Consider the following 57671-nt stretch of genomic DNA (forward strand, 5'->3'; position numbering starts at 1 on the left):
CGAGCTATGTCGAACGTGGCCGCGATACGTGGCGCGCCTATTTTGCCTGGCTGCCCAAGGGGACCACTACCGTAACGTACACGCTCAGGCTCAACGGTGCCGGCCGGTTCCAGATGCCGCCAAGCCGGGTCGAGGCGATGTATTCGCCTGCAATTCGCGCCGCGGTGCCGAACCAGACGATGGTCGTCGCGGATCGATGAAGCAGCGCGCGGCGCTTGCCGGACTGCTGGTGCTGATCCTGGCCGCGGTCGGGTTCGACTGGGCGACGTTCCCGCCGCCCCTGCCGGGCTATGCGCAGGTTCGCGCTGCGTGGAAGCCGTCGGAGGCGTGGCTGTACGATCGCCACGGCGTCCTGATCGACAGCGCGCGCGTCAATTTCGCCGCGCGACGGCTGGCATGGGTGCCGCTCGACCAGATCGCATCGGTCGTTCCTGCCACCGTCGTCGCGGCGGAGGACGCTCGCTTCCGCAGCCACGGCGGCGTCGACTGGCTGGCGATCCTCGGGTCGATCCGGTCGCGCGCGAAGGGCGAGCGGGGCAGGGGGGCCAGCACGCTGTCGATGCAGGTCGCCGCGTTCCTGTCGCCGACGCTGGCGATGCCCGGCGCGCGCGGCTGGCGCGACAAGCTCCGTCAGATGCGCGCGGCCCGAGCGCTGGAGATGACCTGGAGCAAGGACCAGATCCTCGAGGCGTACTTGAACCTCGCACCGTTCCGCGGCGAGGCGCAGGGGATCGGCGCGGCGGCGCTGTCGCTGTTCGGCAAGACCCCTGCGGCTATGGCACGCGACGACGCGCTGCTGCTGACCGCGCTGCTGCCCGATCCCCAGGCGCCCGCTCCCCGCATCGCCGCGCGGGCCTGCCGATTGGGGGGCGTGGGTGATTGTACGCGGTTCGCCAGCGAGGCCGCGTCGATGCTCGGCCCGGTGCGGACGCTGGCGCTCGATCCGGGCCTCGCGCCGCATCTCGCCGATCGCCTGCTGACCAAGCCGGGCCTGCGGATCACGACCACGCTCGATGCCGCGCTCCAGCGCACGGTCGCCGCCGCGCTACGTCGCCAGCTACTCGGGCTCGGCGGATCGCGCGCGCGAGACGGGGCCGCGGTGGTGATCGACAATGCGAGCGGCGACGTCCTCGCCTATGTCGGCGGGATCGGCGGCGCCTCGACCGCGCCCGCCGTCGATGCCGCCAACGCCTATCGCCAGGCCGGGTCGACGCTGAAACCGTTCCTCTACGCGCAGGCGATCGAGCGCGGATACCTGACCCCGGCGTCGGTGCTCGACGATTCGCCGGTGCAGCTCGATACCGCGTCGGGGCTTTACGTGCCGCAGAATTACGATCGCGGGTTCAAGGGACGCGTGTCGGTGCGCAGTGCGCTGGCGGGATCGCTCAACGTGCCTGCGGTGCGGACGCTGCTGCTGGTCGGGGTCGAGCCGTTCCGCGATCGGCTGTGGGATACGGGCTATCGCGGTCTCGTGGAGGACGGCGATTATTACGGCTTCAGCCTCGCGCTCGGATCGGCGGAGGTGACGCTGCTCGAACAGGCCGACGCGTACCGGTCGCTCGCGAATGACGGACGATGGTCCCCACTACGGCTCACCGCCGACGCGCCCCGCAGTGCGCCACGCCCGGTCACGACGCCCGCCGCCGCGTGGATCGTCGCCGACATGATGGCCGACCCCAACGCACGCGCCGCCACCTTCGGCCTCGATTCGGCACTGCGCTTGCCGTTCTGGACCGCGGTGAAGACGGGCACTTCAAAGGGCATGCGCGACAATTGGTGCGTCGGCTTCTCGCGCCGCTACACGGTCGCGGTCTGGGTCGGGAACGTCGAGGGTGACCCGATGCGCGCGGTCTCGGGCACCAGCGGCGCGGCGCCGGTGTGGCGCGACGTCATGCTGGCGCTCGGACGCGACGAACGCAGCCCCCCCATGCCCGCCGGCGTCGAGCGCCGCCGCATCGCGTTTGCCGACGGGATCGAGCAGCCACGGATCGAGTATTTCCTCCGCGGCACCGGCCAGTCGCTGATCGCCGCGGCGCCAGCCACCGCCCGGCGCGCGCGGATCGTCAACCCCGCCTCGGGCAGCGTCTACGCGATCGATCCCGACATCCCCGCCGACCGCCAGCGCCTCGCGATCGAGACCACCGGCGACGTCCGCGCGCACCACGTCTTCCTCGACAATCGCGACCTCGGCCCCGCCGCCCAGCAACTGCTGTTCTTCGCGCCTCCGGGCCGGCACCGATTGCGGCTCGTCGACGCAGCCGGTCGCGCCGCCGACCAGGTGATCGTCACGATCCGCTGAGCGGGACCGTTCGCTTTCTCCGCCAGGCAAGCGAACGTCGGTTCAGGCCGGCAAGGTCCACTTCATCGGCAAGCGCCGCCTCGGCCAGCGCGATGGCCCGGTCCAGCAGCCCGCGGTCGGCGTACGCGTAGGCGGGGCGGCCCGGTATGCGGTCATACCACACGCCGTCGCACGCATTATCGAGGAAGATGCGCTGGAAGCAATGATCGGCCGCGACCGGCCAGCGGCGTGTACGCGCCACCGCCGGCAAGGCCTCGCGGGTCAGTTTCAGCCACCGGGTTTCGGCGGCAGGACGGTCTTCGGACTCCATCCGGTGGCAACGATCGAAACCCGAGAAGGTCGCGCCGTCTTCTACCGGATCGATCGGTCACCGCTCGACGGCGGGGGAAGCGTTGCCAGCGCGGTCGAACACGATCAGCGTCGGCGCGTCGGCGACGAACGTGTCGAGCACGCCGTCGGCGATCTTGATCGGCCCGTCGAACCGCGTTGCACCAGGAATGCTCTGAATCGCCGCCGCTTCGGCCGCCAACCGCTTGGCATCGGCGAAATAGCGCCCCGCGGCGCTGCTGCCGTGATCGGCCGCGTCGAGGCCGGCGGCGGTCAACTGGAGCGCACGCCCCCAACGCTGCATCGCGTCCAGCCACGGCCGCGACTGCGCCGCGAAACCCGGATCGACCGTGCCGGACCGGATGATATCGGGTGCATTCGCGATCTCATCGGCGCGCGTAGTCAACTCCGCGATCGCTTCACGCCGCGCCGCCGCATCGCCACCGGCCAGCGCCTCCCGCACGCCGTCCAGCGCCGCCTTCAATCGTGGCGCCTGCTCCTGCCAGGGCTGACTGCCGAAGGTCGGTGCCATGTGCTGCGTATCGAAGAACGTCAGCAGCGCGGCGGTCGCTCGCTCGTCGCCACCCGCCAGTTCCCGCGCGGAGAAATGCCATGTCCGTTGCGCATCATACGCCTTGTCGTTCCAGCCGAACGCGGCGACACCGGTGACCGCCGGGCGGCTCGGGGCCTCCTGGTTCATCGGGTTCGACAGGATGCCGGTCAGTTCGCCCGACAGCCCCGCCTCGCGCCGCGTATAGGGCGCCATCAGCAGCCGGCCGGTGGTCTGCGCATAATCGTTGACCGGATAATTGTCCCACAACAGCGTCTTGCGACCGAACGCCTTGGTCGCTGCCTTGGCGTCGGGGATCGAGATCGCCGGCGGCACGACGTCGGTACCGGTCCACTGCACGACGATCCGCGGATCGAGATGCTTGCGCAGCGCCGCCTTGTACAGCGTTTCCTTCGCGTCGTAATATTCGGTCGGTACCATGATCAGCGCCCGCGCCGACGGGTCCTTGGCCGCAAGGTTGGCCTGCACCACGTTCAGCAATTGCGACTGCGCGATGCCTGCCGCCTCTGCACCCGACGGACCGAACGCCGCCTTGTCCTTCTCGCAGTTCCACTTGGTGTATTCGATGTCGTCCAGCGCGACGTAGAAGCTGCCGACGCCGATCGCTCGCATCGCGTCGAACTTGCGTTCCAGTGCCTGCACGTCCGCTGGATCGGAGAAGCAGACCGAAGGTCCCGGCGAGACCGCGTAGACGAAGTCGACATGGTTCCGCCGCGCCGTCGTCGCGAGCGTACCCAGCGCCTTCAGCGTCGCCGCGGGATACGCCTCCCGCCAGCGATCGCGCGCATACGGATCGTCCTTCGGGCTGTAGACATAGGTGTTCGCCTTCACGGTGGCGAGGAAGTCGAGATGCCTGGTGCGGTCCGCCATCGACCACGGCGCGCCGTAAAATCCCTCGATCGTGCCGCGGATCGGCATCGCCGGATGATCCTGGATCACCATGGCCGGGATCGCCGACCGCCGAGCAAGCTGACGAAACGTCTGGGCGGCGTGGAATAGGCCGTCCGCATCGTGCCCGGCCAGCGTGACGACGCCGCCCGATGCCGAAGCAAGGCTCGCGATCGTGTAACCCTCCGCATGGCTGTCGGCTACCGCGCGGCTACGGGCGAGCGCGTCGCGGACGATCGGCGCGGTGGCGGCGCCGAGTACGACATATGTTCCGTCGATTACGGAAGGCAGGCGTCGGGCGGTCGTGATCGTCTCGACGCCGGATGCCGTGAGGATGCTGCGCACGAGCGCGATCGTGTCGGCATCGACGCCGGGCGCTGCGATCAGCGATACCGAACGGCCGAGCGCGATCGTCCCCGACCCGAGCTCGACCGAGGTCGGCGTCGGGAACAGCGCGGGCATCGTCACCGGACCAGCCGAAGCCGACTCCGATGCCAGACCCGCCAAGCTCGCGGCAACCATCAGCGAGGGCACGAGGCCGAACTTGCCAATCTGTCGCGTCATGCTCGTCTCCGGTATCATAATGGTATTATGAACCCGGGATACGGTAGCCGCGGGACGACCGCAACCCGTACGGAAAACCCTCAGCGGCTGGCGAGCATCGCCGCCATCTTCGGCCGAACGGCGACCCCGTCGAGCCTGTAGCTGACCATCACGCCGATATGGTCGGACAGCATGGTCTTGTCGCCAGCAAGGCCGAACGGCGCGCTGAAGGCGACTGGTTTCACCGACGACGCATCCGACGCGCGGTACATAAGCCAGTCCTTTGCGCGACCGGTCGAGGTCGCGACGTCGGCGGCTTGCGTCACCAGGCATGTCGGGGTCGACCGGCACCGCTGCTCGCCGCCCGTCAGCGGCATTGCCCCGCCGAACATGTGCTGCGCGAAATACGCGCGGCGCGCGATATCCTGCCCGACGTTGAAGTCGCCCGCTACCAGCAGCGTCTCGTGCGGCCGTTCCATCGATCCGATGAACGCGCTCAACAGGTCGATCTGGCGCTTATACGCGTAGAGCGCGCGGGGCTCTGATACGCCGGTGGCGCCGTTCGAATTCAGGTGCGTGTCGATCACCGTGACAGGTCCGGCCAGTCCGGGCACCGCGATCATAGCCGCCATCGCCCCCTTGTTGGCGAGGCAGTCATAGCCGGCGCAGACGGGATAGCTGATCCGCCGCACCGCGAGGATCGGATAGTCGGAGAAGATCGCGAGCCCGCTGTCGACATGCTTGCCGACCTGTTCGCCGCGGAACATGCTGCCGGCCGATACGAAGCTGCGGTCGGTCGACGTCTCGGCGGTCGCGGAGGCGTCGGCGGAAGCGCCGAACGCGATGTAGCGATAGCCCGCGGCGGCACCGATCGCCTTCGCATCGGGCACGAACGCCTCCTGCAACGCGACGATCCTCGGCTGATGCCCGGCGGAGCGCATCGCCTTCAGCTGTGCCGCGATCGCCGACAGCGATGCCGTCCGATCCTCCGCGATCGGCCAGGGTAGGCCGTGCACATTGTAGGTCATGACCGATACCGTCGACTGCGCCCCGCTCGCGGTTGCGGGCGATGTGGCTGCTGCAAACAGCGCTAGGGAAGGGGCAAACCGACCGAGACGACGCGAAACCATTGGCGATCCAATTTCTGTATGTGCGGGGGAGACGCCACGGTCCGGCCGGAACCGCACCTGCCCGGGCTTATTTATATGCGCGTCAGCGCTTTAGCGGCGCGAACGAGAACAGCCCGCTTCGGTAGTTCATCACCACCGTCGTCGGCGTGATGCCGGCATGCGCGACGACCCGCGCCGCCTCCGCGCTCGGTTTGGAATGGCCGAGCCGCGGGTTGCCGGCAAAGCCGATACCGTCATGGAGCAGGCTGAACCCGTGACCGCCGCTGCGGGCATGGACGACGCTGAGCGCATACGCACCCTCGCCCGGAACGCGCAGGCACAGCCGGGCCGGACCCGATGCCGGAACCGGTATCACCGCGCGGCGAAACGTCTTGCCCTGCGCCACCAGCACATTGTCGTCGGCCAGGAACTCGCCCTCGACCGCGGGATAGACCTCGGCGCGAAGGTTACCCGCGCGGTCCTTCAGCCCTTCGACGGTCACGACGATCGCCGGGCCCGGCTCGTGCGGTCGGCACTGTGCCGCAGCGGTCCCCAGCGCAGGGGTCGAGGCGATCGGCGTTGCGGCGAGGGCCAAGAGCGCGACGATCATTGGTTATGCTCCGGATTGAGAAGCTCGACCGCGGTCAGTGCCGCGCCGAGAAGGAGGTGCGTGACCAGCCAGAGTGCCGCGATCATCGTCAGCATCGCGGCGACGTTGGAAGCCTGCCCGACGGTGAACGCGACGAGGCCGGCAAAGACGATGTCCTTGTTCGGCAACAGCGGCAGGCGGGAGACGAGCAGGCGCAACGTCGCCAGCACCAGCCACCAGGCGAGCGGTGCCGCGGGCAGCGCGACTGCCCACAGCGCGGCGGCGAAGACCGTCGTCGCGACGATCCGCAACAGATGGATGACCGCGATCCGGCCGAGTTCATCGCGGGGCAACGTGAAGAGCCGCTTGCGCATCACGAGCGCGACGACCGACGGCAAGGCGATGCTCGCGGCCGATACGATCATCACCTTGGCATCGGTGCCGAGGTTCAGCGCGATGAGCGACTGCCAGCTGCCCGCCGCGAGAGCCAGCGTGCAGACATTGGCGACGACGGCGGACAGGATCGACACGTCCTTGATCGCGCCGAACGGAGTGCCGACCAGCGACGCATGCCGCCGCGCCCATGCGTAGAAGTATAGCTCGCCCGAATAGCCCGCGATGATCTCGTTGCTGATCCGCTTGCGCAACAGCGCGAGGAACCCGCGCGGCGGCAAGTTCCACAGGCGGCGGTAGATCACCCACTCGCTCGCCGGCAGCGCGAGATAGCCGGCGGCGAAAAGCAGCCAGAACAGCGGCGAGCGCGGCACCATCGCGATCACGCCGCGGACATCGAGATACCGCAGCTGCCACAATGCCGCGATCAGGATCGCCGCGGACAACAAAGGCGTCAGGCCGCGTGCGACGATCCCCTTGCGGACTCCGATCGTCTTCAGCGGAAGCTTGGGGGCGGGCAGTGCCACCGGGTTGAGGGCGTTGCTCATGCCGCCCCACGCCGTCCGGTGATCGGGATGGCGATCAGTTTTCCATGACGCAGCGATGCCGCGACGGCGGGGGTGCCGGGATGTGTCATGGGCTCTGGACGTCACCGCATCGCAGCATCCGCAGCCCGAAAAATTCCGCGCGAAAAAATAATCTGGCGGACTGCGGTTCGGATCGCGCGGTGCCGTCTCCGGGGCATGTGTGTACCAAAGCTGCCCGGACCTGCATCATGACCGCCTTGGCAAAGGCGGTGCGCCCGCCGCCACCGGACCGGCGCCTCATCGTGTCGATCCACGATGTCTCGCCGGCGTTTGCCGAGCCCATCGAGCGGCTGGCTGAGATGATCGGCGCGATCCTGGGCGGGCCGCGGTTCGCGATGCTGGTCGTCCCCGATCACTGGGGCGCGGCGCCGCTCGACCGGACGCCGGCGTTCGCGCGCCGGTTGCGGGAATGGGCCGATGCGGGGGTCGAGATGTTCCTCCACGGCTGGTTCCACCGCGACACCAGTGCGCACCGAGGGACGGCGGCGACGATGAAGGCGCGCTACATGACCGCAGGGGAGGGCGAGTTCCTCGGGCTCAGCGCGGACGAGGCCGAATACCGGATGCGCGCCGGACGCGACATGGTCGAACAGGCGATCGGCGGACCCGTCGCGGGCTTCATCGCGCCGGCGTGGCTCTACGGCCCGGGCGCGATCTCGGCGCTGAAGGCATGCGATTTCGCGCTCGCGGAGGATCATTTCCGGGTCTGGCGTCCTGCCAACGACGCTGTCGTCGCGCGCGGTCCCGTCGTCACCTGGGCGAGCCGATCCCCCGCGCGCACCGCCAGTTCGCTCGCGGTCGCCGCCGCCGCGCGCACGCTCCCGGACTGGCTGCCGACGCTGCGCGTGGCCGTGCACCCCGGCGACGTCACGAAGGAGTCGCTGATGACCAGTATCGATCGGACCATCCGGTGTCTGGCGGGCCGCCGCACGGTTGCCCGCTACGCCGATCTGTTGCCGGGCGCACCTATGTCGGAAGGGGAGGGCCGTCATGAAGATCGTTGATGTCTGCGCCTTCTACACGCCCAGCGGCGGCGGGGTCCGGACCTATGTCGACCGCAAGCTCGTCGCCTTTGCCGACCGTGGGCATGAGATGGTGGTCGTCGCACCGGGCGAGCGCGACGGCGAGGAACGCCGTGGGCCGAACGCGCGGATACGCTGGGTTCGCTCGCCGCGGTTTCCGCTCGACCGATCCTACCGCTATTTCTCCGATCGATCGGCGCTACACCGCGTGCTCGACGAAGAGGATCCGGACCTCGTCGAAGTCTCTTCGCCGTGGCGCAGTGCGTCGATGGTCGCGGACTGGAAGAATGAACGCGGCGCCCGGGCCCGCCTCGCGCTGATCGCGCATGCCGACCCGCTGGCGGCCTATGCCTATCGCTGGTTCGGCGGCGTCGCCTCGACGCAGACGATTGACCGCGCGTTCGACTGGTATTGGCGCCATCTGCGCCGGCTCGACCAGCGCTTCGACATGGTCGTCAGCGCAAGCGACAGCCTCAGCAACCGGTTGCGTGAGGGTGGCCTGCAAAAGGTGCTGACCGACCCGATGGGCGTCGAACCCGGACAGTTCTCGCCAGCGCTGCGCGACATGACCGTGCGTCGCGATATGCTGGCGCTATGCGGCCTCCCCATAGACGCGATGCTGTTGATCGGGGTTGGACGCCACGCACCGGAAAAGCGCTGGCCGATGATTGCGCAGGCAGCGACCATGGCGGGGGCACAGGCGCCGGTAGGCCTCGTCATCGTCGGCGGCGGATCGCGGCAGCGGCCAGTGATCGAGGCGATCGACGGCAATCCGCACGTCCGCCTGCTCGAACCGACCACCGATCGCGCGGCACTTGCCCGAATGATGGCGAGCGCGGATGCCTTGATCCACGGATGCGAGGCGGAAACCTTCTGCTTCGTCGCCGCCGAGGCGATCGCGTCGGGCCTGCCGCTGATCGCACCCGATCGCGGCGGCGCCGCCGACCTCGCGCGCAAATCCGGTGGCGTCTTGTATCGGTCCAGCGACGCGCTGGCGGCGTCCGAGGCGATCCTTTCGGTCGCCCGCACCAGTCGTATGCCACGGGCGGCGGCGCCGGTGCGCACGATGGACGATCACTTTGACGCGCTGCTGACACTGTACGCGAACGAGAATCTGGTGAGGAGAGAAGGATCATGTCGATGACCGCGACCCATTTCGTCCTGCAACCGATACACGTTCCGGATCACGACCCAGCCTGGGAAGTCGAGCCGCCCGAGGCTGCGGTGCCGCTCTGCGATTTTCGCGGCGACGGACGCCTGATCGATGCCTTCGTACACCAGCGCTCCGCCTGGACTTGTCCGCTGTTCTACCTTGCCATTCCGGCCTATGCGGTCCTAACCCTTGCCGCCGCGGCGATCCGATTTTTCGGCCGTACCGGGATCCTGCCCAATCACTCGGCATCCTGATCCGCTGATCCGCTGATCCGACGCCGACGGTCTTATTTTTCAGGGCGACATCCCGAACGGGCAGGAGCAAGACGCTCTCTCAGCGACGATGAGCCTCGGAGGAATGCCGTAGCCGACCCCGATACAATACCTTCCGCGGGCCAGTCCGAAGGTCTGTCCGCCGTACTCGCTGCCAACCGTGGCCGGCTTGTCCGGTTCTTTGCGGCGCGGACGGGCAGTGTCGCGGAAGCCGAGGACGTCGTGCAGGAAATCTGGCTCCACACGGCGCAGCCGTCGCTGGGACAGGCAACGGGACCGATTGCCAATCCGCTAGCGTATCTGCACCGCGTCGGCATGAACATCGTGCTCGACCGTGTCCGTGCGAATGGCCGTCGTCAGCGTCGCGACATTGGCTATGTCGACGCGACGACGTCGATCGTCGGTGTGGAGGCGGTCGACGATGCGCCCTCCGCATTCGACGCGGTCGCCAGCCGCCAGCGGTTCGATCGGCTGGCCGCTGCGCTGTCCGGCCCCCCCGAGGGAGCGATGCGCGTATTCCGCCGACATCGTGTCGACGGCGTGTCCCATGCCGACATCGCCGCCGAACTCGGTATTTCGCGTAGTGCTGTCGAAAAACACATCGCCGTCGCCCTACGACATCTGAGAAAGGCGTTGGATGAATGATTTAGGGGGAGGGGTGCGGTTCGATCCGCGCCGCGGCGTCTATCAAGCGGTCCGATATTCATCGGGAGAGGTTTGCCGGATGGGCGCGGGTTGCGTCGATCCTGACGCAGGCGGGGGGCATCCGTCGGAAAGGGGGACGCATGACTGACACGCACGCTGCGACGGATAGCGCGGTCGAAGCCGCTGCGACGTGGCATTCGCGGCTCGACGCGCCGGATATGGACTGGGACCGGTTCGGCGAGTGGCTGGCGGCCGACCCGGCCCATCGCAATGCCTATGATTCGGTCGCGAGTCTCGATGCTGAGTTCGTCGCTGCCGCGCCGGCGATCGCCGCGCGCCTGCCGGCGAATGACGACAATGCGGACATTGCCGACCAAGACGTCATACCCTTTGCAGCATCGCGCGGTCGCCGGTGGCAGTGGGCGGCGCTCGGTTCCAGTGGAGCGCTTGCCGCGGGGTTGGCGTTCATGCTGGTCGCGCCGTCGGGCGACGACGCGGCACAGGCCTATGAAACGGGTCGCAGCGAAACCCGGTCGGTGACGCTTGCCGATGGCAGTCGCATGCAGATCGATCGCGGCTCTCGCGTGTCCGTCAGTGGCGGCGGCAGTCCGGTGATCGAGATCGCCCAGGGCGCGGCGAACTTTACCGTCCGGCACGATCCTTCGCGCGTCCTGATGGTGCGAGCGGGCGGATACGAAGTACGCGACCTCGGCACGACGTTCGATGTCGTGAGCGCGCGTGGACGGGTCGCCGTCACCGTCGCCGAGGGTATGGTCAGCGTCACGCCCGTCGGTGGCACGCCGTCCGACGCAACGATGCTGCACGCAGGCCAGAGCCTGGATATCACGGCGGACAAACGGATTGCCGAACAGCGGAAGGTCGATCCTGCACGCGTGTCCGACTGGACCGACGGCCGCCTCGACTATGACGGCGCACCATTGCCACTGGTTGCGGCGGATATCGCGCGGTATGCGGACAGCCCGTTGACCGTCGACCCTTCGGCGGCGAACCTGCGCTTTTCCGGGGTATTGACGATTGGTGACGGATCGCGGCTCGTCGATCAGCTACAGGCAGTGTTGCCGATACGCGTTCGTCGGGTTGCTGGCGTCGTGCATCTGGGTGCCGCCGGCGGACGCTGAACCGGCTCCACCGTCCAGGCGTTCGATCACGATCCCTGCGGGACCTTTACGGTCTGCGCTCGAGTCGCTTGCAAGCCAGACAGGAATCTCGATCGGGATGGCGGGCGGATTGCCGGATCTCGTCGTCAAGCGGGTCGACCATTCAACCAACGTAGCGCAGGCCGTGCGCCGCATGTTGGCCGGCAGCCGGCTGCGCGCGGTGCAGGTCGATGCGACCACATGGCGGATCGAAGCTATTCCGGCAAAACGACTGCGCGAGCCGGCGCGGCGCGATGACGCCGCGGGGGCGCTGGTGACCGGCGATATCGTCGTCATCGCCAGCAAGCGCGACGAACGGCTGTCCGATCTTCCCGCCTCGATCAGTATCGTCGGTGCACCTACTTTGGGACGGCTGGCGGGACGGCGTGGACTGACGGACGTCACGGCGACGACCGACGGGGCATTTTCCACGAACCTGGGCCCGGGCCGTGACCGGATATTTCTCCGCGGGGTTGCCGACAGCGCATTCAACGGCACCAGCCAGTCGCTCGTAAGCCTGTATCTGGACGATGCGCGGATCGGCTATTCGTCGCCCGATCCCGACCTGCGGCTCGTCGATGTGGACCGGATCGAGATCTTGCGCGGACCGCAGGGTACACTCTACGGCACCGGTGCACTCGGCGGGGTCGTTCGTGTCGTAACCGCCGCGCCGGACCTGGATCGGCTCGCGGGCGGCGTCGCGGTCGAGGGGACGGGGATCAACAACGGTGCGGTCGGTGGCGCGGTCGAGGGGATGCTCAACCTGCCGATCGTCACCGGCACGGTCGCGCTACGAACATCAGCTTGGGCCGAGACGATGCCCGGCTGGATCGATGATACCGGGCGCGATCGGCGCGACGTAAACCGCACGCGGCGGGTCGGTGGCCGTGCCGCGCTGCGCTGGTCGATCGGCGGGGGGTGGTCGGCGACCCTGAGCGGGGTCGCCCAACGCATCGACGCGCGCGACAGCCAATATGCGACCAGTGGCCTGTCGCGCGCCACGCGGATCGCCGAGCCGCAGGACAACGACTTCACATCCGGGGCGCTGACTGTGCGGGGGCCGATCGGCAAGCTCGAGGCGCAGGCTACGACGGCCTATGTCGACCAGGAGTTCGGCAGCACCTATGATGCGAGCATCCTGGCATCGTCGCTCGGCGTGGCATCACCGGTCGCGTATATCGAGGATCGCTCCGCGCGGCTGCTGTCGCAGGAGGTCCGGCTGAGTGACCCGACCGCGCGCCATCCCTGGATCATCGGTGCGACCATCCTGCATTCGACCAGTCTTCTGAAGGGGCGCTTCACGTCGGTCGGCGACGACACCATCGACGCGCGACGCGACGAGGAGGACGTCACGGACCTCGCCGTGTTCACCGAGGGTACGCAGCGCCTCTCGAACGCGCTCGATTTCAAGCTTGGGCTGCGGGCGTTCTCGACGTCGAGCCATCTCGAACAACAGGCACCCGGCCGCGTTCGCGCCAACCGTATCGGCATTACCCCCAGCGGAACGCTCAGCTGGCATCGCGACGATCTCGGCCTGGTCTGGCTTCGCTATGCCAGCGCCGTGCGTCCCGCGGGGATCAGCCGAACCGCCGATCCGACCAATCTCCGGATTCCTGGCGACGAACTTCAGAGCCTTGAACTCGGCTGGCGCATACATGCTGCTGGCGATCGGCTGGCCTTGCACGGCGCGGTGTTTGGTTCGGCGTGGCAGCATTTGCGCAGCGATACGGTCGGCCCCGACGGACTTCTCGGTACGGTCGATGCGGGCAATGCAGTAAACTACGGCGTCGAACTCGGCGGTGTCCTGAACCTGTCCCCGATCACGATCGATTTCGGGACCACGCTGCAACGCGCCCGCCTGACGTCGCCGTCGTCGAACACCGGCCTCGATCGCGACGATCGGCGCCTGCCGGTCGTTCCCGACATCTCGTCTCGACTGACGGCATCGCGAACCCTCGTCGCGTTCGGCTCGCCCGCGTCGGTTTACGGTGTCGCGCGCTATACCGGTCGCACGCGACTTAGCTTCGATCCCTTGCTGGATCGCCCGGCGGGGAACTACGCGACGATCGACGCCGGCGCGACGATCGACCGCGGGCCGTGGCACTGGTCGATCGCCGTCGACAACTTGCTCGACAGCCGCGGCAACAGTTTCGGCTTCGGCAATCCGTTCACGCTGGCCACGAGCACGCAGACCGTTCCCATCCGACCGAGGACCATAACCCTGCGCGCCACGATCGGGCTGTAAAGTCCCGAACGCACGACCAACCACCGCAATTGCCGACCGAATCGCAGCTTGGATTTCGGATTCCGACGTAAACTTTTCGCGCAGCAGATCGCTGCTTGTAAAAAAGGACGTCGCAATGACCTTCGAATATTCCCCCTCCATACCCTCCGAAAGGCACCAAGAGCTTCACGAGGCCTCAATTCATTCCTTAAGCGCGGTGCCCAGCCGGCGCCCGTTCGAGTTCGTCGACCTGGAAACGCATTTCGACAGCGAACTCGAAACCCTCTGGACCTACATGCGCCAACGCAGCCGGCCGAGCTTCAACCCGAGTCTGCTCGCCGAGTTCACCCAGTGGCAGAACGACATCGCAGCCGCACGGTCGTCGGCTACCATGCCGATCCGGTATGTCGTCCTCGGATCTCGTTTTCCCGGCGTGTTTTCCCTGGGCGGTGACCTCGATCTCTTCTCGGCGCACATCCGCAACGGCGATCGGGAGGCGCTCGTCCGCTACGGCCGTGCATGTGTCCATATCCTGCATCGCAACATGCTGAGCCTCGATCAACCGATCATCACGATCGGGTTGGTGGAAGGCGATGCGCTGGGGGGTGGGTTCGAGGCGCTGTTGTCGTTCAACGTCGTGGTCGCCGAACGCGGCACCCATTTCGGCCTGCCCGAAACCAATTTCGGTCTCTTTCCAGGCATGGGGGCGCATTGCTTCCTGTCCCGGCGCCTGGGCGCGGCGCGGGCGGAACAGATGATCCTGAGCGGCCGGTCGTACACCGCCGAAGAGCTGTACGATCTCGGCATCGTCCACGCGCTCGCCGATCCCGGCATGGGCCGTGCCGAAGTCGAGCGCTACATTCGTCAAAATCGTCGACGGCATAGCGGCCACTGCGCGATCTACGAGGCTTCTCGGTCGGTCAATCCGCTGCCGCTCGTCGAGCTGCAGGCGGTCGTGGATCTATGGGCGGATGCCGCGCTCAGGCTTAGCGAGGCGGACCTCAAGCTGATGCGCCGCCTGGTTGGTGCGCAGACGCGGCTGTTGGACAAGGCAGCGTAGCGTCCCGCTCAGGAGCGGCCTGACGCCTTGACGTCTTTGCCGGCAAGCATCGTCATGACCATGCTTGCCGGCATAGGATGTGCCAGCAGAAAACCCTGCACCGCATCGCAGCGGGTACGGCGCAACTGTTCGAGTTGCGCCTGCGTCTCGACCCCTTCGGCCACCGTCTGCATACCCAGCTTGGCTGCCAGTTCGATCACGGTCTGGACGATCGCAACCGATGCCGGGCTCTGCTCGAGGTCCGTGATGAACGATCGATCGATCTTCAAAGTCTGGAAGGGAAACTTGGTCAGATAGCTGAGCGAGGAATAGCCTGTTCCGAAGTCGTCGAGCGTGGTCCGGACATCAAGGCGGTTGATCGCGTCCAGTGCCGCCAGCGACGCATCGATATCCTCGAGAAGGACAGATTCTGTCACCTCCAGCTCCAGGCGGTCCGCTGCCAGGCCACTGGCGGCCAGCGCGCTCATGATGACGGTCGGCATGTTCGTCGATCGCAGCTGGATCGGTGACAAGTTGACGGCGACGGTCACGTCCTTAGGCCAGTCGTTGGCGGTCCGGCACGCTTCCCGGATTACCCAGTCGCCGATCACGACGATCAACCCATTCTCCTCCGCGATCGGTATGAACTCGGCGGGCGAAATCGCGCCGTAACGGCGGTTGGTCCAACGCAGCAACGTCTCGCAAGACAATATGCGCTGGCCGGTCAGGTCGAAGATCGGCTGGAACATGAGATGGAACTCGCCACGCTTCAGCGCCCCCTGCATCTCGGCGCCCAGATCGCGCGTCCGTTCGATCTTCTCGTCCATCAGCGGTTCGTAGAACCGCATCTGGCCGCGGCCGCTCTCCTTTGCGCGGTACAAAGCGAGATCGGCATTCTTCAACAACGTGTCCGCGTCGATGCCATCGGATGGTGCGAGCGCGATACCGAGCGATGCCCCGACGCACAACGCGCGGCCGTCGTGATGGACTGGTTGCTCGACGAGCGCGATGATCCGTTCGCCCTTCGCGACGGCTTCTGTTTGCGAGACGACGTCGCAGATCACCGCGAACTCGTCGCCGCCCAGCCGGGCCACGATCCCGGTTGCGCCGAATTCGGTGTCGAGCCGCTTTGCCACCCCTGCGAGCAGCGCATTACCGGCCAAATGCCCGAACGAGTCGTTGATCTCCTTGAACCGGTCCAGATCGATCCAGAATATGGCGAGGCGTCGGTCGCCGTGACCTAGAGCCTGCAACCGCGACTCGAACTGTTCGCGGAACGCCGTCCGGTTGGCGACGCCGGTCAGGTCGTCGCGGCGGGCGACGGCAGCATGATGTTCGGCGAGCGCCGCCTTCTCGCGGGATACCAGCGTCGCCTTCAGGATGACGCCATAAGTCTGTAAGGTGATGTCCATCATCGCCACGACGAACAGGACTATCACCGCAGCCAGTGCCATTTTCAGCGGCTGCATCGAAACGACCAGCCCGACGGTCAGGGGCAGCGAGGCGAAGCATAATTGGGACAGCGCTATCCACGGCCGTCCAGCGTTGCGACCGGCAATCCCTGCAGCGTATCCGATCGTCGTCGTCACCGCGAGCAGTTGAAGGACACCGTCGTCGCTATGGACGAGCGTCAAAAGCCCGAACGTGCCGAGCAGGGCCGAATACCCCAGTGCGCCCGCCCGATAGATAAATTCCTGCCGTGCCGCCCAGCTGTTTTTCGACGATCTCGTGCGGGCGGCCCGACCCGGTCGCTTCAGCGCGTCGATCATTCGTATTCCCGCAACCAGCGCGATCGCCAACGCACAGACGACCAGCCATCGATTGCCACTGACGTAAGCGACGATGCCCGTAATACCGCTGCTGGTAATCGCGCCGATGATCAGCGATTGCGGGGATGCGTATAGCGACTCCAGCAGGGTGGCACGAACCGACGCGGCGATCGCCTGGTCAGATTGCCGTAGCTGTCTGAGACGAGAGATTAAGCCACTCATTCAATCGTCCATGGACGTCGAAGATTTAAAAGAAACGAATGAAGCGAGATTTGCCCCCGTTCGGTACGTGAGTCAGGGATGTCGAAGACACCGTGATGGAGACCCTGCGCGTCCGCAGAACACGCGTGGTCAAGCGGATCGTTACTGCGCTCCGCGTATGCGTCAGACCGGTAAGCCAATCGCGACAAGGGTCACCGACTCCGAGTGAAGTCGAACGACCGGTTCGGACAGCGACCCTTGACGCCCAACCACATCAGATCAGCCCCTCATGCTGCATCGCCGTCTGAACTGCGGGACGCGCTTTCATCCGTTCCCGGAATGCTTGCAGTGGCGCCGGCACGTCGATTTGGTTCTTCGCCGCCCACAACAGCATCACGAACAGATAGCAGTCCGCCACGCTGACGGTGTCGCCCAACAGATAATCGCCCTCGATCGTGTCGGCGAGATAGCCCATCCGCTTGATGATCGTCTCGCTGGCCTTCGCCTTCTCCTCATTGCTTCCGCCCGAGAAGAACGGCTTGAAGCTCTTGTGGATCTCGGTCGAGATGAAGGCGAGCGCCATGAGCAGATGGGTATGCCCCATCGCTCCGCTCGGTTTCAGCGCGCTATCTTGATGCGCGATCCAGTCGAGGATGGCGATATTCTCCGTCAGCGTCTCGCCCGAGTCCAGGGTCAGGGCGGGGACGTAACCCTTGGGGTTGATCGTCGCATAGTCGGCGCCGCTTTCGGTCCGCTTGGCCTTGAGATCGACCTTCTCGTGCTTGAACGAAAGCCCGGCTTCGTGCAGCGCAATGTGATCTGCGAGGCTGCAAGCGCCGGGGGAATAATAGAGCTTCATCGATGGTCTCCGCGTTGATCTTCCTGAACGCGCAAGCACGCCGATAGCTGCGACCGACACCTGATCCCCGCTATTGCAGCACCGCTGCGCGCACCCATCTCCGGTCGATGAACGACAATCTGATCCGCCTCGGTCTCCTCGACGAGGACGACATCATTCTCGATGAGGCCGCGCTTTCGCTGGCGTTGCTCGATCATCCAGACACCGATCCGACACCCTATCGTGCGCTGATCGATGCTGTGTCGCAACGTCTCGATACGGTCGGCCGAGGCGCCCGTACCGCCGAAGAGCGCGCCAATGTCCTGTCGGAAGTGCTGGGCGAGGAGTTCGGCTTCGTCGGCGACCGCGAGACCTATGACGACCCCGCCAACGCCGACATGATCCGTGTGATCGACCGGCGCCGTGGCCTGCCGGTAAGCCTGTCCATTCTCTACGTGGGTGCGGCACGCCGAATCGGATGGACGGCCAACGCGCTCGATGTTCCCGGGCACGTATTGGTGACGGTGGGGGCCGAAGCTGCACCCGTGATCGTCGATCCGTTTCGCGGCGGGATGCGCGTCGATCGCGAGACGCTGGCCGCCCTGGTGCTCGCATCGAGCAACGGGCCTGCCGCCGCGGTTAACCACATCGCGACGATGCCGAACCGCGCGATCCTGGTGCGGCTGCTGCTGAATCAGGCGACGCGCGCCGAGCAGGCGGGGCATGGCCGACGCGCTCTCGAACTGTACGCGCGGATGACTTTGATGGCGCCTGCCTACGGGCACGCGTGGTGGGAGCGCGCGCGCCTGGAACTGGTCGACGGCGACGTGACGGCCGCGCGCGGCAGTCTGAGCGCGATGTTGGAGATCACGCGCGATCCCGAACTGCGGCGGCGCGTGACGGATACGCTGGGGTCTCTGCCTCCGGCCTAGCTCTCCTTTTTCGTGTCGGGGCACGGGGTCCCGACCTAACAAAGCTTGGCGTCGGCGCGCTGTCGGCGCTAACCGCGCGGGAATGGCCGCGCTGTCGATCCTCATCGTCCTCCATGATTTCGCGCTGGGCGGCACCGAACGCGTTGCCGTGCGTCTGGCCGAGGCTTGGGCGAAGCGGGGTGTCCAAGTCACCATCTTTGCCGGTTCGGATGCCGGGCCGCTTCGGGCGTTGGCCGGCGAAGCGGTCGAGATCGTCGTTGCCGAGCCTCCGATCCCGCGTGGATCGGCCTCGCGGCGGCGATTGGCGCAGGCCGCGCGCGTGTTCGTCGAGCAGCGACGGTTCGACAGCGTCTTCATTCCCGGTAATTTCCATTGGCCGATCGCCGCCGCGCTGGCCGGATCGGGCATACCCGTGGTCGCGCAGGTCAGTGCAGCGCTCGACAAGCCGCAGCGCGGTCGGCTGCGGCAATGGGCGTTCGAGGTTCGGATGCGACACCTTCTTCGCGGGGTGCAGGCAGTGGTCGCGCTGTCGGACGTCGCGCGCGATCAGGCGGACCGGATCCTGCGCCGTCCCGTGACGACGACGATCGCGTTGCCCGCGCTGAGCGACGACTCTGCGCCGCCTTTGCTGATCCCCGAAACGAAGCCGCCGATCGTGCTCGCCGCGGGACGACTGGTACCCGAAAAGGGGTTCGCGCGCTTGATCGAAGCCTTTGCAAAACTGCCGAAAGGTAAGGCGCGTCTAGTCATCGTCGGCGACGGCCCGGAGGCGGATGCGTTACGTCGGCAGAGCGAGACACTGGGTCTGGCCGATCGGGTAGAGCTTGTCGGGTATGTCGCGGACATCCGGCCCTGGCTCGATACCGCGCGGCTGTTCGTGCTGGCATCTGATTTCGAAGGCTATCCGGCGGTCCTGGTCGAGGCTCTGGCAGCGGGGCGGCCGGTGGTCGCGACCGACTGTACCCCGGCAACACAGCTGCTCGACGCGCCGGGCGCGGGCATGGTCGTGCCTCTGGACGACAGCAATGCGCTGGCTCGCTCGATCGCGGCAATGCTCGCGCAGTCTCCGCACGATCCGGAGGCACTGGCGGCGTTGGTCGCGCATCATCGAATCGGCGCAGTTGCATCCGAGTATCTCGATCTGTTTGCAAGGCTGCGCGCGTGACCGATCGCCCGATGCGGATCGCTTACGTAATCAATTCAGTCGAGGGCGGTGGCGCCGCGTCCCCCGTGCCCGCAGTGCTCAGCGTGTTGCGCGACGGCGGCGCGGAGGTGGCGGTGTTCGCACTGACCGCACGCGACCGTCGCGGCGAGACCGCGATGCGCGCCGCCGGGCTAGACGTGCATGTCCGTGATGGCGGCGAGACCGATCACGCGGCCGCACTCCGCTGGCTCGACGCGATCCTGAAGGACTGGGCGCCGACGCATCTCTGGACCTCCCTTACCCGCGCGACCCTGCTCGGCCAGATCGTCGGGGTCCGACGCGGGTGGCCGGTCGTCAGCTGGCAGCACGCTGCGTTCCTCAAGCCGGCCAACCGCATCTTGCTGCGCGCGATGCAGCGCCTGTCGCGACTGTGGGTCGGCGACTCCACCGCGGTGACGCGACTGACCGCGGAACGTCTCCACGTCCCCCCCGAGCGGCTCGTCCAATGGTCGATCTTCCGCGCGGATCCAGAAGCGCTTCAGGCGACGCCGTGGCAACCGTGCCAGCCGATCCGGATCGGCAGCCTCGGCCGCCTCCACCGCGTGAAGGGCTACGACGTACTGGTCGAGGCGTTGGCATTGCTAGACACGTCGACGCCGTACGAGATGGTGATCGCGGGAGACGGCGCAGAACGGGACGCTCTCGAAGCTCGCGCGGTCGCGCTCGGTATCAAGACGCTGAGGTTCGCGGGCTATGTAGCTGACCCTGCGGCATTCCTGGCAAGCTGCCATCTCTACGTGCAGCCATCGCGCTCGGAAGGCCTGTGCGTCGCCGCGCACGAGGCGATGCAGGCAGGGCTCCCGGTGATCGCTTCGGCGGTCGGCGAACTTCCCGGCAGCATCGTCGAAGGCGAGACCGGCTCCACGGTCCCACCGGCCGATCCGGTTGCACTCGCCGCCGCGATATCTCGCGCGCTTGCCAAGCCGGCGCAACTCGCGACCATGGGGCAGGCGGGTCGCGAGCGTGTTCTCGCGACGTTCGGGCCGGAGCGGTTCGCTGCGACCGGCCTCGCTATCCTCGAACGGATGCGCGCCTTTTGAGGCCCAGTTTCTTGACCTCGCGTACTGCCTCGATCGAAAGCCCGTGGAGCGACAATTCGGTACGCTTCATATCGACCAGCGTCACCGGCCCCGCCGCCGACAGCGTGTGAAACCCCTCGACGAACGGCGCGGAAGAGGCCGGCGGGACCATCGCGTCGCCCACTTCGGCCTCGAACCGATCGGGCGTCAAGACCGTCATCGTCAACGGTCGGATCGCGCCACCATAGGTCCGGCTGCAATCCTGCACCGGCAGCACGATCCGGCCATCGATCACCAGCGGCATTCCGCCCGGTCGCGCGCTCGCGACGTCGACCCGCACAGGGTTCATCGGATGCGGCATCCACGGTCCCGCCAGCCGGTCCGCATAGGCCACGTGCAGCGCGCTCATCTTGTCCGGCTCGCGGTCGGCCGAGGTGTAGAACAGCCACCACCGTCCGTCGTGGAACACCGGCGTCCCATCGACCGCGACATGATCGAGTTCGATGACATGCGCCGGCTCCCACCGGGTCGGGAAGTGAGCCGCACGATACAGCGTTAGCCGGTTCGAGCGATGCGCTTCGGGCAGCATCCACGTCTCGCCTTTCGCTTCGAACACAAGTGGGTAGGACAGGTGCCAGGGCTCGTTCAGCACCGGCTGACGGTCGACCAGGCGGAAGTCGGCATCATAGACCAGCACCTCGATCGCCCCGATCCGGACGCGGTAGTCGTAAGTCTCGACGAACACGTACAGCCGTCCGTCGCGCCACAACCCGAACGGGTCGGCGAGAAACTGGAAGCTGCCCATCGGCGGCAGCCACATCAGGGGGAACCCCTCGATCGAGCCGCGCGCGACGATCGCCTCGGCGGTCGCCATCACGATCGCGGGGCGCCAGATATCCTTGCGTAGAGCCACGGTGGTCGATCGATCCCAAACGCACCGCCCGACAGGGGCGCCGCGCGGGCCTTCTCGCGGCGGATTAGGCTACGCGCAACCCCTGCAGTCCGGTTGCCGTCTCCAGTTCGCGCTCGAGCAGCACGGCCGGGGCGGTATCGCCGAGCACGCTCATCACCGCGCGCGCCGCACGCACGGCGGAACGTTCCGCGGTCAGTTCGAAGCTGCGCTGGAACAGCGCGCGCTGGACCGGACGATAGCGGTCGTGTTGCGCCACCGCGCGATCGAGCGCGGCGCCAAGGTCCTCGGTACCGGTGACGACTTCGCCCGCCTGCCAGTGTGCATAGTTCGCATCGCCGTCCCACGGCGTCGCGTGCGCATCGAGGAACAGGCACGGACGCGGCGTGTGGAGGAATTCGTACACCTGGCTGCTGACGTCGCCAAGATAGATGTCCGCCGCCGCGGTATAGGTCATGTCGGTCGACGCGGCCGACCCGAGATCGACATGGATGTTCGGCGCGTCGAGAAACCGCTGCTCGATCACGCCGGCGCGGTCGATCCGGAACTTGTCGATCGTCAGCACGAACTTGCGGTGGAACAGCATGACGTGCGGCGCGAAGATCAGATTATAGCGGTCGTCGTGCAGGAAATGCTCGAGCACCGCGCGGCCCTGTGCGTACCAGGACGACAGATGCGGCGACGGATGCGGGTTGTAGAGCACGGTCGGCTTGCCGTTCGCCTGGAACGGCAGGCGCGGCGCCGGCTCAGGCATCAGATCGAACTTGGGATAGCCGATCAGGCTCATCCGGTTGAACGGCACGCCGGCCTCGCGGTGCAGGCGCTGGCGGATCTTGCTACCGGAGACGAGGACGTGATCGAACGTCGCGCTATGCTTGTTGAAGCCGATCGCGCGGTCGCCCGCACCGTGGCGGGTGTGGATGATCTTGAGATCGTCGAGGCCATAGCGCGTCTTGAGCAGCAGCGACGTCTTCTCGGCGACGACCAGCGCATCGAGCGACCGGAAGAAATCGAGATTGTCGCGGTAGATACCGATCTTGGTCACCGGCAGTGCCCATTCGAGCGCGCCGGACAGCGCACGCGTCGATGCACGACGCAGGCCCAGTTCGACCAGCGGTACGGTGACGCCAAGCCGCGCGCATAACCGTCGCACTTCGTCGGTCAGCCGTGCGTTGGTGGTCACGACGACGATCTCCGCATCGGGATAGCCCTCCGCCATCGCCAGCGCGGTCGGGAGGGCATGCGCGACCTGATGAACCTGGTCGTGATTGAACAGAAAACCGATCTTCATCGCCGGTAGACGTTCCGGGCACCGGTCATCCTCACTAAATATTTTGTCATCTGGCCAATCGCGCGGAACTTTCCGTTCGTCGGCGCAACGCTGGGCGTCTAAGCGCTCGCGATGCGTTCGCTTCTCCACCGTATGACGTCCCGGCAGGCGGACTCCGCCAGAGCTGGAGCAAGACGCGGCGATCGGTCGGGGTTATGGCTGGTGCTGGCGAACCTCGGCCACCTGCTCGGCGGTAAGGCGGCGGCGGGCGTCATGAGCCTTGTCTACCTGGTGCTCGTCACGCACCGGCTGGGCGCGGCCGATTACGGCGTGCTGGTGCTGGTCAACGCCTATGCCGTGCTAATCGGCAGCGTCCTGGCGTTCTCCGGTTTTCACGGCGTGGTGCGGTATGGCGGGCTCGCGCTGGAGGCAGGCGATCGGGCCGGGTTCGCGCGGATCGTCCGGTTCATGGCGGTGATCGAGCTCGGCTGCGGCGCCATAGCGGTCGTCGTGGCCGCGTTGCTGGTGCCGCTGATCGGACCACGGCTCGGCTGGTCGCCCGACACGATCCGGATTGCCATTCCCTATTCGCTCGCGGTGATCGCGACGGTCCGCGCGACTCCACAAGGACTGCTGCAGATCGCCGACCGGTTCGACCTGATCGGCATCCACCAGGCGGTGTCGCCGCTGATCCGCCTAGTCGGCGCTCTGGGAGTCTGGTTCGCGGGCGGCGGGTTGATCGGCTTCATCGCGGTCTGGCTCGTCGCTGCCGTCGCCGAGGGTCTGGCGATGTGGGGCTTCGGCTGGGGCGCGTGGCGCAAGCTCGCCGCCGGCGAGCGGTTGCGCGGACCGTGGCGCGGCACTGCGCGCGATACCGACGGGCTCAAGCGCTTCATCCTCATCACCAACTTCGACATCACAGTCCGGGAGCTCGCGCCGAACCTCGCGCCGTTGACGGTCGGCTGGTTGCTCGGGCCAGCGGCGGCAGGATTGCTCGCATTGACGCAGCGCGCGACGTCGTTGCTCGCCCAGCCGACGGTGCTGCTGAGCCAGGCGAGCTACGCCGTGCTCGCCGCCCAGGTCGCGCGCGGTGATCTGAAGGCGTTGCGGCACACGGTCTGGCGCAGCGCGGGACTGGCTCTCGCAGTAGCGCTGCCGATCGTTCTGGTCCTTGCCTTTGCGGGCAACCGCCTGCTCGTGACGCTAGGCGGCGCGAGCTTTGAGGGCGGCACGGTCCTCTTGATCCTCATTGCCGGCGCGCGGGCCGCGGGGCTCGCAAGCGCACCATTAGCCTCGGGACTGACCGCGCTCGGGCTGCCGGGCCGCTCGATGACCATCGGCCTCGTCACCAGCCTCGCGCTTTACCCGCTGCTGCCCGCGATGCTGTGGGCGTTCGGGACCGACGGGGCAGGGTGGCATGCGCTGCTCCAGAACGGTGTCGCGATCGTCGCGCTGGCGGTGCTGTTCCGCCGCGATGCGAAGGCCGACCCGGCGTGACGCTCGGCGGGCTGCGTGCCGTATTCCTCGCCGAGCGTGCGATGCTCCTCCGGTTGCTCGTCGCGCGGTTGGGCAGCGTCGAGGAGGCGGAGGATGCGTTGCAGGATCTGTGGCTGAAGCTGGAGACGGTGACCGGCGGTCCGATCGCCGAACCGCTCGGCTACATCTGCCGGATGGCGAACAACATCGCGGTCGACCGCCGCCGTCGCGCGGCGCGGCGGGCGGACCGCGACACCGGCTGGCTCGAGACTCAGGCGACCGCCGACGAACATCCCGATGCCGAACGCGCGTTGATCGCGCGCGAACGGCTCGGTCGGGTCGAGGCGACGCTCGCCGGCCTGCCCGATCGCGTCGCGACCGCGTTCCGGCTCTACCGGTTCGAGGACCTTCCGCAGAAGGCGATCGCCGAGCAGATGGGGATCACCGTCAGTGGCGTCGAGAAGCTGCTGCACCGCGCGTACCTGCGAATTCACTTGCAACGGAGCAATTCCGGTGCGGATATCCCGCAGGCAGGACGTCTCACTCATGAGGAGGACCAGCGCGATGGTCGGTGAGTGGGGCAAGGACGGCGATTACGGCCCGGGTTACGGCGAAGACGCCGCGGCCGAGGCGGTCGCGTGGCACCTCCGCTTGGCGACTGCCGATGGAGGCGCATGGACGGCGTTCGCCGACTGGCTGGAGGCGGATCCTCAGCACGCACGCGCCTATGACGCGCTGGCGGTCGCGGACGCGGAACTGACCGACGCGCTGAGCCCGCCAGACTGGTCGCAGGCGATCCCCCCGGTCGCCGCCAATGACGACCGACCGACACCGCGGCGGCGCTGGGTGATGGGAGCCGTCGGCGGACTGGCGGCCGCGGGGATCGTCGGCGTCATGCTGCCGCTGGAAAACCCGTCAAAGACGGCGGCACGGATCATCGAGACACCCGCCGGGGTTCGCCGCAGCGTAACGCTCGCCGACGGCAGCCGTATCGACCTGAACGGCGGCACCAGGCTAGCGGTCGACGACGGTAATGCGCGGCTGGTCACGCTGGAACGCGGCGAGGCGATCTTCCGGGTCACGCACGACGCCGCGCATCCCTTCGTCGTCCAGTCGGGGACGATGCGGTTGCAGGACGTCGGCACCGTCTTCAACGTCGCGCGCGTCGGTACGCATCTCGGCGTTCAGGTTGCCGAGGGTGCGGTGATGTTCCAGCCTGAACAGGAACGCATCATGCTGACCGCGGGTGCGGCACTGTCGCATGTCGATGGCGGCGCGCCGCGGATGTCGGGTATCGCGATCGACGACGTCGGCAGCTGGCGTAAAGGCCGGCTGGTGTTCCAGCAGACGCCGGTGCGGCTCGTCGCCGCAGCATTGGAACGCAACACCGGTACGGTCGTGCGCGTCGCACCCGGACTGGCGGAAACGCGATTCACCGGATCGATCGGCGTGACGGGCGGTGCCGACAGCCTGATTCCTCGCGTCGCAGCGCTGATCGGTGCTCGAGCGGAGCATGTTAATGGCCGCTGGCGTCTGGTTGGGGGCCATGCCGGTCCGTAAAATCAACCTGGCCGTATCGCTCATCGCCGCCACTCTTTTTACGCCGTCGCTGTCTACGCCCGCTGATGCAGCGGAGCGCCGGGCGCTCGCCGTTGCGCCGGGGCCGCTCGATCGCGCGATCGCGGTGCTTGCGCAGCAGTCGGGCGTAGACATCGGCAGTGCGGAGCCTGGATTGTCACGGGTCATGACGCGGGGGGCGAGGGGCCGACTAACCGCGGCCGCAGCCCTCGACCAAATGCTCGCAGGCACCCCGTACACCGCGCAACGGCTTGGCGGAGGCAGCTTTAGGATCGTTCGTCGCGCCGTCGTCCGGCAGCCAGTCGCACGCGAACGCCAACCGAAACGCCCCCTGACGCCACCGCCGGTCGAAGTGTCGCCCGAAATCATCGTCACCGCGACCAAGCGCGCGACGTCGCGACTACGCTTTCCCGGCGCGCTCACCATCCTGCGACCGGCAAGCGCCGTGAACATCCGCAACGATGCCGCGAACGGCATGGACGAGGCGATCGCCGCGACGCCGATCCTGCAGAGTACGGCGCTGGGTGCTGGTCGCAACAAGCTGTTCATTCGCGGGGTCGCGGACAGCAGCTTCACCGGACCGACGCAATCGACCGCCAACGTCTATTTTGGCGAGGTGCCGGTCGCGTATAACGGTCCCGAACCCGGCCTCAACCTGTACGACGTCGATCAGGTCGAAGTGCTCGAGGGGCCGCAGGGCACGCTGTACGGCGCAGGCGCGATCGGGGGAATCGTCCGGCTGGTGCCGCACGCGGTGGATCTGTCAGGGGTGTCGGCCAATGTGTCGGGCGGCGTCAGCGCGACCAAGTCGGGCGATCCGGGCGGCGATATCGCCGGGATGGTCAACATACCGATCAAGGCTGGCGTCGCTGGCGTACGCGCGGTCGGCTACCGGGTCGTCGAAGGTGGCTATATCGACGATATCCGCCGCGGCCTGCGCAACGTCAACCGCGTTGCGACGACGGGCGGACGCCTGGACGTACGTGTCGTTCCGGCAAGCGGGTGGACGGTCGACGCGGGCGTCGTGATCCAGGATTTGACCGCCCCCGACCTGCAATATGCCGAGCGCGGAATGGGATCGCTCTCTCGCGCGTCCCTGCTGGCGCAGCCGTTCAGCCAGCAATATTTCCTCGGGCGTGTCGTGGTCGACAGGCGTTGGGAGGACGGGCTGCACCTCGTTTCGGCGACCGGGTTCGTCCACCGCGATGCGGAGAGCCGGTTCGACGCCACGCGGCCGATCCGTCCGAACGCGCCAATCGCCTATGACACGGACGAACGCAGCCGCTTGTTCTCGCACGAGACACGGCTCTCCCGCGCAAAGCCGAACGGCGCCGGTTGGCTGGTCGGCGTCGCGCTGATCCACGCGCGCGATGCCTATGCGCGCAAATACGGCGAGCCCGACAAGCTGCGCGACATCGTCGGCGTCACCAATCGCACGCTCGACGCAGCGGTGTTCGGCGAGGCGGGGCTCGCGATCAGCCCGGCGTTGACGATCACCGCGGGGGCACGACTGACGCATCAGCGCACCGACGGTGATCCGATCGCCAAGCTCAAGACGACGACATACATCCGCGGACTAAGTTCGACGCGCCTCGATCCGACGCTCGGCGTATCCTGGCTGCTGACTCCGACGCTGGCAGCGTATGCGCGCTACCAATCGGGTTTTCGGACCGGCGGGATCACCGTAGCGCCGGGCGTCGGACGCGTTACCGACCTTGTTCGCGATACAATCCATGTTGGAGAGATCGGACTGCGCAAGGAGCGGCATGGACCGCTTGGGCTTTCCGCATCGATGGGTGCTTCGCTGACCGACTGGCGGCATATCCAGGCGGATCTGGTCGACAAATCCGGCTTTCCATTCACCACCAATCTCGGCAACAGCCATATCTATGGGCTGGAGGCGAGCGCCAACTGGGTGCCGCTGTCCGGCTTGAAGATCGACATGGCGATGTTCCTCAACGAGACGCGCGTCACCGATCCCGATCCGGCATTGCGTCGGCAGGTCGGCGCCCGACTGCCCAATACACCGCCGTTCGCAGTGTCGGGGAGCGTCGGCTATGATTGGTCGATCGGCACCGATGCGCGCGCCAGCGTCGATGCGGGTTGGCGGTATGTCGGCCGATCGACCGTCGGCACGCAGGCGCCGCTCGACGTCTCGCAGGGCGAATATGGCAGCGCGCACCTTGGCGGCACGTGGACGCGCAACAACGTTCGGCTGACCGCGACGGTCGAGAACGTGTTCGACGTGAAGGGAGACCGCTTTGCAGGCGGCAACCCATTCGCGCTCGCCGCCCGAAACGAATACACGCCGTTGCGCCCGCGCACCTTTAGGCTGGGCGGCTCGATAGGCTGGTGATCGCTCAGCGGATCGGCTGCAACGATCCGCCTTGCAGGTAGGTGAGGGTGACCGGCACGACCGTCGTACCCGATCCGACACGCACCTGTACGATCTTCGGATCGGGTTTGCGCGAGAACAGCATGTCGAACAGCGTGACGTGCGGGTTGCCCGACGCCCCGCCGCCGTCACTGCGGTCGGTCTTGTCGTTCGCGTTGATGTCGTGGCGTACGTCGACTGCATAGACGCCCGGCCGATCGACCGGCATGCAGATCGCGACCCGGCCTTCGCGCGGCGTCGGAACTTCGGTGCGCAACAGAGTCTTTTTCTTGTCGAAATAGGTCGAGGGCGATCCCCCGAACGTGCGGACACGAACGGTTCCGGTTCTCGCCTTGAACCCTTCGACAACGACCAGCATCGCCGGATGGGTGCTACCCGCCATGCATTTCTCAGCATCGGGACCGATCGGTTTCAAACCGGCGTTGGGCGTCATCGACAACGCCGCGATATAGAGGGCAATCATGGTTCGTGGCTTTCGGCTCTTTCGGATCGGGATGCAACGTTAGCGCGTCGTACCCGGATCGGTGGACGCACCGCTCGTTACAGGACTACCGCATTTTCAATATCTTATGGCGGACAGTTCGTATCGTCAGAGAGAACCTCGCGCATGTCGAACATGACGAATTTCTCACGGAACACGGTGGCGGCTTGGTCGGTATTTCAGGTCTTCATGCAGTGCTTTCAAGGATACCGCCATGCGCTTCATTACCCTGCTCGCTCTTCCGCTCCTCGCCATGACGGCGTCGCCCGTACTGGCGAAGGGCTGCATCCGCGGCGCGGCGGCCGGCGGCGTTGGTGGGCATTTCGTCGGCAAGGGACACGCGGTTGCCGGTGCCGCCATCGGATGCGTCGTTGCGCATCATCACTACGCCAAGCAGGCGCGCGCACAGAAAGCCGCCGCCCGCGCGCACGGCTGATGATCAAGGGTCGCGGACGGTATGCCGCCCACGACTTTTCTCTGTGGTCAGCGGCTATAGCGTGCGATCAACGCGCGCCGGAGCATGCGGTCCTCAAGCGAATAATAGAGTGCGATACGGTCGCCCTTCGCGGCGGTGGACGCGGCGAACGCGATATCTGTCGCTTCGCGGCTTAGCGCGGGTGGCGGCACGAGCATCGGTTCCAACCCGCGCCCCGTGACCCGCGAGAGATCGGGACTAAAGCTGATCCAGCCAATCCGCCACCGTGCGTCATGCGTCGCGCCGTTGTAGAACATTACCGGGTCGGCGCCCTCCGCCTGCCAGATCGGCCCGGTCGACAGGTGCCAATTGTCCCAGCTATCCTCACGGATACCGAACGGATCGGGCAGCACGGTCCATGGGCCCTTCGCAGTGGGTCCGTTCGCCATGCCGATCCGCGACGCGCCATCCGCGGCGTATTCGTAGAACAGCCGCCAGTCGCCAGCACTCGTCTGCACCAGCGTGGCTTCCTTGATGTTGCCCTCGCCCGGCGGCGCCTTGAGGACCAGATCCTCCTTGACCAGCGCCGTCAGGTCGCGGCCGGCAGCGAGGATCATGCAGCCTTGCGAACGGTCCGCATCGACGCCGGTGTAGTAGATCAGGTATTCGTGATCGGGCGTCACCAGCACGGTCGGGTCCTCGCATCCGCCCATGTCCTCCGCGCCGGGGCCGGGGGTGATCGCAAGCCCCGGATCCATCGTGAACGACAGGCCGTCGCGACTTTCGCCGCGGGCGATGATCCCCGTCGGGTCCTGCGGTCCGAGCGGATGGGGAACGCCGCGGACCAAGATCCGGTACAGGTCGCCTTCCTTCCAGACGAACGGGCTCATCAGGTCCATGCCGTCGATCACCGAATTGGCCGAGATCGCGACGGTGTCGAGTTGCTCGACCGCGTAGGTGACCATCACGCGCCCTGTGCAACGGTCAGCGACAGCGCGCCGTCGATCGTCACCGTCGTGCCGGTGATATAGTCCGCGGCGGGCGAGAGCAGGAACGTCACCAGCGACGCCACCTCGTCGGGCCGTCCGGCGCGCTTCCAGGGGATCGCGGCCTCCTTGGCGGCGAGTTCGCCCGGATGATCGAGCGCGGACTGGTTCATCGGCGTCAGGATCATGCCCGGTGCGACACCGTTGACCGCGATGCCCTTCGGCGCGAGTTCGAGCGCCAGCGTCGCCGTCAGTTGCGACAGGCCGCCCTTAGCGGAGTCATAATCGACGCCGCCGGGTCGCGGCGCGCGTTCGTGGATCGACGAGATGTTGACGATACGGCCCTTGGTATCCTTGGCTTCGAGTGCGCGGACCATGCGGCGGCAGGTCAGGAACGGGCCGTAGAGGTCGGAGCGGATGACCCGGTCGAACTGCGCCAGTTCCATGTCCACCAGCATCACGCCACTCATGTTGAGGCCCGCGGAGTTGACGAGCAGTGTGACCGTGCCGAACGCCGCTTCCGCCTGTGCGAACAGGTGTTCGATCGCGGTTTCGTCGCCGACGTCGGCCTGGACGGCGATGGCACGGTCGGTGCCGCCGATCGCCGCGCATATCGCCTGCGCCGCCGCCGCGTCCTTGAAATAGGTGATGACAACGCGCGCGCCGGCCTCGCCGAGCGCCTTGGCGCAAGCGGCGCCGATGCCGGATTCACCGCCGGTAACGATGGCGATTTGATCGTTGAAGATGGTCATCCTTCCCCAACAGGCGATGCCACCCCGAGTTGCAGGAAATGGCGGGATGACGCGCTTTTCACCTCTTCGTCATGCAATCCGAAGTCCGCTGGTCAATGCATCGAGCAGCGCATCAACCTTCGGGCTCAGTTGACGTCGCCGGGGCCACACCAGATGCAGGGGAAGCCCCGCCGTCGCCAGTTCGGGAAGGACCTCGACCAGGTCGCCACGCGCGAGTTCGTCCTCGATCAACCAGGTCGCGAGTTGCGCGATACCGAAACCGGCCTTGACCGCTCCGACCTGGGCCTCCGCGCTGCCGAGGATGATCCGGCCATCCATCGCGCGCTCGTCGATGCCACCAGCGCCGTCGGTAAAGCGCCACTTGATCGTGCTGCCGTCGCCGCGACCGTACAGGATGCAGTCGAACCGTGCGAGATCGTCCGCGGATGCCGGTGTCCCACGCCGCGCGAGATAGGTCGGAGCGGCGCAGATTATGACGCGCTCGCTGCCGAGATAGCGATGGCCGAGATTGTCCGGCCAGGGCTCCGACGCGCCGATCCGGATCGCGACGTCGATGCCCTCCTCGACGATGTCGATCTTCCGATCGGTGAAGGTGATGCTCGGGCGTAAATTCGGATGGCGTTCGGCGAAGGCGAGCAACAGCGGCATCGCCTGCATCCGCCCGAACGCGATCGGCACGTCGACCTTCAGCCGGCCGACGATCTCCGATCGGTGCGCCGCGAGCACGGCTTCGGCGTCGGCGAGATCCTCGAGCACGCGGACGCAGGTCTCGTAGAAGGCAGCACCGACGTCGGTCAGCGTCAGGCGACGGGTGGTCCGTTCGAACAACCGGCTACCCAGCCGCGCCTCCAGCCTGGCGACGCTCTTGCTGATCGCCGAGTTGGTCAGGTTCATCCGCACGCCGGCCGCGGTGAAGCTGCCGGCGTCGGCGGTACAGACAAAAGCTTCGATGCCCTTGAGGCGTTCGGAGGGGATCATGCGGGTCCATTCTGGAATTATTGTCCCGCCATACGCGAAAAAATGCCGCAGGACGTCGCTTTTCGTCGCGCGTAGAGACGGAAGCTACAGGAGTTTGCCAATGTCGTCCCCCGTTCGTCCCATCGCTGCCGCGCCGCCCGGTGCAAAATCCGCCGGGCATGGCCTTGCCGTGCTGCTGCTGGCGATCTCCGCCTTCGTGATCGTCACGACCGAATTCATCATCGTCGGCCTGCTCCCGAGCCTGTCGCGCGACCTCGGCATCTCGATCACCGTCGCGGGGCAGCTCGTGACGCTGTTCGCGTTCACCGTGATGCTCGCCGGGCCGTTCCTGACCGCGATGCTGTCGCATTTCGAGCGCAAAAAGCTGTTCGTCGTGATTCTCGTGATCTTCGCAGGCGCCAACGCTCTCGCCGCGGCCGCGCCGGACATCTGGGTGCTGGGCGTCGCGCGGTTCCTACCGGCCCTGGCGCTGCCGGTGTTCTGGGGCACGGCGAGCGAAACTGCGGGCGAACTCGCGGGGCCTGAGAAGGCAGGCAAGGCCGTCGCCAACGTCTATCTCGGTATTTCCGGCGCGATGGTGCTCGGCATTCCGCTCGGTACGCTCGCATCGACCGCATTCGGCTGGCGCGGGACGTTCTGGGGATTGTCGGGACTGTCGCTGCTGATGGCGGTGCTGTTGCTCGTCGTGATGCCGACGCTGGCCCGCCCCGCGCGCGTCAAGCTGGCCGAACAGGCGCGCATCCTGAAGGACCCGTATTTCCTCGGCAACGTCGTGCTGTCGGTGATCGTCTTCACCGCGATGTTCACAGCCTATACCTATCTCGCCGACACGCTGGAGCAGATCGCGCATATCCCGGCGGGGCAGGTGGGCTGGTGGCTGATGGGCTTCGGCATCGTCGGTCTTGCGGGCAACTGGCTCGGCGGACAGTTCGTCGGTCGCGGGCCGTTGCTGGTGACGGCGATCACGGCGCTGGTGCTGGCAGTCGGCATGGCGGCAACGACGTTGGTCGCGGGATCGCATGCCTGGCTCGCGGTAGCGTTGGCCGTCTGGGGCATTGCCAACACCGCGCTCTACCCGATCTGCCAGGTCCGCGTGATGCAGTCGGCGAGCCACGCGCAGGCACTGGCCGGGACGCTCAACGTGTCGATGGCCAATGCCGGCATCGGTCTCGGTGCGATCATCGGCGGCTCGGTGATCCAGCATCTCGGGCTCGGCGCGGTCGGCTATGTCGCCGCCGCGATCGCCATACTCGCGGTGCTTGTCACGCCGGTAGTCGACCGGCTGAAGACCCAAAGCATCGCGTAACGATCTGGTTTCGTGCGGGAATTTACGCACCCGCACGGACCCTGCATTCTATCTTCGCGCGTTCGACCCTTCCGTCATCAGGAACCCAGTCATGCCCAAAGCCTCGACCACGACCGACTATGCACAGCGCGATGCCAGCATCGTCATCAACAGCTACACGACGGTATTGCGCCGTCCCCGCGTGCCGCACGACGTTTTCGCGACCTATTGGCGCGACGTTCATGGCCCGCTGTGTTCGCGCATTCCGGGGCTCGGCTGGTACGTCCAGAACCACCTGAGCCGCGAGCAGGACGCGCATCTCTGGCCGGCGATCGACGGTATCGCACCGTTTGCGGACTATGAACTCGATGGCGGGGTCGAGATCGGCTTCGCCTCGAAGGCGGATCAGGACGTCTTCAACGCCGCGAGCCACATCCTGTTCGCCGACGAACAGAACATGTTCGCCGCCACCGTCGCCTATGCGCTGCCGAGCGGATCAAGCACGCTGGTCGACCGGATCGCGGATCCGATCCCCAACGGCGACGACGGCTTCGACCGTATCCACGTCCATTTCGGCGCGGCAACCGACGATGCGGACGCGTTTGGTACGTTCATGACCGAGTTTGCCCGGACGCTTGCCGCTGACCCTGCGGTGCTGAAACTGCGGCTGCACTTGCCGGACCGCTACGACAATGCCGAGCCCGCGCCGCCTGCACCCAACGTCGATCATCTCGTGCCGGCCGAGCGTACACTGATCGCGGTGATCGAATTGGCATTCGAGAGCCCGCTCGCACGCCGCGCATTCTTCGAGTCTGACATTTTCGTCGGGACGCAGGCTGCGCAAAAAGCGAACATCGCGCATGTCCAGGCGTTCGCAGTGAGCGGCGTCTACACCTATGTCCGCGACAAGCAACTGACGACGGCAGGCCTGCGGGGCAGCCGTCAGGCGCAGTTGATCGAACGGCTCGGCGCCAACAATCAGGTCGCCGACGACGTGCGTCACCTGATGCATACGGGCTCGACCGAGTAGCGGATCAGGCGTGCGGGAGGTCGTCGGCGATCGGCGCGCCGATGGTGACGCGGAGGCCGGGATCGTTGTCGGCCTCCTCGATCGTGCCGGACAGCCGCGCGACCATGGACGTGAGCATCCGGGACCCGAACCCGGTCCCGGAACTCGCCTTGCCCCGACCGCGGTCGGCGACGATCAACCGGAAGCGGTTGCGATGCTGTTCTAGCGCGATCGTGATCGGTCCCGACGCGCCCGCATAGGCATATTTGTTGGCGTTGATCACCAGCTCGGTCAGGATCAGCCCGACGCTGACCGCACGATCGGTGGAGATCAGGATCGGCGCGAGCTCCAGCTCGATCTGGCCGCCCCATGACTTGTCCATCGTCGATTTGATCTCCGTGCAGAGGTCGCCGATGTACCGCGCCAGATCGACCGCCTGGACGTGCTCGTCGGAATGCAGTCGGCGGTGGACCATCGCGACAGCAGAGAGCCGTCGCTGCGCCTCCGCCAGATGCGCGGTCAGGACGTCGTCGCCGACCGCTCGCGCCTGAAGGCCGAGAAACGCGGAGACGAGTTGCAGGCTGTTCTGGACGCGGTGATGGACCTCCTTGATGAGATAGTCCTTCTGCAGCAACAGGCTCTCATTGTCGGCGATCGTCGCGGTCAGCTCACGGTTCACCTCGAACAGGCGACGGTTCTGGCGGGCGTCGAACATCGTCCGCTTCAACCGGCCAGCGGCCTCGATCTCGAACAAGGTCCACGGAACTGATCGGCCGCGAACCGCCTCGCTCCAGCTTTCGAACGACGCGCGGGGTGTCAACGGGATGTGAGGATCGACGCCCAGATCCTTGTGCGGGTTGCCGGCCCAGTTCATCACCTCGATCTGCTCGGCACGAAACCAGATCAGGATCGTCGGCTCGTCGGTCGACATCGTCACCGCGAGAACGCCGCTGGCGAGATCCTGGAAACCGGTGGCGGCGGGCAGTTGTTCCGACAGGCGATCCGTCGAGAAGGGCAGCGCCCGGCCGAGATCGATCACATGAGCGGCGACCGCGCGGATGTCGTCGTGCCGCGGCGAGCGGCCGGCGACGAACAACTCGGTCCCGCGAACCGCCGCGAAACTGTCGGCGCCCAGCATCCGGCACATGTCGTCGCCCGCAGTCGCGAAGAAGCCGGCGAGCGAGATGTCGCTGCCGAGCCGAAGCACGACCGCGTCCTCCGCGGTACGGAGGCGAATGCGCTCGCGGTAAAGCTCGGCATCCTCCTTCGCGCGGATCTGGCGGGCAAGGCTCCCGGCGAGCGCACGGCAGGCCATGCGGACATGCAGTGGCAGGAACTTCGGTGTCGGATGGTGGCAGGCGACAAGGCCCCACAGCGCACCGTCGCGGACGATCGACACCGACGCCGACGCCGCGACGCCCATGTTGGCGAGATATTGCAGGTGGATCGGCGATACGCTGCGCAGCGCGAGATCGCTCATGTCGAGCGGCGTCGAACCGGCTGGACGGAGCAATGCGGGTTCATAGGCTATGTCGGGGATGATGCGGACGCGGTTCCGAACGTACAGCGCGCGTGCCTGTTTCGGGATGTCGGACGCCGGGAAATGCTGATTGAGGAAACTGCCGAGCGCGGGATCGCGGTCCTCGGCCAGGACGACCCCGGCGTCATCGTCGAGAAAGCGGTACAGCATCACCCGGTCGAACCCGGTCAACTGGCGAAACGTTCTCGCGGCGCGTTCGCACAGTTCGCGCAGGCCGAACGCCTGTTCGAACGTTGCCGCGGCTTCCTCCATCTCCACCAGAACGTCGATCGGGGACGGCATCGCTAGGGGGGCGGGCTCGAGTTCGACGACGATGGTGTTCGACACGCGGTGCGCAATCGCGTCGAACGGCGTTTCGGTGCCGACGATCCGCGCGAGCACGACCGTGCTGGCGTTGGGCTTGGCCGCGAGTTGCGCGGAGACAGGTTGGCCGAGCAACTCGTCGAGGTTCGCGCCGAGCCAATGCGGAGCCAGCAATTTTTCGATGTCGCCCGCGCCCGCCATGATCTTGAACGTGCAGGCGTCGGCGACGAGGACGAGGCCGTGCGGCTGGATCGATCCTGGCCGGTGGATCGGTTCGCGGTCGCAGGCGGAAACGTCCGGGCCGTGCGACCGTGCACCGCCGTCTATCGCCTCGGGCAGGGAACCAGGCATGGCGGGTGCAATCCAGACGGAGGCGATCCGACACCGCGATGAGCCGTATCGTTACGCTAACGATACAGAAGCCGTCGGTTCGATCTTGTCAACGACCTGGATCAGCCGGAAGTAGTTATTGCGTTATCGATACCGAACTAGCGCCACAGTCTTGAGTTTCCATTATACGCTGGGATCGCTGGACTATCGTGCGAAGCAAGCGTCCATTGCCACGACCCGCGCTGCGCCGTCGGTGTGCGTCGCATCACCTGGATAATAGCGCATCGTTCCGCCCAGCTTCGACAGTTCGTCTCGGGTGAGCCAGCCCTGGATCTTGCCCTGTTGTACCGCCCAGCAATCCGCGGCGGCCTCACCCGGACCGAAGATCTGGTGCGCGCATTCGTGCGTGTACCAGAAGAGTTGCTGTGCGCGCGGCAGGTCGAGGACACGCGGGTGGAGGATGATGCGGCCCTTGTACGCGGCGGCGATGTCGTTGATCGGCTGGATCATCGTATCGACCGGTCCGCAGGTCGCACGGTAGCCGGCGAGCAGGAGCGCGCCCGGCAATACCACCGTCTGCGCGGCCGAGGGTTGCGGGATGACTGCGAGCAATGCCGCGGCGGCGCCGGCGAGAAGATTTTTGAACATGACTATCCTGGCCCCGCGAGGCGCGAGGACGAGCAAGAGCAGATTTGGGGAAGCGTTGGTGGGTCGAGCGTCCGGCGCGCGACCCGCGAGCGCCTACCGAAAGCGTTCGGTCTGCCGGTCCTTGATCCGCTGGGGGATGCGCTGGTTCTGCGCTTCGGTCGCGACCGCCAGGGTGGTGTGCCCGCCGGACCAAAGTCCAGCGCCCACGAGAAATCTCGGGTTCATGAATAGTCTCCGCCGATGTCGTTCAATCGCGTCACCCAGGGCTCACGCCGGCAGCGGAGCGGGGGATGTTCCCGAACTCTTCGGTAGGTGCGACTTATGCGCATCCATGAGGGCTGCGGTTCGCGATGTAGTCGCGCAACCGGCCTAACCTATGTTGGTCGTACAGGATAAACGTCGGTTATCTGATAAGGATGCACGTTGTACGAAACTTAACCTGCTTTATAGATCCAAGTCATAATCCATATCGTGATTCTTGTGAGTATTGCGGACTTTATGACTAATATTGAAAGCCTGGGCGCCAATTCGTACGCACGATCCACCGATCGTCGCGATGGTCAAAGCGAAGCGCTCGGCAGGGCGAACTCTGCCGAGCAGGTGCGCGATCGGATCCTTTGCTATCCCGGCGTGGTCCGCATGCCGGCGAACGGCATGGAGCTTTATATCGTTCGCGATTTTCTCACGCTCGACGAATGCGCCGCGGTGATCGCGCTCATCGAGGCCAATCGCGTGCCCTCGCCGGTCGTGGGCGATGCCCCGGTGTCCCCGCACCGCACCAGCGAGACGTGCTACCTCTATCCCGGACCGGCGCCCGTGACCGTGGTCGAGAGCAAGCTCGACCTGCTGACGGGACTCGAGCCGCGCTACGGCGAGGCGTTGCAAGGGCAGCGTTACGCCGTTGGGCAGGAGTTCAAGCCGCATCACGACTTTTTCGATACCGAACAGCCTTATTGGCTGGATCAGGTGACGATGGGCGGCCAGCGGACTTGGTCGGCGATGACCTTCCTCAACGAACCCGAGGCAGGGGGGCGGACGAACTATCCGACTGCGGGGGTGATGATCGCGCCGAAAGCGGGCAATCTGGTGATCTGGAACAACATGGACGAGTATGGCGCGCCGAACCTGGGGTCGCTTCACCAAGGCATGCCGGTCGAGCAAGGCGTGAAGTACGTCCTGACGAAATGGTACCGCGAACGGCCTTGGTGCCAGTGACGTAACGTTTGATCCTCCCCCGCAAGGGGGAGGTGGCGCCGAAGGCGACGGAGGGGGAGGGCACGATCAGGCCCGTTCCGTGTCCTCCCCCTCCGTCTGGCAAGCGCCAGCCACCTCCCCCTGGCGGGGGAGGATCAGGCGTCAGTTTGGCACGGCGAACACGGTCCGGAGCGGTTTCGTTTCTGGCAGAATATAGACGATTCCGACGGTGCCGGTGAACAACGGCTTCACCACATCGTCGTAAAATCCCGGCGGCACGTTGACGCAGCCATACGAGATCCGGTTATCGCTCGGCGTCGCCGATGCGAGCCGTCCGGCGCGATCGTCGACGCGGCGCCCTTTGATCACACGGTGCAGCGACAGCGCGGCATCATAGTCGATCCACAGGATATCCTGTTCGAAATCGCGCCCGAGCGAGGCCTGGAAGCGACCGGCCGGCGTGGTGCGCTCCGCGGGCGTAATCGTCGCTAGCTTGCGCTGGCCGATACCCGGCACGCTGGCGTCGCCGCGCGCCATCCCGAGCAACGCCGGTGCCCGCCCGCGTAAATTGCCGCTGCCATCGAACGCGAGCACGACCGCATTCACCTTGTCGATCACGACGAACGGCAGCGCGTGATTGTCGTGCGACGTCGACACCCAGTTCACCGTGTCGCGCACGTCGTCGGACGTTGCCACGCCGCCGAACCGGCCGGCATCGTCCGGCGCCGCGGTCGCGACAATAGCAGCCGGCGCGGGGGACGCCGCGATGCCCGGTGCCGCCGCGCCGCTTGCAACGATGCCCCAGCCTAGCAGTGCCTGCCAGCGCGAAAACCAGCGAGCGGGCGCCGAGACGCGACGCCGCACGGTCCCGATCATGTCAATGACGCGCCTGCTTCCGCGGATAATTGGGCACGGCTGGCGTGTTGGGCGGCGTAGGCTGCACGAACGGGCGTTCGACGACCGGTTGCACGACCTGCGGCGTTTCGGGCGTTTCTACGATCACGGTGCCGGGCCGTTCTGGCGTCGGATACGTCACGCCACCCTCGACCACCTCGATCGTCGGCGGCGTCGGTACGCGCACCGTCACCGGCGGAACCTCCAGAAACGGCCTCGTAGCATTGGGCAGGTTCGGAACAGGAGTAAGGGGCGGCGTCGGGGTTGGCGACGGCGTGGATACTGGTGGAGGTGCCGGAGCCGGAGCCGGAGCCGGAGCCGGAGCCGGAGCCGGAGCCGGAGCCGGAGCCGGAGCCGGAGCCGGAGCCGGAGCAGGCGCTGGAGCCGGAGCAGGCGCTGGGGCAGGCGCTGGTGCAGGGGCAGGCGCAGGCGCTGGTGCAGGGGCGGGCGCTGGTGCCGGGGCTGGCGCTGGCGCTGGTGCCGGGGCTGGTGCCGGAGCAGGCGCTGGTGCCGGAGCAGGCGCTGGTGCCGGAGCAGGCGCCGGTGCTGGAGCGGGCGCTGGTGCCGGAGCAGGCGCTGGTGCCGGGGCAGGCGCTGGTGCCGGAGCGGGCGCTGGTGCTGGAGCGGGCGCCGGTGCTGGAGCCGGGGCGGGCGCTGGTGCCGGAGCTGGAGCTGGTGCCGGAGCAGGCGCTGGTGCTGGAGCGGGCGCCGGTGCTGGAGCCGGGGCGGGCGCTGGTGCCGGAGCTGGTGCCGGAGCAGGCGCTGGTGCTGGTGCCGGTGCCGGTGCGGGTGCCGGAGCAGCCGTAATCGTCCCCGTCGTCCGGAACCCGGCGACGCAGCACGAGCTCGCCAGCGCATATTGATCCGCGTTCGCGCCGGTCAGCGTGTAGCCGCTGAAGCTGACGCCGATGCCCGTGCCTTCGCCGGTGCTGTCGAACGTCGCGGTCGCGTTCGGGCCGGCGACCAGCGATACGCCGGTCGGCGTGCCGGAGGTGCCGTTGGTGTTGAACCCGCTCAAGACCGCCGCATTGGTGCCGTCGGCGACCTTCTGCGCGGTCGGGAACAGCAGCATCCGCTGCGTGATCGCCGCGCCCTCGGTCAGGACGAACTCGGTCGAGAAGTCGGTCGGCGTGGTGTACGAGACCGGGTTGTAGTTGATCGACACCGGCGCCGCGGTGACCGTGGTCGGCGGCGACAGCGCGGAGAACACGATAGTGCCACCGTTGACGCCGGGGCCAGTGCCGTCTGACCCTGCGATCAGCGTGAGGCCTACCGGCAGGCCGAGGCTCTGCGCGGGGATCGTCGTGCCGCGGGTCAGCGTCACCGCGGCGTCGATCATCACGTCATGCCCTGCGCACAAGGCGATGTTGCCGTCGGTTGTCGTGATCGCGTGGAACACCTGCACGTTGCGCCCGGCGTTGAGCAGGATGCTGCCGTTGGTCGTGGTCAGGTCCGCGTTGACGTTCACGTCGCGGCCACAGCAGGCGACAATGTTGCCGTTGGTCGCGGTGATCGGCGCGTTGATGTTGACGTCGCGAAACGCGTTCATCGTCAGCGTGGTCGGCACGCCCGACGCGGTCCAAGCTACCGCGTCGTTGACGAAGATGTCGCCATTGCCGGTGGTCGTGTCGCCCGCCGCGGGGATCGTGCTGATCGTGATGCTGGTCGTGACAAGCTGCGCCGACAGCGTCGAGCCAGAGATATTGCCGCCTGCGCCGATCACGTAATCCTGCGGATCGATCAGCCACATGCCCGTCGCGCCGGACCGCGCGAAGGTCGAGACCTTGGCGCTGTCCGCAACGTTGACGGTCGCCGCCGACGTCTCGATGAAGCCGCCATTGCCGCCGACCGGCGCGCTGGCGTCGAGCGTGCCGGCGAGGCTGACCGTACCGGTCTTCATGTCGCCGAGCAGCAGGATCGTGCCGCCGCGGTTCTGCAACGTACGCGCCTCGACGATGCCGGTGTTGTTGACCGCGGTGTGGAGCAGGTCGCCGGCCCCTTGCGCGGTCATCACGACCTTGCCGCCGTCGGCGCGGATCAGCCCGCCGTTGCGGACCAGCGCGCCGACCGCACCCTTGTCGACCGCGACGTTGAGCAGCCCGTCACCCGCGACGTCGAGCGTGATCGCTTCGCCGCCCGCCAGCACGACGGTGCCGAAGTTCGCCTTGATCGTGCCGCCGTTACCGACGTTCGCGCCGAGCAACGCGACATAGCCATTCTTCGCGGTGATCGTGCCGTCGTTCTGAACGCTCGCACCGCTTGTCCCTGCGAAACTGTTCTTGCCCGCGAGGAAATCGGCGTCGGAAATATTCAGCGTCGAGGCCACCAGGCCGCCGACGTTGACGTTGGCGGTCTGGCCGAACAGGATGCCGTTCGCGTTGACCAGGAACACCTTCCCTTTCGCGGACAGGTTGCCGAGGATCACCGAAGGGTCCGCGCCGAGCACGCGGTTCAGCGCGACGGAGCTGCTGGTAGGCTGCTCGAAGACGACGCTCTTGCCCGTGCCGATCGAGAAGGACTGCCAGTTGATCGCCGCGCGGTCGCTAGTCTGTGTCACGGTCAGCGACTTCGTGCCGGTCGCGATGCTCGCCTGGCCCGCGACGACTTCGCCACCGGTCGGCAGCGTCTGCGCCTCGACCGGGCGCGCCGCCACCGTGCCGGCGAGGCTGAACCCGATCAGCCAGGCAAACCGCGCGAGGCCGGTCGTGCCGAACAAGCCGCCGCGCTTGGTGCGCGTGACGGTGGGAGCTGGGCGACTGGTATTTCTGATCGACGAAGGGATGGGGGTCATGTGCGGTATCCTCGGTGGCGGCCGATGGCCGCTGAATTTCGGGGGGTGCTGGTGCGCTCAGAATGTCTTCGAGACCTGGAACCAGGCGCGGCCCGACTTGTCGGGGGCCGACGTCGCATCGGCATCGCCGAGTTTCCGCGCATAGGTCGCCTTGGCGGCGATCCCGTAGGGGCCCGCCCAGCTCAGCCCGGCACCGTACGCGCTACGCTTCGCGTGGTTCGATCCGTCGAAATACGGGTGCTTGACGTAATCGACCTCACCGACGTCGACGAAGCCGAACAGCTGGAGCGCACCCGGCACGACCTGCGGCAAGGCCAGCCGCGCCTCGGCGGTGGCGACGTAGCCCTGGTCGCCGTACGCCTCGCCCTCCGGATAGGCGCGCACCGCATAGGCGCCGCCCAGCTCCATCTTCTCGGAGATGTCGAGGTTGCTGAACGCGATCTGCCCGCGGGCGGAGGCGAACAGCGACAGCGGGCCGGCGATCGTCTGCAATCGCGCGAAGCTGAACTGGACCTTCCCGTAGCTGCCGCCGGTGCGTGCGGTCAGCGCGTCGACCGAACGCTCATAGGCGCCGCGGATGTCGAGATTGCCGACCGAATAGCTGAGCGAATACGCGCTCCAGCCGCCACCCAGAAGCGTGTCGTGCTCATCGCCGCTAAGTCCCGCGGTGACGACCTGCGCGCGGCGGAAAGTGGTGACGTCGACGATGCCGATCTTGTCCTCGAACCACTTCACGTCGCCGCCAAGCGTCACGTACAAATTGTTGTCGCGCGACCGGATCAGCGGATAGCTGGCATAGACGCTCGCGACGTCGGCATTGCCGCTGCCGTCGAGGCTGTCGAATTCCTTGCCCAGCGAGTATTCGAGATGCGCGAACGCGACGCCGAGTGTGACCTGGCCGATCGGCGCCTGGTACGACGCGCGACCATAGGCGAGCCCGGAGAACGAGGTCAGCGCGCGCAGGCTCAGCACGTCGCCCGAGCCCGTCGGGTTGTTCCAGTTGACCACGCCGCCGACGCGGTAGGCGCCGGTGTAGCGGTTGCCGGCATTGTCGGCCTCGACGCTGCCGGTGATGCTCTGGCCTGGGGTGATCGCGACCAGCAAGTCCGACGTGCCGACCGCGGTGCCGGGGCTCAGCGTAGAGGATACGCGCACGCCGGGCAGGTCCGACAGCATCAGCAGGCGGCGTTCGAGCGGTGCGACCGCGACCGGATCGCCAACGTCGAGCCCGGCAAGGATGCCGTTCGCGACGCTGTCGGAAAGTCGTGACTCGTTCTTAACGCCGACCGCGCCGAAGCGTCCCTCGATGACGGCAATCGTAACGGCGCCGCTCCGTACGTCCTGTGCGGGCAGGTAGGCGTTCGCGACGAAATAGCCGCGACTGGTGTAATAGGCGGTGATCCGTGCGGCGAGCGTCTTCAGGTCGGACAGGTCGAGCTCACTGTTCGGCGTGAATTGTGATGCGGCGATCAGGTCGGCCTCCGGGAACAGCGTCGCCCCGGTCACGCGCAGCGACCGGACGCGCGTCTTCGGGCCACCCGTGGCGGCAACGACGACGGGCGTCTTGCGCTCGAACCCGAAATCGGGCGCGGGCGTCTCGTTCAGCGGTACGGGCGGGATCTGCTGGAGCTGTCCACCGGCCCCGACGGGAACCTGCGCCTGCGCCGATTGCGTCGAAATCAGCAAGGCAGCCGGGCTCACAGCCGCAAGCGCGGCCGCCCAAAGGGTCGACTTGTACATGAACACCTCGAAAGTCACCGCGGATGGAAGGCACGGGTCTCCCATCCGCAGCAGCGGGAGCCATGTTCAATGAATGTGGGGAGAGCGTCCGAAGCAAGGACGAAGCCTTCGAAGACACTGGAGCCCGATTATGATCGGTTCTCAAGAATCTGTATGCAAACAGGCATCATGGGGCTGAAACGGTCCGTCGCGACGTTCGCAACGCTTGGCCTATTCCACCATACTTGATCTATGTATGTTACTAAGATCAATTACAAGCCGAATGTATGATTAATTGATTATTAATTTACAACTATTGCAGTAGAGTAGCAATCGTCGGCGTGACCGGGGCTTGTTACGTGAGCGTGTAGATGACGTTGACGTAAAGAGCAGGGGGATACTGTCGGTCGGGATGGTCGGCAGCGGTATGCTGTTGCTGAAAGTGGTTAGGATCCCACAGCGCCGGTGTCATGACCAGCATCTCTCGCACGCGGGGGCACGGTACGCCCGCCACCGACTGTTTCGTGGCCGTGGCGCCATAGCGCGCCGCAGCTATCCTCGATCGTTCCGCTATCGCCTCACCGCCGCGAGCAATACCAAGCGGTCGATCAGGAAGATCGCGATCACCGACATTCCCAGGATCGGGAATAGTACCCCGGCGAGAATCAGGATGGCGACCGCTCCCTTGATCCTCGTTGGGGAGACGCGCGCTGGCGTGGCAAGGCGGCCCGTCGGGCGGCGTTTCCACCACATCATGACGCCGCTGATCACGAGCAACACGATCGCGATGCACGTCGTCAGCATCACGAGTTGGTTCGCCAGCCCAAAGTTATTGCCCATGTGCAGCTGGACGCCGAGCTCGATCGCCTTCGCTACCCAGCCATAATCAGGGTTAGCCGACCTCGCGGATCAGCCCGCCGGTCCAGCGATCGAAATACAGCGTACGCTGCCCCTGCGGGTGATCGGGATAGGTGTAGGCGGTATAGACGCCGGTCGGTCCGCTCGGCAGGAACAGGCGATACGCACCCGCGACGTGATGATCGCGCGTCACGGAGGTTGCGATCCGGTCGATCCCGGCCACTGCCGCATCGTCGCGGACCGCCATGGTCATCTCGTGGCCAGCATGACCGGCATGCTCGGAGGCTGCGGTTGATGTCGGCATCGGCGCGAGTTCCATCGTCCACGGTGCTTCGCCGAGCGCGGTCTTCATCGGCACGCTCGCCGGGGCATTGTGCGTGCGGTTCGATGCCGGGTAACCGATGCCGAGCGCCGCCGTACCGCGGTTGAGCAGGTCGCCCTGGATCCCGGCCCAGGGGAGACCGGTGAGCAACAGGAATGCGATGAACGCGACGGACCAGACGCCGATCACCGCGTGCAGGTCGCGCCAGAACAGGCGCCCCCTCGCGCCGAGCCTGGGATAGAGGATACCGCCGAGCCCACCACGCCCGCGCGGCCACCACAGATACAGTCCGGTGACGATCAGGACGAGCGCCCAGCAGGCGGCAAGCTCGACGATCCGATCGCCGACCGTGCCGAGCATCAGCGATCCGTGCGTTTCGCGCGCAGTCCGAAGACCGACGAATCACGCGGCGGGGAAGGGCGGGGGGCCTCGCAAGGGTGGCCGAAGATAGGGTTGCGCGGCGATCGGTACCGCGGTTCTCACGTGGCGGACGAGGCCGACGATGAACGCGATGGCGATCGCCAGCGGCACCGGATCGACCGCTGCCAGCGACGGCGCGGTCAGGCCGGAAAACGCGCAGGGCATCTCCCGCTCCTGATGATCGGACTTGCCCGAATGATGCGCCATGCCCGTCATCGTTATCGCCATAATCGGTGCCATCACCGTCTGCGCGGGCGCGATGCCGCCGCATATCTCGATCGTCACGCGCCCCCCGGAGACGACCGGCATGAACCCGGCGGGCACCAGGATTTTCATCACCAGCGCGCACGCAAGCACCCACGCCACCAGCTGGCGATGGTCCAGTAGAAGGCGACGGAGTGCTGCCACGGCGCACGACTACGCGCTCGCGGTGGCGCTGTCACGTGAACGAAACGTCCCGTTAAGGCCTGGATCAGCCGCGTCTCAGCCGCTTCCAGCCAACCCAGATGCCGCTGACGGACGTCACCATGCCAACCAGCGAGAACAGCCAGATCAGCAGGTCCCACGCCGGCCGGTGCCGCGTCAGTATGGTCAGATCCCAATTGTGCAGCAGGTCGAACGCCCAGCGATAAGCCCGCCTCCGCCGATCGATCCTCGCCATCACGTCGCCGGTCGCGGGATCGATATACAGCCACGTCGCGGCGGGATCGTCGAAGCGCAATCGGAGCATCGGCAGGGGAGGGAGACCGCCGGGGTCGTACCAATATGCGTCAGGCTCGGTGAGCCGGTCGATCGCGACCGGCGACGTGCCAGCGACGAGCACCCGTGCGGCGGCAACGATCGCATTTGGCTTTGGCTGGGACGGCACGAGCGTCGCGGCGTCGAGGATCCGACGTCGACCATCCGGATATTCGAGGACCACGAGGGGTGTCGCCGCATAGTCGGTAATCCTTGCACGGACGGCTCCCGCGCCGACATGACGCAACCGGTCGAGGGGGACGGCCGGCATCACGCCAGCAGCAGCGTAGGCACGCACCGCTCGCGCATCCGGTTCCGCACTTTGGAACAGGTGCCAGGGATCGACCGACAGCCATCCGCTGAAGATCCACGCGATCAGGAAACCGCCGCCGACCAGCCCCGCGACATGATGCCACAGCATCCACCCGCGATACGGCGTCATCCGTCCCCCCTTGAACCGGCGCGGACCGATGCGCGCGCGGAGGATACCGATCCAGATGCCCGCGAGTGCCGCGGCGATACACGGCCCCGAAACCCACATGACGACCTGTCGCCAGGCGGCGTTGTCCTGCCGCAGGACGGTCGGATACAACCAGTGCGGCACCGACCCCAGCCAGTTCCAGAACCGCTCGGTCCGGTTGGTCGACTGGACGATCCCGCCGGTCGAAGACGACACGTAGAGGTTGGTGCCGCCCTCGTCTTCCAATGTCGCTTTCCACAGCGGGCGATGCCGGTCGAAACCACCCGACACCGTCCACTGGTCCCGCATGATCCGCTCGACGTTCAGGACGCGTGCTCGCCCGAAACGGCTTGCGACGCGGACGACATAAGCCGCGTCCACCGGAGCAAGATGCCGGCCCTTGCTTGCGGAAACGGTATGCAGCCCGTCGTCCCAGCCCTGGCTCCGCCAGACCGGTACGCCGTCGCGCATTTCGAGCAACACGTCTTGCGGCAATCGCCCCCCATCGAGCGGTGGCGGCACGGTCACGGCGGACCAGTCGATCGCCTCGGCTCTCGCCAGGGTCTCGGTCGGCGAGAGCGAAGGATAGGGCACGTACAGCATCACCAGGCCCGACCCGAACCACATCGCGAAGAACAGGCAACTGGCGATGCCGACCCATCGGTGCACGAGGTACAGCCACCGGCGCGCAAGCCTGCCGGCGTTAGAAACCGGCACGAAGCGACACGTCCAATGAGCGGGGCCGACCCAGCACCCATTGCTGCGCGCCGTAGCTGTTGATCGCATAATCCTTGTCGAACACATTATAGACATGCACGTCGATCGCGACCCGCGGCGTCACCGCGTAGGACAGCGTCGCGTCGACCGTCGCATAGCCCGGAATGCGGAAGACATTGGCGTTGTCGGAGAATCTTCGCCCGACATAGCGCAGTCCGGCACGCGCCTGGACCGCCGGTGTCGCGCTCCAGCTAAGCCACAGGTTCGCCGTCGTCTCGGGGACGTCGGGTGGCGTGTTGCCGGCAAAACTTCTTTCGCCCGAGACGAAGTCGTCGAACCGCGCCTCCAATACACTGCCGTTGGCATCGATCCCGAACCCTGCCGGCAAGTCCAGCGACACCGCGGCCTCGATACCCTTCGCGGATCGCTGCCCGACCTGCTCGATCGGGCTCGTCGGGGTCAGTTGCGACAACAGTCCTTTCTTGACGATGCGATAGGCGGCGATCGTCGCGGTGCCGCGGCCACCCAGGAACACGGCCTTGGCGCCCGCCTCGACCTGGTCGCCCGTCGCGTTGCTGAACTGGACCTGCCCGGTGGTATAGGTCGTCAGCGTCCCCAGCGGATCGACGCCGGTGGCATATTGCGCGTAGAACGAGACCGTCGGGACTGGCTGATAGACGGTCCCGACCCGCCATGTCGTGTTGCCGAGCCGCTTGTCGAGCGCGAAGCTTTCGGTCGGGACGGCGGCAGTCGAATCGATCGTCCAGCGCCGTATCCGATCGCGCTCGTAGCGGATGCCGCCGACGATCGAGACATGCTCGCCAAGCTTCAGCCGGTCCTCCGCGAAGATCGCATATTCGTTCGTCCGTGTGCGATACCGCGGCGCGATCCCCTGCGTGTCGACGATCACGCCAGGATCGAACACGAACGGATCGACCACCGAGACCTGCGGGTCGGCGCCGAAATTGTGCGAATAGGTGAGCTTGACGAGGTTTACGTCGAAGCCCGTGACGACGTCGTTGGTCACGCCGTTCGCGATCCGCGTCTTGAGCGTCACGCTACCCTGGTCGCCCCATTGCGTCTGATCGTGGACGATCCCGGTCATGTCGGTGCGATAGATCCCACCAGGCGTGGCGCGCACGTCATTCGCGCCATTGGGGCAGAAGCCGTCCGCCGCCAGCCAGCAATAGCTTTCGAGGTTGAGCCACGCGCGCTTGGAGGTGAGCCGGTACGCTTGATTGCTGACGGTGAGCGTCTCGCTCGGCTGCCAATCGACCTGAATGCTGGTCCGGTTGTCGCGGTAGCGGACATGGCCGTCGCGCGTGTTGTAGTTGCGGTCGCGATTGTCGTGGTCGAGCCGTCCGTCGATCAGCGGCGTGCCGAAATAGCGCATCGGTTTCTGGTTCCCGTAATCGTCGCGCACCGTGACGACGAACCGATCGGTCGGTGCCCAGCGCAACGTCCCCGACAGCGCGTAGCTTCGTGATTGCCCGCGATCGACATACCCGTCGGACCGCCTGTAGCTGCCGTCGACGCGGTAGGAGAGATGATCGTCGAACGGTCCACCGGCACCGGCTGCGACGTGGAAACTGTCCTGCGATCCATAGCCGATCTCGCCGTCCACATCGGTATGCCGTGTATTCGGCTTGCGCATCAGCACGTTGACCGCGCCGCCTAGCGCACCTTGACCGTACAGGACGGAGGCCGGACCGCTGAGCACGTCGATCCGCTCGACCATCCACGGATCGCTCGGAAAGGTGATCGTGCCGGCCGCAGGAAAGAGGCGAATACCGTCGATCAGTTGCAGCACCGAACCCTGACCGCTGAACCCACGTGCGGCGAGCGCGGTGCCACCATTGCCGAGATTGGCGACGCTGGTGATGCCGGGCGCGCGGCTGGTCGCGTCGTTCACGGACACGTCGCCGCGCGCCCGGATCGTATTGCCGTCGATCGTCGACAGCGTCGCCGGCGTTTCGAGCGGCGACAGGTTCAGGCGGCTGCCGGTCGAGTTCGGAACCGTCAGGTCGGCCTGATGGCGGCCGGTGACGAGGATATCGTCGGCGCTACTCGCCGAACGATCCTCACTGGTCTGCGCGCTGGCCAGGGATGGTAGGAAGGTGACGAGCAACGACGCGGCAAACGCGGCATACGGTGATGGAAACGACATATAAAAGCCCCCGAGGCGTCGGACGAACCGGCAGGGGCCTGTCACCGAGCACGAGGCTCGAACGTGCGCCGGCGAGCGCGCCACGAGCGGATTGCCCGAGCACGTCCAAGCGAACGGGAGCAGCCATACCCGACGGACGCCATCGCGACCGGCACGCCTGCCCATGCGGTCCCCACCGCACACATCGTCGCTCAGACGGAGTACCGTGCCTCGGCCATCCCCTGGACCAGGCAAGAGCGACCACACGCCGGCAGGTCTCCTGGCTCACGGGTCAACGCCCGATGCACAACCTTCCCAGACCGATCGGTCCAGTGGCTGGTGGCCGGGGACTTTGCCCGACCACGCACGTGCATCACGCTCGCCGCTTACAGTTGCAGGGACAGCCTCGGCATCAGGTGGTCGAAGCCACCCTCACCGCGTTCCCTATTAAGCTCCTCGCGGAGCACCGGTGCGATCATGCTGACCCATCCGAGAACGGGCCGACGGGCAAGGTGTAGCGTGACGTTCCGACGCGGGCAATCGACGATCGCGTAACGATCTTGGCGCTTGGTCGACCTATCGCCCCCGCGTCGCGTCCAGGAAGGCGGCGGTCCAGCAGGTTTGCGGTGCGCACCCCTTCATCGGGCCGGTGGGGGGTGCCGGATAGCGTCTGTCCGCCGCAGCGGCTCAGAAGCGGTGGTGCGGGTGCTGCACCGGGCGCGTGCCGATGCCGGTGACATAGGACCGGTCGAGCGGATTGCGGCCGAGGAGATAATCGAGGCTCGCCACGACCGCATCGCGGTAGGCTGGCTATCGGTGCGCCCACATCTCGGGATGCGCGTCGATATAGCCCGACAAGGAGGTCGTGATCCGCGCATCGTCGGCGATCGACGGATGCGAATGGCATCCCGTGAACGCGAGCCCGGTGACGGGCACGAACGCGATATTGCGCTGCCCTTCCGCCTTCAACCTCGCGGCGACCTTGCCCACCTCCGCCGCGATCTCGCCCCCGGCCATGTCGGTCGCCCACAGGACGACATGTGCGTCCGGATCGCGCGCGCGGAGGCGTTTGACGAAGTCGACATAACGCTGCTCGTAATCGGCATGGAGCGCCTCGCGCGTCCTCCACGGCTCGCCGGGATGGAGCGGAGTGGTGAAGTCGTTGGTGCCGAGCGCGATCACGAACAGACGCGGATGCCACGCCGGATCGACGTAGCGCGTCGCCTTGTCGAACAGCGTGAAGGGATAGGCTACGGGAAGCGTGTCGGCTGCCATACCATTGTAATTGCGGACGATCCCGCGGCCAGAGACGGCGTTGACCTGATAGTCCGCGCCGTATCGCCTCGCCGCCAGCGCCGGCATGGCTTGCGAGGTATCGGTGGTCGCCCACACCTCCGCTTCGGTGCAGTCGCGCTTGGTCGAGACGTTGCCGTAGCCGACGGTGTGGGAGTCGCCGATGAACTCGATCTGCCGCGCTCGGGCGGGGGCGGGCAACGGGCGCGTTCCGGGCGCCGCGTAAAATCCACCGAATACGGTCGGTGCAGCCTGACTCTCGCTGGCGACGTCGACGCGTATTGCGTGGCGCCCGTCGGCGAGGCCGGCGACGCGGTAGAGACCTGGCTTGGGCTTGAAGAGCGTCGTCGGGGAGGACGCGTCCACCGTGATACGCATGATGACATTCCCGTCGCCGATCTTCAGCAGGATGCCTGCGCCATGAAAATTCGTCTCAAAATAGGTGCCCGGCCATTGGCGTCGATAGCCGTCCGACGTCCGCTCGACCCGGCCGCCGATATGCATCGGAAGCGCGGCACCGGGCTTGCTCGATACCGCGGTGACGGTGATCGGCGTCGCGACCGCCGACGTCGACAGCAGCGCTGCACCGAGCAGGCCCAGAACCGTACGCATACCATGTGCTCCAGTTCGATCCGACAAGGCCGGCATCAAAACGCCGCCATTGCTGAGGCATGCGCCCGGATCACGTTTTGGGTCGAGACGTCGCTGTCGAACACGCCGTACCAACCCTGCGGCTCGTGCGGCGGGTCGCCCATATAGCCGAGGTCGCCGCGCTGGAACCGGTGGTCGGCATGCGGCGTGCGAGCCTCGCCGTTCCACGCCCAAAAGTTCGAGCCCGCGAGCGGTCCGCCGGACTTGGCATCGGCTTCGATCGCCGCATAGATCTGGCGGTAGAAGCGATCCTTATAGACCGTCGTGATGGTCGGATCGTAGGCGGTCTTCCCGTCGCGCGGATAGCCGAACTCCTCGATCACCAGCGGCTTGCCGAGCGTCGTCGCCAGCCAGATATGCGCGTCGATATAGCCGGCGACCTTGGCCGCGCCCGCGTCGTAGGTGCCGGCGAGATCACCTGCGTCCATCCAGGTCCAGTTGTTGGGCCAGATATGCGTCGTAAGGTAATCGATCGACGGTGAGCGGTGCGCGGCGAGTACGACGTCCTCCCGCTCGATCGAACCCTTCAGCCCTTCCGAACCGGTCGAGACGAGGTGGTTGGGATCGAGCGTCTTGATGTACCGCGCGGTCTCGTCGATCCAGCGGTAGAAGGCGGGCAGGTTGGGTATGGCGACCGCAGGTCCGCCGGCCGGACGCGGCTCGTTCGCCAACTGCCACGCCATGATCGTCGGATCCGCGGCGTAGGCGACGCCCGTCACGGTGTTCGTACGCGAGACGACCGCGCGGATATAGTCGCGGTACATCGCCTGTGCCTGGCCGTTGGCGTAGAACGCGGCGTTCCAGTCGGCAAACGCGGGCCAAGGGTGCGCGGGGTCGTTCATGTTGATGAACTTGCCGCCGTTGACCCACGACAAATACGTCATCATCCCGCCCGACCATTCCCAGAAGTTGGTCAGGTAGATTACCCCGGTCATGTCACGCTTCGCCATCTCGGCGAGCATCCAGTCGAGGCCCTTGAGGAGGTCTTCGTTATAGGTCGCGGTCCTGTCGCGGAAGCCGGGCGTGATCGAGTTCTTCAGCGGCGACAGTTCGGCCGAGCCGAGGATGCGCAGGTTGCGCACGCCGAGCGCCTTCAAGCGGTCCAGTTCGCGGCCGAGACGCGCGCGGTTGCCGTACGCGGTCTCCGCGCCGAGCCATGCGCCGTACCAGATGTTGGCCCCAGCATAGCGGTAGGGCTTGCCGTCGCGCCGGAAATGGGTTCCGTCGACCGTGACGAACGCCGGCATTGCGGGCAATCCAGCCAGCCGACCGTTGTTCGTGCAGCCAGCGGCCAGGGCAACGCCCCCCAGCAACGCCGCACGGCGACCGATAATCGCGTCGTCCACGCCATTCCCCTTATACCGCCACCGCGTCGAGCGTCCCCGCCGGACGATTGATCAACCGGTCGGGTTGTTCAGCGCCAGGGCCATTGTCCTTAGGTTTGCATGGCGCGGTGCGCTACCGCGATTTATCATACTTCAAGCCGAACGCGTCGGATGCTGACTGTCGGGACGGTGCACCTGCATTCCGTGCATCCCAATCGTACCAGAACGCGTTTGTCCTCTGCCGTCTCGCTAGCCGAGTTGGGTCGCCATCACTGCCGGAGTTGCTCATGTCCAAGACCATCATCGCCGACCTGTTTGCCGAGACGCTTCACCTGGCGGGTGTCGAGCGGATCTACGGCGTCGTGGGCGACAGCCTCAACGGCTTGACCGACAGCTTGCGGCGACAGGGCAAGATCGAGTGGATCCATGTTCGCAACGAGGAGGCCGCTGCCTTTGCGGCGGGTGCGGAGGCGCAACTTACCGGCAAGCTGGCGGTATGCGCCGGATCCTGCGGTCCCGGTAACATGCACCTGATCAACGGGCTCTACGACTGCAACCGGACGCGCGTGCCGGTGCTGGCGATCGCGGCACAGGTGCCGAGCGGGGAGGTGGGCTCGAACTATTTCCAGGAGACGCGCCCGGAAGCGCTGTTCCGTGAATGCAGCGTCTATTGCGAGACGATCTCCGATGCCGACCAGATGCCGCGGACGCTGGAGACCGCGATCCGGGCAGCGGTCGGCCACCGCGGCGTATCGGTCGTCGCGATGCCGGGTGATGTTGCGTTGCGATCGACGACGGGTACGCTGGCACGGTCGAAGGGCTCACTCTTGCCGCCGCCTTCGGTGACGATACCCGCGGAGGCGGACATCGCCGAACTCGCCGCGCTGTTGAACGGTGCGCAGAAGGTGACGATCCTGGCGGGGCGGGGGTGCCGCACCGCGCATGCCGAGCTCGTCACGCTCGCGGGCGTGCTTCAGGCGCCGATCGTCCACGCGCTGGGCGGCAAGGAGTTCGTCGAGTACGATAACCCCTATGACGTCGGCATGACCGGGCTGATCGGCTTTGCGAGCGGCTACGACGCTATGATGGCGTGCGACGTGCTGCTGATGCTCGGCACGGATTTTCCCTATCGGCAATTCTATCCAGAGAAGGCGAAGGTCGCGCAGATCGACCTGATCCCTGAAAATCTCGGTCGGCGGACGGCGATCGATATCGGGCTGGTCGGCGATGTCGGCGCTACTCTTGCGGCGCTGATTCCGCGCGTGAAGACCGGGCGCGATGGCAGCTTCCTCAAGTCCGCGATCGAGAATTACGCCGAGTCCCGCAAGGGGTTGGACGATCTTGCCAACGGAAAGCCCGGCAGCGGTGTGATCCATCCGCAGCACGTCGCCCGCGTCCTCAGCGAGCAGGCGGCGGACGATGCGGTCTTCGCCTGCGACGTCGGCACGCCGACCGTATGGGCTGCGCGCTACCTGAAGATGAACGGGCGGCGGCGGTTGATCGGATCGTTCAACCACGGATCGATGGCGAACGCGCTGCCTCAGGCGATCGGCGTGCAGGCGGCGTACCCGGAGCGACAGGTCGTGACGCTGTCGGGCGATGGCGGGCTGGCGATGCTGATGGGCGAGTTGCTGACCGTGCGCCAACTCGGCCTGCCGGTGAAGATCATCGTCTTCAACAACGGCACGCTCGGGTTCGTCGAGATGGAGATGAAGGCTGCGGGCTTGGTCGAGACCGGCGTCGCGCTCGACAACCCGGACTTTGCGGCGATGGCGCGGGCGATCGGGATTCACGGCGTGCGCGTTACCGATCCGGGTGACGTCGAGGCCGGCATCCGCGATGTGCTCGCGCATCCGGGGCCGGCGTTGCTCGACGCCGTCACCGCGCGCACCGAATTGTCGATGCCGCCCAAGATCACGCTGGAACAGATGAAGGGCTTCACGCTCTATATGGCGAAGGCGATCATCAGCGGCCGCGGCGACGAGGTGGTCGAGCTGGGCAAGACCAATGTCGGCTTGCTCAAACGTTTGTTCTGAGCGAGCCGAGATCGGTCGGTGCCGGGTCCGTCAGAGCGAAAGACGGGCCCGCGCCGCGCGGTATTCGCGTTCGAGGCGATCGACGCGATCGGCAACGCTTTCGACTTCGGTGACTGCGCCAATACCCTGGCCCGATCCCCAGATATCTTTCCACGCCTTGGGCTTGGAACCGTTGCCGCCGCCGAAGTCCATCGTCTTGAGGTCGCCCTCGGGGAGGTTGTCCGGGTCCATCCCGGCCGCCTGGATCGACGCGCGCAGGTAATTCCCGTGTACGCCGGTGAAGAGGTTGGAATAGATAATGTCGGACGCCTTCCCGGCGACGATGCCGTCCTTGTACGCCTGGTCCGCGTTCGCCTCGGTGGTCGCGATGAACGGCGAACCGATATAGCCGAAGTCCGCGCCCATCGCCTGCGCGGCGAGGACGGCGTCGCCGGTTGCGATCGAGCCCGACAGCGCCAGCGGGCCGTCGAACCACTGGCGGATTTCCTGGATGATCGCGAACGGTGACAGCCGACCGGCATGGCCGCCGGCTCCGGCTGCGACTGCGATCAGGCCGTCGGCGCCCTTCTCGATCGCTTTCCGCGCGAACCGGTCGTCGATCACGTCGTGGAGCGTGATGCCGCCCCAGCCGTGTACCGCGGTGTTGAGATCCTCACGCGCGCCGAGCGAAGTGATGACGATCGGCACCTGCCACTTCGCACACGTGGCAAGGTCGCTTTCGAGCCGGTCGTTGGATTTGTGGACGATCTGGTTGACCGCGAAGGGGGCTGCCGGGCGGTCGGGATTGGCGCGGTTGTGTGCGCTGAGTTCCTCGGTGATCCGGTGCAGCCACTCGTCGAGCATAGCCTGCGGGCGCGCATTGAGCGCGGGGAACGAACCGACGATACCCGCCTTGCATTGCGCGATCACCAGATCGGGGCCGGAAATGATGAAAAGCGGCGAGCCGATGACGGGCAGGCGCAGGTTTTTTAGAATAGCGGGTACGGTCATGCCAGTTTTCTAGCGCAACCCATTCGCGCGCGCTAGAGCCGGTTTTGCCCTCCACCCAGGCTGCTGATGTCGCCGGGTGGAGGGCAGGGTATCAGGCCATCTTGCCGATGACCTTGTCGAGCGTCAGCGGGTATTCGCGGATACGGACGCCGCAGGCGTTGTAGACCGCATTGGCGATCGCCGCGCCGACGCCGCACAGACCCAGTTCGCCGATGCCCTTGGCCTTCATCGGCGAAGACTTCTCGTCGAGTTCGTCCATGAAGAACACGTCCTGCATCGGAATGTCGGCATGCGCGGGCACGTGATATTCTGCGAGGTCGTGGTTGACGAAATAGCCGAACCGCGTGTCGACGATCGCGTCCTCCATCAACGCCGCACCGACGCCCATCGTCATCGCACCGATCACTTGGCTGCGTGCCGATTTAGGGTTGAGGATACGACCGGCGGCGAACGCACCGCTCATCCGGCGAACGCGGATCTCACCGGTCGCCGAGTCGACGCCGACCTCGACGAAATGTGCGCCGAACGTGGCTTGCGCGTACGTCTTGGTGAGGTCGCCGAACTCGATCGAATCCTCGGCGGAGATGCCGGCATCGCCAGCAGCTTCCGACAGCGAGACGCTGCGGTTGCCCGACTTCACCTTGCCGTCCTCGAACACGACGTCGGTCGAGTTGAAGCCGAGTTTCTGCGCGACCCGCTCGCGCAACGCCATGCACGCCGCATAGACGCCCGCGGTCGAGCTGTTGCCGCCCCACTGGCCGCCCGAGCCCGACGAGGCCGGGAAGCTGCTGTCGCCGAGCAGGACGATGACCTTGTCCATCGGCACACCCATCATCTCGGCCGCGGTCTGCGCGATGATCGTGTAGCTGCCGGTGCCGATGTCAGTCATGTCGGTAGCGACGGTGACGACGCCCTTCTTGTCGATCCCGACGCGCGCACCAGACTTCATGGTGACGTTGTCGCGGAACGCCGACGCCATCCCCATACCGACCAACCAACGGCCGTCGCGAACCTGGCCTGGGACGGGGTTGCGCTTGTTCCAGCCGAAGCGTTCGGCGCCGGTCTTCAGACAGCCGACGAGGTCCCGCCGCGAGAACTGGCGCGACGGCTTTTCCGGATCGACCTGCGTATCGTTGATGATCCGCAGCTGGACCGGATCCATCTTCAGCTTCTCGGCAAGCTCGTCCATCGCGGCTTCGAGCGCGAGCAGGCCGACGGCCTCGCCAGGCGCCCGCATCGCGTTGCCCTCGGGGAGATCGAGCACGGCCAGACGCGTCGCGGTCATGCGGTTGGCGCCGGCGTAGAGCAGGCGGGTCGCATTCGGCGCGGTCTCGGGACCACCACCGGGCAAATCGCCCGACCAGCTCTCGTGCGCGATCGCGGTGATCTTGCCGTCCTTCTGCGCACCGATGCGCAGGCGCTGGATCGTTGCCGGGCGATGCGTCGTGTTGTTCATCACCTGCGGCCGCGCGAGCGCGAGCTTCACCGGACGCCCGCCGATCGCGCGCGAGCCGAGCGCTGCCATCACCGCATCGCTGCGGACCCACAGCTTCGAACCAAACCCGCCACCCACATAGGGCGACATCACGTGGATGCTTTCCTTCGGCAGCAGCAGCGTCTCGCTCATGTCGCCGACCGCCCAGTTGATCATCTGGTTCGACGTCCAGAGCGTGAGCTTGCCGTCCTTCCATGCTGCGGTGGTGGAGTGCGGCTCCATCATCATATGGCTCTGGTCGGGCGTGGTGTAGCGCTCGTCGAGCTTGACCGGCGCCTTGGCGAACGCACCGGCGAAGTCGCCGACGGCGGTGTCGGGCGTGCCGCTCTTCGGCTTGGTCGCCGAGGATTGCGATGCGGCGAGATCGAACCGCCCGGCCGTGCGCGCGTAGTTGACGCGGAGCAGCTTGGCACCGGCGCGAGCTTGCTCGAACGTCTCGGCGACGACGACCGCGACGGCCTGGTCGTAATGCTGGACGTCCGGGC

At 66.4% G+C, this 57671-nt stretch carries 47 protein-coding genes, 3 pseudogenes and 1 riboswitch (2 of these 51 running past the window's edge); of the genes and pseudogenes, 21 read left to right on the forward strand and 29 right to left on the reverse strand.

All coding sequences use genetic code 11. The features are described from left to right. A protein-coding gene (locus ASE69_RS00645) for an alpha-2-macroglobulin family protein (RefSeq protein ID WP_056481509.1) crosses the window boundary here: on the forward strand, window positions 1-200 show its end. It extends 5557 nt beyond the left edge of the window; only the last 200 of its 5757 coding nucleotides appear in the window; its start codon lies beyond the left edge, outside the window; its stop codon occupies window positions 198-200. Next, window positions 197-2299: a penicillin-binding protein 1C gene (pbpC, locus tag ASE69_RS00650; RefSeq protein ID WP_056481513.1), complete on the forward strand. Its 2103-nt coding sequence runs from the start codon at window positions 197-199 to the stop codon at window positions 2297-2299. Before ASE69_RS00645 ends, pbpC begins: the two co-directional genes overlap by 4 nt. On the opposite strand, the gene ASE69_RS00655 is transcribed toward pbpC, so the two are convergent. The 5 genes from ASE69_RS00655 to ASE69_RS00675 all read right to left on the reverse strand — a co-directional run bounded on the left by ASE69_RS00655 (window position 2286) and on the right by ASE69_RS00675 (window position 7267). Next, a complete protein-coding gene (locus ASE69_RS00655) occupies window positions 2286-2609 on the reverse strand; it encodes a hypothetical protein (protein ID WP_056481516.1) in 324 nt (107 codons plus the stop codon). The two genes, pbpC and ASE69_RS00655, sit on opposite strands and share 14 nt — an antisense overlap. Window positions 2610-2666: 57 nt before the next feature. Further along, entirely contained in the window at window positions 2667-4649 is a 1983-nt protein-coding gene (locus ASE69_RS00660) for a beta-N-acetylglucosaminidase domain-containing protein (RefSeq protein ID WP_056482894.1), read from the reverse strand. Between the two features lie 80 nt (window positions 4650-4729). Continuing rightward, complete coding sequence (locus ASE69_RS00665) at window positions 4730-5656, reverse strand: endonuclease/exonuclease/phosphatase family protein (protein ID WP_056481519.1); 927 nt, start codon at window positions 5654-5656, stop codon at window positions 4730-4732. A 184-nt stretch (window positions 5657-5840) separates the two neighbouring features. After that, window positions 5841-6347: a DUF2141 domain-containing protein gene (locus ASE69_RS00670; RefSeq protein WP_056481522.1), complete on the reverse strand. Its 507-nt coding sequence runs from the start codon at window positions 6345-6347 to the stop codon at window positions 5841-5843. Next, complete coding sequence (locus tag ASE69_RS00675; protein WP_056481525.1) at window positions 6344-7267, reverse strand: hypothetical protein; 924 nt, start codon at window positions 7265-7267, stop codon at window positions 6344-6346. Before ASE69_RS00675 ends, ASE69_RS00670 begins: the two co-directional genes overlap by 4 nt. A gap of 227 nt (window positions 7268-7494) precedes the next feature. Here ASE69_RS00675 and ASE69_RS00680 point away from each other — a divergent pair, with 227 nt between their 5' ends. The 7 genes from ASE69_RS00680 (at window position 7495) to ASE69_RS00710 (ending at window position 14839) form a co-directional block, all read left to right on the forward strand. Beyond that, window positions 7495-8310: a DUF2334 domain-containing protein gene (locus tag ASE69_RS00680; RefSeq protein ID WP_056481528.1), complete on the forward strand. Its 816-nt coding sequence runs from the start codon at window positions 7495-7497 to the stop codon at window positions 8308-8310. Then, entirely contained in the window at window positions 8297-9472 is a 1176-nt protein-coding gene (locus tag ASE69_RS00685; RefSeq protein WP_056481531.1) for a glycosyltransferase, read from the forward strand. Before ASE69_RS00680 ends, ASE69_RS00685 begins: the two co-directional genes overlap by 14 nt. Further along, on the forward strand, window positions 9469-9735 hold the full coding sequence (locus tag ASE69_RS00690; protein ID WP_156362078.1) for a hypothetical protein: 267 nt from the start codon (window positions 9469-9471) through the stop codon (window positions 9733-9735). Before ASE69_RS00685 ends, ASE69_RS00690 begins: the two co-directional genes overlap by 4 nt. Before the next feature lie 153 nt (window positions 9736-9888). Further along, entirely contained in the window at window positions 9889-10398 is a 510-nt protein-coding gene (locus tag ASE69_RS00695) for an RNA polymerase sigma factor (RefSeq protein WP_082452753.1), read from the forward strand. A gap of 140 nt (window positions 10399-10538) precedes the next feature. Further along, a complete protein-coding gene (locus ASE69_RS00700; RefSeq protein WP_056481539.1) occupies window positions 10539-11537 on the forward strand; it encodes a FecR family protein in 999 nt (332 codons plus the stop codon). Between the two features lie 97 nt (window positions 11538-11634). After that, entirely contained in the window at window positions 11635-13800 is a 2166-nt protein-coding gene (locus ASE69_RS00705) for a TonB-dependent receptor (protein WP_056481541.1), read from the forward strand. A gap of 196 nt (window positions 13801-13996) precedes the next feature. Beyond that, window positions 13997-14839 carry a crotonase/enoyl-CoA hydratase family protein gene (locus ASE69_RS00710; RefSeq protein WP_235517873.1) on the forward strand — a complete coding sequence of 281 codons (843 nt, stop codon included), beginning with the start codon at window positions 13997-13999 and terminating at the stop codon, window positions 14837-14839. Between the two features lie 8 nt (window positions 14840-14847). Here the strand turns inward: ASE69_RS00710 and ASE69_RS00715 are convergent, their stop codons facing one another. Further along, window positions 14848-16809 (reverse strand): putative bifunctional diguanylate cyclase/phosphodiesterase, encoded by a 1962-nt coding sequence (locus tag ASE69_RS00715; protein ID WP_056481547.1) that lies wholly within the window; start codon window positions 16807-16809, stop codon window positions 14848-14850. Window positions 16810-17062: 253 nt separating this feature from the next. Then, on the reverse strand, window positions 17063-17647 hold the full coding sequence (locus tag ASE69_RS00720) for a glutathione S-transferase family protein (protein ID WP_056481550.1): 585 nt from the start codon (window positions 17645-17647) through the stop codon (window positions 17063-17065). A gap of 107 nt (window positions 17648-17754) precedes the next feature. Here ASE69_RS00720 and ASE69_RS00725 point away from each other — a divergent pair, with 107 nt between their 5' ends. The 3 genes from ASE69_RS00725 (at window position 17755) to ASE69_RS00735 (ending at window position 20802) form a co-directional block, all read left to right on the forward strand. Continuing rightward, window positions 17755-18558, forward strand: coding sequence for a SirB1 family protein (locus ASE69_RS00725; RefSeq protein ID WP_056481553.1), 804 nt, complete (start codon window positions 17755-17757; stop codon window positions 18556-18558). An 82-nt stretch (window positions 18559-18640) separates the two neighbouring features. Then, a complete protein-coding gene (locus ASE69_RS00730) occupies window positions 18641-19723 on the forward strand; it encodes a glycosyltransferase (RefSeq protein ID WP_056481556.1) in 1083 nt (360 codons plus the stop codon). An 11-nt stretch (window positions 19724-19734) separates the two neighbouring features. Further along, complete coding sequence (locus ASE69_RS00735; RefSeq protein WP_056482897.1) at window positions 19735-20802, forward strand: glycosyltransferase family 4 protein; 1068 nt, start codon at window positions 19735-19737, stop codon at window positions 20800-20802. Here ASE69_RS00735 and ASE69_RS00740 read toward each other — a convergent pair. After that, entirely contained in the window at window positions 20774-21694 is a 921-nt protein-coding gene (locus ASE69_RS00740; protein ID WP_056481559.1) for a hypothetical protein, read from the reverse strand. The genes ASE69_RS00735 and ASE69_RS00740 overlap by 29 nt on opposite strands. 64 nt (window positions 21695-21758) lie before the next feature. Then, window positions 21759-22982 (reverse strand): hypothetical protein, encoded by a 1224-nt coding sequence (locus ASE69_RS00745; protein ID WP_235517874.1) that lies wholly within the window; start codon window positions 22980-22982, stop codon window positions 21759-21761. Between the two features lie 111 nt (window positions 22983-23093). On the opposite strand from ASE69_RS00745, the gene ASE69_RS00750 reads away from it, so the two are divergent. From ASE69_RS00750 to ASE69_RS00765, 4 genes are read left to right on the forward strand one after another with little or no spacing between them, the layout of a single operon-like run. Beyond that, on the forward strand, window positions 23094-24458 hold the full coding sequence (locus ASE69_RS00750; protein WP_235517875.1) for a lipopolysaccharide biosynthesis protein: 1365 nt from the start codon (window positions 23094-23096) through the stop codon (window positions 24456-24458). After that, window positions 24455-25012 (forward strand): RNA polymerase sigma factor, encoded by a 558-nt coding sequence (locus tag ASE69_RS00755; protein ID WP_235517877.1) that lies wholly within the window; start codon window positions 24455-24457, stop codon window positions 25010-25012. The genes ASE69_RS00750 and ASE69_RS00755 overlap by 4 nt, the downstream gene beginning before the upstream one ends. After that, a complete protein-coding gene (locus ASE69_RS00760) occupies window positions 24984-25997 on the forward strand; it encodes a FecR family protein (protein ID WP_082452754.1) in 1014 nt (337 codons plus the stop codon). The genes ASE69_RS00755 and ASE69_RS00760 overlap by 29 nt, the downstream gene beginning before the upstream one ends. Next, complete coding sequence (locus ASE69_RS00765; protein WP_162236820.1) at window positions 25984-28371, forward strand: TonB-dependent receptor domain-containing protein; 2388 nt, start codon at window positions 25984-25986, stop codon at window positions 28369-28371. Before ASE69_RS00760 ends, ASE69_RS00765 begins: the two co-directional genes overlap by 14 nt. 4 nt (window positions 28372-28375) lie before the next feature. Here the strand turns inward: ASE69_RS00765 and ASE69_RS00770 are convergent, their stop codons facing one another. After that, a complete protein-coding gene (locus ASE69_RS00770) occupies window positions 28376-28873 on the reverse strand; it encodes a DUF2141 domain-containing protein (RefSeq protein WP_235517878.1) in 498 nt (165 codons plus the stop codon). 232 nt (window positions 28874-29105) lie between these two features. Between ASE69_RS00770 and ASE69_RS00775 the strand changes: the two genes are divergently transcribed. Then, window positions 29106-29327 (forward strand): hypothetical protein, encoded by a 222-nt coding sequence (locus ASE69_RS00775; protein ID WP_056481571.1) that lies wholly within the window; start codon window positions 29106-29108, stop codon window positions 29325-29327. A 47-nt stretch (window positions 29328-29374) separates the two neighbouring features. On the opposite strand, the gene ASE69_RS00780 is transcribed toward ASE69_RS00775, so the two are convergent. The 3 genes from ASE69_RS00780 to ASE69_RS00790 form a co-directional block, all read right to left on the reverse strand. Further along, window positions 29375-30271 carry a glycosidase gene (locus ASE69_RS00780; protein ID WP_056482905.1) on the reverse strand — a complete coding sequence of 299 codons (897 nt, stop codon included), beginning with the start codon at window positions 30269-30271 and terminating at the stop codon, window positions 29375-29377. Then, window positions 30271-31044, reverse strand: coding sequence for an SDR family NAD(P)-dependent oxidoreductase (locus tag ASE69_RS00785; RefSeq protein ID WP_056481574.1), 774 nt, complete (start codon window positions 31042-31044; stop codon window positions 30271-30273). Before ASE69_RS00785 ends, ASE69_RS00780 begins: the two co-directional genes overlap by 1 nt. Before the next feature lie 69 nt (window positions 31045-31113). After that, window positions 31114-32022, reverse strand: coding sequence for a LysR family transcriptional regulator (locus ASE69_RS00790; RefSeq protein ID WP_056481577.1), 909 nt, complete (start codon window positions 32020-32022; stop codon window positions 31114-31116). 100 nt (window positions 32023-32122) lie between these two features. On the opposite strand from ASE69_RS00790, the gene ASE69_RS00795 reads away from it, so the two are divergent. Both ASE69_RS00795 and ASE69_RS00800 read left to right on the forward strand, forming a co-directional pair. Continuing rightward, the gene (locus ASE69_RS00795) at window positions 32123-33328 is read left to right on the forward strand and encodes an MFS transporter (RefSeq protein WP_056481580.1); all 1206 of its coding nucleotides are present in this window, start codon (window positions 32123-32125) and stop codon (window positions 33326-33328) included. 91 nt (window positions 33329-33419) lie between these two features. Then, window positions 33420-34337, forward strand: coding sequence for a hypothetical protein (locus ASE69_RS00800; protein ID WP_056481583.1), 918 nt, complete (start codon window positions 33420-33422; stop codon window positions 34335-34337). A 4-nt stretch (window positions 34338-34341) separates the two neighbouring features. Here the strand turns inward: ASE69_RS00800 and ASE69_RS00805 are convergent, their stop codons facing one another. From ASE69_RS00805 to ASE69_RS23170, 3 genes are all read right to left on the reverse strand, one after another. Next, window positions 34342-36510, reverse strand: a complete 2169-nt coding sequence (locus ASE69_RS00805; protein WP_056481586.1) for a histidine kinase dimerization/phosphoacceptor domain -containing protein — start codon at window positions 36508-36510, stop codon at window positions 34342-34344. 183 nt (window positions 36511-36693) lie between these two features. Then, complete coding sequence (locus ASE69_RS00810; RefSeq protein ID WP_056481589.1) at window positions 36694-37137, reverse strand: hypothetical protein; 444 nt, start codon at window positions 37135-37137, stop codon at window positions 36694-36696. A 93-nt stretch (window positions 37138-37230) separates the two neighbouring features. Beyond that, complete coding sequence (locus tag ASE69_RS23170) at window positions 37231-37362, reverse strand: hypothetical protein (RefSeq protein ID WP_268795396.1); 132 nt, start codon at window positions 37360-37362, stop codon at window positions 37231-37233. A gap of 273 nt (window positions 37363-37635) precedes the next feature. On the opposite strand from ASE69_RS23170, the gene ASE69_RS00815 reads away from it, so the two are divergent. After that, window positions 37636-38352 (forward strand): prolyl hydroxylase family protein, encoded by a 717-nt coding sequence (locus tag ASE69_RS00815; protein WP_056481592.1) that lies wholly within the window; start codon window positions 37636-37638, stop codon window positions 38350-38352. A gap of 141 nt (window positions 38353-38493) precedes the next feature. Here ASE69_RS00815 and ASE69_RS00820 read toward each other — a convergent pair whose 3' ends face one another. From ASE69_RS00820 to ASE69_RS00865, 11 genes and pseudogenes are all read right to left on the reverse strand, one after another. Next, window positions 38494-39207 carry a L,D-transpeptidase gene (locus ASE69_RS00820; RefSeq protein WP_235517881.1) on the reverse strand — a complete coding sequence of 238 codons (714 nt, stop codon included), beginning with the start codon at window positions 39205-39207 and terminating at the stop codon, window positions 38494-38496. Between the two features lies 1 nt (window position 39208). Further along, entirely contained in the window at window positions 39209-42016 is a 2808-nt protein-coding gene (locus tag ASE69_RS00825) for a filamentous hemagglutinin N-terminal domain-containing protein (protein WP_056481595.1), read from the reverse strand. 57 nt (window positions 42017-42073) lie between these two features. After that, window positions 42074-43756 carry a ShlB/FhaC/HecB family hemolysin secretion/activation protein gene (locus ASE69_RS00830; protein ID WP_056481599.1) on the reverse strand — a complete coding sequence of 561 codons (1683 nt, stop codon included), beginning with the start codon at window positions 43754-43756 and terminating at the stop codon, window positions 42074-42076. A gap of 549 nt (window positions 43757-44305) precedes the next feature. Further along, window positions 44306-44611, reverse strand: a pseudogene (locus ASE69_RS00835) (PepSY domain-containing protein); the annotation flags it as partial. A 16-nt stretch (window positions 44612-44627) separates the two neighbouring features. Further along, a pseudogene (locus ASE69_RS00840) lies at window positions 44628-45293 on the reverse strand (PepSY-associated TM helix domain-containing protein); the annotation flags it as partial. Window positions 45294-45317: 24 nt separating this feature from the next. Continuing rightward, a complete protein-coding gene (locus ASE69_RS00845; RefSeq protein ID WP_235517889.1) occupies window positions 45318-45701 on the reverse strand; it encodes a DUF2946 family protein in 384 nt (127 codons plus the stop codon). Between the two features lie 106 nt (window positions 45702-45807). Continuing rightward, window positions 45808-47250 (reverse strand): PepSY domain-containing protein, encoded by a 1443-nt coding sequence (locus tag ASE69_RS00850; protein ID WP_056481606.1) that lies wholly within the window; start codon window positions 47248-47250, stop codon window positions 45808-45810. Next, a complete protein-coding gene (locus tag ASE69_RS00855; RefSeq protein ID WP_056481609.1) occupies window positions 47237-49417 on the reverse strand; it encodes a TonB-dependent receptor in 2181 nt (726 codons plus the stop codon). Before ASE69_RS00855 ends, ASE69_RS00850 begins: the two co-directional genes overlap by 14 nt. A 231-nt stretch (window positions 49418-49648) precedes the next feature. Next, window positions 49649-49882: riboswitch (cobalamin riboswitch) on the reverse strand. Window positions 49883-50083: 201 nt separating this feature from the next. Continuing rightward, window positions 50084-50191, reverse strand: a pseudogene (locus ASE69_RS20940) (glycoside hydrolase family 9 protein); the annotation flags it as partial. A gap of 15 nt (window positions 50192-50206) precedes the next feature. After that, window positions 50207-51301: an SGNH/GDSL hydrolase family protein gene (locus ASE69_RS00860; protein ID WP_056481612.1), complete on the reverse strand. Its 1095-nt coding sequence runs from the start codon at window positions 51299-51301 to the stop codon at window positions 50207-50209. Window positions 51302-51336: 35 nt separating this feature from the next. Next, entirely contained in the window at window positions 51337-52686 is a 1350-nt protein-coding gene (locus ASE69_RS00865) for a glycoside hydrolase 5 family protein (RefSeq protein WP_156362079.1), read from the reverse strand. A gap of 266 nt (window positions 52687-52952) precedes the next feature. On the opposite strand from ASE69_RS00865, the gene poxB reads away from it, so the two are divergent. Then, the gene (poxB, locus tag ASE69_RS00870; protein ID WP_056481615.1) at window positions 52953-54701 is read left to right on the forward strand and encodes a ubiquinone-dependent pyruvate dehydrogenase; all 1749 of its coding nucleotides are present in this window, start codon (window positions 52953-52955) and stop codon (window positions 54699-54701) included. A gap of 30 nt (window positions 54702-54731) precedes the next feature. Here the strand turns inward: poxB and ASE69_RS00875 are convergent, their stop codons facing one another. Then, window positions 54732-55691, reverse strand: a complete 960-nt coding sequence (locus ASE69_RS00875) for an NAD(P)H-dependent flavin oxidoreductase (RefSeq protein ID WP_056059001.1) — start codon at window positions 55689-55691, stop codon at window positions 54732-54734. Window positions 55692-55782: 91 nt separating this feature from the next. Beyond that, window positions 55783-57671, reverse strand: the 3' portion of a protein-coding gene (paoC, locus tag ASE69_RS00880) for an aldehyde oxidoreductase molybdenum-binding subunit PaoC (protein ID WP_056481618.1). Its footprint extends 304 nt past the window's final position; only the last 1889 of its 2193 coding nucleotides appear in the window; its start codon lies beyond the right edge, outside the window — the gene reads right to left on this strand; the stop codon is at window positions 55783-55785.

The organism is Sphingomonas sp. Leaf208 (assembly GCF_001421415.1).
In the GTDB taxonomy this organism is placed as follows: domain Bacteria; phylum Pseudomonadota; class Alphaproteobacteria; order Sphingomonadales; family Sphingomonadaceae; genus Sphingomonas.

Excerpts from the sequence above, each read along its gene's own strand:
- ASE69_RS00875 (WP_056059001.1), bottom strand. The coding sequence starts at position 55,691 with ATGACCGTACCCGCTATTCTAAAAAACCTGCGCCTGCCCGTCATCGGC.
- ASE69_RS00730 (WP_056481556.1), top strand. The coding sequence starts at position 18,641 with ATGGCCGCGCTGTCGATCCTCATCGTCCTCCATGATTTCGCGCTGGGC.
- ASE69_RS00700 (WP_056481539.1), top strand. The coding sequence starts at position 10,539 with ATGACTGACACGCACGCTGCGACGGATAGCGCGGTCGAAGCCGCTGCG.
- ASE69_RS00665 (WP_056481519.1), bottom strand. The coding sequence starts at position 5,656 with ATGACCTACAATGTGCACGGCCTACCCTGGCCGATCGCGGAGGATCGG.
- ASE69_RS00795 (WP_056481580.1), top strand. The coding sequence starts at position 32,123 with ATGTCGTCCCCCGTTCGTCCCATCGCTGCCGCGCCGCCCGGTGCAAAA.
- ASE69_RS00685 (WP_056481531.1), top strand. The coding sequence starts at position 8,297 with ATGAAGATCGTTGATGTCTGCGCCTTCTACACGCCCAGCGGCGGCGGG.
- ASE69_RS00830 (WP_056481599.1), bottom strand. The coding sequence starts at position 43,756 with ATGTACAAGTCGACCCTTTGGGCGGCCGCGCTTGCGGCTGTGAGCCCG.
- ASE69_RS00790 (WP_056481577.1), bottom strand. The coding sequence starts at position 32,022 with ATGATCCCCTCCGAACGCCTCAAGGGCATCGAAGCTTTTGTCTGTACC.
- ASE69_RS00785 (WP_056481574.1), bottom strand. The coding sequence starts at position 31,044 with ATGACCATCTTCAACGATCAAATCGCCATCGTTACCGGCGGTGAATCC.
- ASE69_RS00815 (WP_056481592.1), top strand. The coding sequence starts at position 37,636 with ATGACTAATATTGAAAGCCTGGGCGCCAATTCGTACGCACGATCCACC.
- ASE69_RS00690 (WP_156362078.1), top strand. The coding sequence starts at position 9,469 with ATGACCGCGACCCATTTCGTCCTGCAACCGATACACGTTCCGGATCAC.
- ASE69_RS00820 (WP_235517881.1), bottom strand. The coding sequence starts at position 39,207 with ATGATCGGGACCGTGCGGCGTCGCGTCTCGGCGCCCGCTCGCTGGTTT.
- ASE69_RS00855 (WP_056481609.1), bottom strand. The coding sequence starts at position 49,417 with ATGTCGTTTCCATCACCGTATGCCGCGTTTGCCGCGTCGTTGCTCGTC.
- ASE69_RS00780 (WP_056482905.1), bottom strand. The coding sequence starts at position 30,271 with ATGGTCACCTACGCGGTCGAGCAACTCGACACCGTCGCGATCTCGGCC.
- ASE69_RS00860 (WP_056481612.1), bottom strand. The coding sequence starts at position 51,301 with ATGCGTACGGTTCTGGGCCTGCTCGGTGCAGCGCTGCTGTCGACGTCG.
- ASE69_RS00825 (WP_056481595.1), bottom strand. The coding sequence starts at position 42,016 with ATGACCCCCATCCCTTCGTCGATCAGAAATACCAGTCGCCCAGCTCCC.
- ASE69_RS00805 (WP_056481586.1), bottom strand. The coding sequence starts at position 36,510 with ATGCCTGGTTCCCTGCCCGAGGCGATAGACGGCGGTGCACGGTCGCAC.
- ASE69_RS00725 (WP_056481553.1), top strand. The coding sequence starts at position 17,755 with ATGAACGACAATCTGATCCGCCTCGGTCTCCTCGACGAGGACGACATC.
- ASE69_RS00800 (WP_056481583.1), top strand. The coding sequence starts at position 33,420 with ATGCCCAAAGCCTCGACCACGACCGACTATGCACAGCGCGATGCCAGC.
- ASE69_RS00770 (WP_235517878.1), bottom strand. The coding sequence starts at position 28,873 with ATGATTGCCCTCTATATCGCGGCGTTGTCGATGACGCCCAACGCCGGT.
- ASE69_RS00745 (WP_235517874.1), bottom strand. The coding sequence starts at position 22,982 with ATGAAGATCGGTTTTCTGTTCAATCACGACCAGGTTCATCAGGTCGCG.
- ASE69_RS00760 (WP_082452754.1), top strand. The coding sequence starts at position 24,984 with ATGAGGAGGACCAGCGCGATGGTCGGTGAGTGGGGCAAGGACGGCGAT.
- poxB (WP_056481615.1), top strand. The coding sequence starts at position 52,953 with ATGTCCAAGACCATCATCGCCGACCTGTTTGCCGAGACGCTTCACCTG.
- ASE69_RS00775 (WP_056481571.1), top strand. The coding sequence starts at position 29,106 with ATGCGCTTCATTACCCTGCTCGCTCTTCCGCTCCTCGCCATGACGGCG.
- ASE69_RS00705 (WP_056481541.1), top strand. The coding sequence starts at position 11,635 with ATGGCGGGCGGATTGCCGGATCTCGTCGTCAAGCGGGTCGACCATTCA.
- ASE69_RS00660 (WP_056482894.1), bottom strand. The coding sequence starts at position 4,649 with ATGACGCGACAGATTGGCAAGTTCGGCCTCGTGCCCTCGCTGATGGTT.
- pbpC (WP_056481513.1), top strand. The coding sequence starts at position 197 with ATGAAGCAGCGCGCGGCGCTTGCCGGACTGCTGGTGCTGATCCTGGCC.
- ASE69_RS00675 (WP_056481525.1), bottom strand. The coding sequence starts at position 7,267 with ATGAGCAACGCCCTCAACCCGGTGGCACTGCCCGCCCCCAAGCTTCCG.
- ASE69_RS00810 (WP_056481589.1), bottom strand. The coding sequence starts at position 37,137 with ATGTTCAAAAATCTTCTCGCCGGCGCCGCCGCGGCATTGCTCGCAGTC.
- ASE69_RS23170 (WP_268795396.1), bottom strand. The coding sequence starts at position 37,362 with ATGAACCCGAGATTTCTCGTGGGCGCTGGACTTTGGTCCGGCGGGCAC.
- ASE69_RS00655 (WP_056481516.1), bottom strand. The coding sequence starts at position 2,609 with ATGGAGTCCGAAGACCGTCCTGCCGCCGAAACCCGGTGGCTGAAACTG.
- ASE69_RS00750 (WP_235517875.1), top strand. The coding sequence starts at position 23,094 with ATGCGTTCGCTTCTCCACCGTATGACGTCCCGGCAGGCGGACTCCGCC.
- ASE69_RS00670 (WP_056481522.1), bottom strand. The coding sequence starts at position 6,347 with ATGATCGTCGCGCTCTTGGCCCTCGCCGCAACGCCGATCGCCTCGACC.
- ASE69_RS00765 (WP_162236820.1), top strand. The coding sequence starts at position 25,984 with ATGCCGGTCCGTAAAATCAACCTGGCCGTATCGCTCATCGCCGCCACT.
- ASE69_RS00720 (WP_056481550.1), bottom strand. The coding sequence starts at position 17,647 with ATGAAGCTCTATTATTCCCCCGGCGCTTGCAGCCTCGCAGATCACATT.
- ASE69_RS00680 (WP_056481528.1), top strand. The coding sequence starts at position 7,495 with ATGACCGCCTTGGCAAAGGCGGTGCGCCCGCCGCCACCGGACCGGCGC.
- ASE69_RS00735 (WP_056482897.1), top strand. The coding sequence starts at position 19,735 with ATGCGGATCGCTTACGTAATCAATTCAGTCGAGGGCGGTGGCGCCGCG.
- ASE69_RS00715 (WP_056481547.1), bottom strand. The coding sequence starts at position 16,809 with ATGAGTGGCTTAATCTCTCGTCTCAGACAGCTACGGCAATCTGACCAG.